The organism is Blastomonas sp. AAP25 (assembly GCF_001295965.1).
Classification (GTDB): domain Bacteria; phylum Pseudomonadota; class Alphaproteobacteria; order Sphingomonadales; family Sphingomonadaceae; genus Blastomonas; species Blastomonas fulva.
Map to the genome: position 1 here is coordinate 104,513 of NZ_LJHP01000016.1, position 54,494 is coordinate 159,006.

Annotated in this window: 47 protein-coding genes and 1 tRNA gene (1 of these 48 cut by a window edge); 28 read left to right on the forward strand and 20 right to left on the reverse strand. The window is 64.3% G+C overall.

Features of this window, described 5'->3' with window-relative positions:
* The 3 genes from IP68_RS12625 to IP68_RS12635 all read left to right on the forward strand — a co-directional run.
* Nucleotides 1–220, forward strand: the 3' end of a protein-coding gene (locus tag IP68_RS12625; RefSeq protein ID WP_156318128.1) for a hypothetical protein. 1,280 nt of this gene lie to the left of the window's left edge; only the last 220 of its 1,500 coding nucleotides appear in the window; its start codon lies off the left edge, out of view; its stop codon occupies nt 218–220.
* A gap of 96 nt (nt 221–316) precedes the next feature.
* Entirely contained in the window at nt 317–1,840 is a 1,524-nt protein-coding gene (locus IP68_RS12630) for a S10 family peptidase (protein ID WP_054135404.1), read from the forward strand.
* A 69-nt stretch (nt 1,841–1,909) separates the two neighbouring features.
* A complete protein-coding gene (locus IP68_RS12635; RefSeq protein ID WP_197275798.1) occupies nt 1,910–2,983 on the forward strand; it encodes an energy transducer TonB in 1,074 nt (357 codons plus the stop codon).
* Here the strand turns inward: IP68_RS12635 and IP68_RS12640 are convergent.
* The 3 genes from IP68_RS12640 to IP68_RS12650 all read right to left on the reverse strand — a co-directional run bounded on the left by IP68_RS12640 (nt 2,920) and on the right by IP68_RS12650 (nt 4,939).
* Nucleotides 2,920–4,071 carry a hypothetical protein gene (locus IP68_RS12640; protein WP_054135352.1) on the reverse strand — a complete coding sequence of 384 codons (1,152 nt, stop codon included), beginning with the start codon at nt 4,069–4,071 and terminating at the stop codon, nt 2,920–2,922. The two genes, IP68_RS12635 and IP68_RS12640, sit on opposite strands and share 64 nt — an antisense overlap.
* 254 nt (nt 4,072–4,325) lie before the next feature.
* Nucleotides 4,326–4,676 carry a hypothetical protein gene (locus IP68_RS12645; RefSeq protein ID WP_156318130.1) on the reverse strand — a complete coding sequence of 117 codons (351 nt, stop codon included), beginning with the start codon at nt 4,674–4,676 and terminating at the stop codon, nt 4,326–4,328.
* A gap of 26 nt (nt 4,677–4,702) precedes the next feature.
* Nucleotides 4,703–4,939, reverse strand: coding sequence for a hypothetical protein (locus IP68_RS12650; protein WP_054135354.1), 237 nt, complete (start codon nt 4,937–4,939; stop codon nt 4,703–4,705).
* A gap of 205 nt (nt 4,940–5,144) precedes the next feature.
* Here IP68_RS12650 and IP68_RS12655 point away from each other — a divergent pair, with 205 nt between their 5' ends.
* The 3 genes from IP68_RS12655 to IP68_RS12665 all read left to right on the forward strand — a co-directional run bounded on the left by IP68_RS12655 (nt 5,145) and on the right by IP68_RS12665 (nt 6,891).
* The gene (locus IP68_RS12655; protein WP_054135355.1) at nt 5,145–5,495 is read left to right on the forward strand and encodes an ArsC family reductase; all 351 of its coding nucleotides are present in this window, start codon (nt 5,145–5,147) and stop codon (nt 5,493–5,495) included.
* A gap of 101 nt (nt 5,496–5,596) precedes the next feature.
* The gene (locus IP68_RS12660) at nt 5,597–5,881 is read left to right on the forward strand and encodes a DUF427 domain-containing protein (RefSeq protein ID WP_054135356.1); all 285 of its coding nucleotides are present in this window, start codon (nt 5,597–5,599) and stop codon (nt 5,879–5,881) included.
* 17 nt (nt 5,882–5,898) lie between these two features.
* Entirely contained in the window at nt 5,899–6,891 is a 993-nt protein-coding gene (locus tag IP68_RS12665) for a glycerophosphodiester phosphodiesterase (protein WP_369814862.1), read from the forward strand.
* A gap of 12 nt (nt 6,892–6,903) precedes the next feature.
* Here the strand turns inward: IP68_RS12665 and IP68_RS12670 are convergent, their stop codons facing one another.
* Nucleotides 6,904–7,998 (reverse strand): endonuclease/exonuclease/phosphatase family protein, encoded by a 1,095-nt coding sequence (locus IP68_RS12670; RefSeq protein WP_054135358.1) that lies wholly within the window; start codon nt 7,996–7,998, stop codon nt 6,904–6,906.
* A 132-nt stretch (nt 7,999–8,130) separates the two neighbouring features.
* On the opposite strand from IP68_RS12670, the gene panB reads away from it, so the two are divergent.
* A complete protein-coding gene (panB, locus tag IP68_RS12675) occupies nt 8,131–9,003 on the forward strand; it encodes a 3-methyl-2-oxobutanoate hydroxymethyltransferase (RefSeq protein WP_054135359.1) in 873 nt (290 codons plus the stop codon).
* A gap of 124 nt (nt 9,004–9,127) precedes the next feature.
* Here panB and IP68_RS12680 read toward each other — a convergent pair whose 3' ends face one another.
* Entirely contained in the window at nt 9,128–10,324 is a 1,197-nt protein-coding gene (locus tag IP68_RS12680; RefSeq protein ID WP_054135360.1) for an acetyl-CoA C-acyltransferase, read from the reverse strand.
* 163 nt (nt 10,325–10,487) lie between these two features.
* Here IP68_RS12680 and IP68_RS12685 point away from each other — a divergent pair, with 163 nt between their 5' ends.
* Complete coding sequence (locus tag IP68_RS12685) at nt 10,488–11,246, forward strand: A24 family peptidase (RefSeq protein ID WP_197275799.1); 759 nt, start codon at nt 10,488–10,490, stop codon at nt 11,244–11,246.
* Nucleotides 11,247–11,255: 9 nt separating this feature from the next.
* Here IP68_RS12685 and IP68_RS12690 read toward each other — a convergent pair whose 3' ends face one another.
* Nucleotides 11,256–11,477, reverse strand: a complete 222-nt coding sequence (locus IP68_RS12690) for a hypothetical protein (protein WP_054135361.1) — start codon at nt 11,475–11,477, stop codon at nt 11,256–11,258.
* Between the two features lie 104 nt (nt 11,478–11,581).
* Nucleotides 11,582–13,540, reverse strand: a complete 1,959-nt coding sequence (gene acs / locus IP68_RS12695; RefSeq protein WP_054135362.1) for an acetate--CoA ligase — start codon at nt 13,538–13,540, stop codon at nt 11,582–11,584.
* A gap of 260 nt (nt 13,541–13,800) precedes the next feature.
* On the opposite strand from acs, the gene IP68_RS12700 reads away from it, so the two are divergent.
* On the forward strand, nt 13,801–15,951 hold the full coding sequence (locus IP68_RS12700; protein ID WP_054135363.1) for a TonB-dependent receptor: 2,151 nt from the start codon (nt 13,801–13,803) through the stop codon (nt 15,949–15,951).
* Between the two features lie 216 nt (nt 15,952–16,167).
* On the opposite strand, the gene IP68_RS12705 is transcribed toward IP68_RS12700, so the two are convergent.
* Both IP68_RS12705 and IP68_RS12710 read right to left on the reverse strand, forming a co-directional pair.
* Complete coding sequence (locus IP68_RS12705; RefSeq protein ID WP_054135364.1) at nt 16,168–17,655, reverse strand: DEAD/DEAH box helicase; 1,488 nt, start codon at nt 17,653–17,655, stop codon at nt 16,168–16,170.
* A 133-nt stretch (nt 17,656–17,788) separates the two neighbouring features.
* The gene (locus tag IP68_RS12710; RefSeq protein WP_054135365.1) at nt 17,789–18,322 is read right to left on the reverse strand and encodes a hypothetical protein; all 534 of its coding nucleotides are present in this window, start codon (nt 18,320–18,322) and stop codon (nt 17,789–17,791) included.
* Between the two features lie 210 nt (nt 18,323–18,532).
* Here IP68_RS12710 and IP68_RS12715 point away from each other — a divergent pair, with 210 nt between their 5' ends.
* Nucleotides 18,533–19,969: an FAD-binding oxidoreductase gene (locus IP68_RS12715; protein WP_054135366.1), complete on the forward strand. Its 1,437-nt coding sequence runs from the start codon at nt 18,533–18,535 to the stop codon at nt 19,967–19,969.
* A 90-nt stretch (nt 19,970–20,059) separates the two neighbouring features.
* Entirely contained in the window at nt 20,060–20,845 is a 786-nt protein-coding gene (locus IP68_RS12720) for a SapC family protein (protein ID WP_054135367.1), read from the forward strand.
* 82 nt (nt 20,846–20,927) lie between these two features.
* Here the strand turns inward: IP68_RS12720 and IP68_RS12725 are convergent, their stop codons facing one another.
* Nucleotides 20,928–22,691, reverse strand: coding sequence for a class I adenylate-forming enzyme family protein (locus IP68_RS12725; protein WP_054135368.1), 1,764 nt, complete (start codon nt 22,689–22,691; stop codon nt 20,928–20,930).
* Between the two features lie 273 nt (nt 22,692–22,964).
* Here IP68_RS12725 and IP68_RS12730 point away from each other — a divergent pair, with 273 nt between their 5' ends.
* Both IP68_RS12730 and IP68_RS12735 read left to right on the forward strand, forming a co-directional pair.
* Nucleotides 22,965–23,702, forward strand: a complete 738-nt coding sequence (locus IP68_RS12730) for a Crp/Fnr family transcriptional regulator (protein ID WP_197275800.1) — start codon at nt 22,965–22,967, stop codon at nt 23,700–23,702.
* Between the two features lie 54 nt (nt 23,703–23,756).
* Nucleotides 23,757–24,860: a PAS domain-containing protein gene (locus tag IP68_RS12735; RefSeq protein ID WP_054135370.1), complete on the forward strand. Its 1,104-nt coding sequence runs from the start codon at nt 23,757–23,759 to the stop codon at nt 24,858–24,860.
* A gap of 18 nt (nt 24,861–24,878) precedes the next feature.
* Here the strand turns inward: IP68_RS12735 and IP68_RS12740 are convergent, their stop codons facing one another.
* The gene (locus IP68_RS12740) at nt 24,879–25,286 is read right to left on the reverse strand and encodes a response regulator (protein WP_054135371.1); all 408 of its coding nucleotides are present in this window, start codon (nt 25,284–25,286) and stop codon (nt 24,879–24,881) included.
* 290 nt (nt 25,287–25,576) lie between these two features.
* Between IP68_RS12740 and IP68_RS12745 the strand changes: the two genes are divergently transcribed.
* The 4 genes from IP68_RS12745 to IP68_RS12760 all read left to right on the forward strand — a co-directional run bounded on the left by IP68_RS12745 (nt 25,577) and on the right by IP68_RS12760 (nt 29,314).
* Nucleotides 25,577–27,397, forward strand: a complete 1,821-nt coding sequence (locus IP68_RS12745) for a DUF885 family protein (protein ID WP_054135372.1) — start codon at nt 25,577–25,579, stop codon at nt 27,395–27,397.
* A 6-nt stretch (nt 27,398–27,403) separates the two neighbouring features.
* On the forward strand, nt 27,404–27,748 hold the full coding sequence (locus IP68_RS12750; protein WP_054135373.1) for a DUF167 domain-containing protein: 345 nt from the start codon (nt 27,404–27,406) through the stop codon (nt 27,746–27,748).
* A 124-nt stretch (nt 27,749–27,872) separates the two neighbouring features.
* Nucleotides 27,873–28,505 carry a lysophospholipid acyltransferase family protein gene (locus IP68_RS12755; RefSeq protein ID WP_054135374.1) on the forward strand — a complete coding sequence of 211 codons (633 nt, stop codon included), beginning with the start codon at nt 27,873–27,875 and terminating at the stop codon, nt 28,503–28,505.
* On the forward strand, nt 28,502–29,314 hold the full coding sequence (locus tag IP68_RS12760) for a DUF1295 domain-containing protein (RefSeq protein ID WP_348638129.1): 813 nt from the start codon (nt 28,502–28,504) through the stop codon (nt 29,312–29,314). Before IP68_RS12755 ends, IP68_RS12760 begins: the two co-directional genes overlap by 4 nt.
* A gap of 3 nt (nt 29,315–29,317) precedes the next feature.
* Here IP68_RS12760 and IP68_RS12765 read toward each other — a convergent pair whose 3' ends face one another.
* Entirely contained in the window at nt 29,318–30,007 is a 690-nt protein-coding gene (locus IP68_RS12765) for a histidine phosphatase family protein (RefSeq protein ID WP_054135375.1), read from the reverse strand.
* An 88-nt stretch (nt 30,008–30,095) separates the two neighbouring features.
* Here IP68_RS12765 and IP68_RS12770 point away from each other — a divergent pair, with 88 nt between their 5' ends.
* From IP68_RS12770 to IP68_RS12785, 4 genes are all read left to right on the forward strand, one after another.
* A complete protein-coding gene (locus tag IP68_RS12770) occupies nt 30,096–31,013 on the forward strand; it encodes a hypothetical protein (protein ID WP_054135376.1) in 918 nt (305 codons plus the stop codon).
* 112 nt (nt 31,014–31,125) lie between these two features.
* Nucleotides 31,126–32,094 carry a CDF family Co(II)/Ni(II) efflux transporter DmeF gene (gene dmeF, locus IP68_RS12775; protein ID WP_054135377.1) on the forward strand — a complete coding sequence of 323 codons (969 nt, stop codon included), beginning with the start codon at nt 31,126–31,128 and terminating at the stop codon, nt 32,092–32,094.
* Between the two features lie 68 nt (nt 32,095–32,162).
* Nucleotides 32,163–33,386, forward strand: a complete 1,224-nt coding sequence (tyrS, locus tag IP68_RS12780) for a tyrosine--tRNA ligase (RefSeq protein WP_054135378.1) — start codon at nt 32,163–32,165, stop codon at nt 33,384–33,386.
* Nucleotides 33,387–33,493: 107 nt separating this feature from the next.
* Nucleotides 33,494–33,832 carry a PilZ domain-containing protein gene (locus tag IP68_RS12785; RefSeq protein WP_054135379.1) on the forward strand — a complete coding sequence of 113 codons (339 nt, stop codon included), beginning with the start codon at nt 33,494–33,496 and terminating at the stop codon, nt 33,830–33,832.
* A 44-nt stretch (nt 33,833–33,876) separates the two neighbouring features.
* On the opposite strand, the gene recG is transcribed toward IP68_RS12785, so the two are convergent.
* Nucleotides 33,877–35,934, reverse strand: coding sequence for an ATP-dependent DNA helicase RecG (gene recG / locus IP68_RS12790; RefSeq protein ID WP_054135380.1), 2,058 nt, complete (start codon nt 35,932–35,934; stop codon nt 33,877–33,879).
* 113 nt (nt 35,935–36,047) lie between these two features.
* On the opposite strand from recG, the gene IP68_RS12795 reads away from it, so the two are divergent.
* Complete coding sequence (locus IP68_RS12795; RefSeq protein WP_054135381.1) at nt 36,048–36,314, forward strand: succinate dehydrogenase assembly factor 2; 267 nt, start codon at nt 36,048–36,050, stop codon at nt 36,312–36,314.
* A gap of 27 nt (nt 36,315–36,341) precedes the next feature.
* Nucleotides 36,342–39,839 (forward strand): transcription-repair coupling factor, encoded by a 3,498-nt coding sequence (mfd, locus tag IP68_RS12800; RefSeq protein WP_054135382.1) that lies wholly within the window; start codon nt 36,342–36,344, stop codon nt 39,837–39,839.
* Here mfd and IP68_RS12805 read toward each other — a convergent pair.
* On the reverse strand, nt 39,836–41,413 hold the full coding sequence (locus tag IP68_RS12805) for a GGDEF domain-containing phosphodiesterase (RefSeq protein WP_054135383.1): 1,578 nt from the start codon (nt 41,411–41,413) through the stop codon (nt 39,836–39,838). The genes mfd and IP68_RS12805 overlap by 4 nt on opposite strands.
* A 187-nt stretch (nt 41,414–41,600) precedes the next feature.
* Between IP68_RS12805 and IP68_RS12810 the strand changes: the two genes are divergently transcribed.
* On the forward strand, nt 41,601–42,389 hold the full coding sequence (locus IP68_RS12810) for an NAD kinase (protein ID WP_054135407.1): 789 nt from the start codon (nt 41,601–41,603) through the stop codon (nt 42,387–42,389).
* A gap of 93 nt (nt 42,390–42,482) precedes the next feature.
* Nucleotides 42,483–42,557: transfer RNA gene (locus tag IP68_RS12815), tRNA-Asn, on the forward strand.
* Nucleotides 42,558–42,840: 283 nt separating this feature from the next.
* Here the strand turns inward: IP68_RS12815 and secA are convergent.
* The 6 genes from secA to radA all read right to left on the reverse strand — a co-directional run bounded on the left by secA (nt 42,841) and on the right by radA (nt 50,226).
* The gene (gene secA / locus IP68_RS12820) at nt 42,841–45,564 is read right to left on the reverse strand and encodes a preprotein translocase subunit SecA (protein WP_054135384.1); all 2,724 of its coding nucleotides are present in this window, start codon (nt 45,562–45,564) and stop codon (nt 42,841–42,843) included.
* A 156-nt stretch (nt 45,565–45,720) separates the two neighbouring features.
* Nucleotides 45,721–45,999: a hypothetical protein gene (locus IP68_RS12825; RefSeq protein ID WP_054135385.1), complete on the reverse strand. Its 279-nt coding sequence runs from the start codon at nt 45,997–45,999 to the stop codon at nt 45,721–45,723.
* Between the two features lie 90 nt (nt 46,000–46,089).
* Entirely contained in the window at nt 46,090–47,859 is a 1,770-nt protein-coding gene (locus IP68_RS12830; RefSeq protein ID WP_054135386.1) for a monovalent cation:proton antiporter-2 (CPA2) family protein, read from the reverse strand.
* A complete protein-coding gene (locus IP68_RS12835; protein ID WP_231683971.1) occupies nt 47,859–48,311 on the reverse strand; it encodes an iron-sulfur cluster assembly scaffold protein in 453 nt (150 codons plus the stop codon). The genes IP68_RS12830 and IP68_RS12835 overlap by 1 nt, the downstream gene beginning before the upstream one ends.
* Nucleotides 48,312–48,331: 20 nt before the next feature.
* On the reverse strand, nt 48,332–48,835 hold the full coding sequence (locus IP68_RS12840) for a CvpA family protein (RefSeq protein ID WP_054135388.1): 504 nt from the start codon (nt 48,833–48,835) through the stop codon (nt 48,332–48,334).
* An 11-nt stretch (nt 48,836–48,846) separates the two neighbouring features.
* Nucleotides 48,847–50,226, reverse strand: coding sequence for a DNA repair protein RadA (radA, locus tag IP68_RS12845; RefSeq protein WP_054135389.1), 1,380 nt, complete (start codon nt 50,224–50,226; stop codon nt 48,847–48,849).
* Between the two features lie 132 nt (nt 50,227–50,358).
* On the opposite strand from radA, the gene IP68_RS12850 reads away from it, so the two are divergent.
* The 3 genes from IP68_RS12850 (at nt 50,359) to IP68_RS12860 (ending at nt 54,403) form a co-directional block, all read left to right on the forward strand.
* On the forward strand, nt 50,359–52,695 hold the full coding sequence (locus IP68_RS12850; protein WP_054135390.1) for a patatin-like protein: 2,337 nt from the start codon (nt 50,359–50,361) through the stop codon (nt 52,693–52,695).
* Nucleotides 52,696–52,745: 50 nt separating this feature from the next.
* Nucleotides 52,746–53,651 (forward strand): TraB/GumN family protein, encoded by a 906-nt coding sequence (locus tag IP68_RS12855; protein WP_054135391.1) that lies wholly within the window; start codon nt 52,746–52,748, stop codon nt 53,649–53,651.
* 140 nt (nt 53,652–53,791) lie between these two features.
* The gene (locus IP68_RS12860; protein WP_082382342.1) at nt 53,792–54,403 is read left to right on the forward strand and encodes a 50S ribosomal protein L25/general stress protein Ctc; all 612 of its coding nucleotides are present in this window, start codon (nt 53,792–53,794) and stop codon (nt 54,401–54,403) included.
* The last annotated feature ends 91 nt before the right edge of the window (nt 54,404–54,494 follow it).

Genomic DNA, 54,494 nt, shown 5'->3' on the forward strand with positions numbered 1-54,494 from the left:
GATCGAGCCGATCGAGATGCAGGGTCGGCTGCTGTTCGTCCCCGTCGTACACATCTGGATCGGCTATACCGGCCCCGATGGCACGCGCTACGCCGTGACCCAGTCGTTCGTGATCGGCGAGGAAAGCTCGCCCCCTGGCCCGCGCGTCGGCCCGTTGCGGCTTGACCTTGGCCCGCGCCGGTTCACCGAGGTGGGCCAGCGTCCGCTGCAGCCCGCCTGATCGTCATCGCTCCGCCGCTGGCGTCTTGCCAAGCAGCGGCCTGCCGTGCCAAGTTGCAGATTGTATACGGATTTTCTGCACAAAAAGGATGACATGATGCGCAGCTGGATTGGTTCTGCGGCGATCGCGCTTTGCCTGGCATCGGCGCCGCTGCTGGCACAGGATGCGGCCAAGGGCGGCGGCAAGGACAGCGAAAAGGCAGCGCCCGTGCGGGCCGAGCCGATGGTATCGGTGACCCGGCATTCGGGTACCTTCGGCGGCCAGCGGATCGCCTATACAGCCACCGCCAGCGACACCTTCCTCAAGGACGACAAGGGCAACCCGCGGGCGCGGATCTTTTCGGTCAGCTATGTCAAGGATGGTGCCGACGCCAACCGCCCGGTGACGTTCCTGTTCAACGGCGGCCCGGGGTCGGGATCGCTGTGGCTGCATATGGGCGCGTTCGGCCCCAAGCGAGTCGCCATCCCCAATGACGGCCGCGACGACGGTGCCCCGCCCTATCGCATCGTCGAAAACCCCGACAGCCTGCTCGACGTGACCGACATCGTGTTCATCGATCCGGTCGGCACGGCCTTTTCCACCGCTCTCGGCGATACCGATCCCAAGGAATTCTGGGGCGTCACCAAGGACGCCAAGTCTATCGCGCAGTTCATCCGCACCTGGCTGTCGGAGAACAACCGCTGGAACGCGCCCAAATATCTGGGCGGAGAGAGCTATGGCACCACCCGCACCGCTGCGGTGGTGAACGAGCTCGAAGGCACGTACAACGACGTCGCGTTCAACGGACTGCTGCTGATCTCCACCATCCTCGATTTCGGCGCGCAGGCCGAGGTCCCGGGCAATGAAATGCCCTATGTGCTGATGGTCCCCAGCATGGCGGTGACCGCGCTCTACCACGGAAAGACAACGCCGGCGGCATCGGGGACCGGCCCTGCCGCGCTCGCCGCCGAGGCCAAGGTGTTTGCGACCAACGAATATCTGCCCGCCTTGATGAAGGGCTCTGCGCTGGTAGGCGAGGAACGCGCCGCGATCCGTGCGAAGCTTTCGCGCTATACCGGGCTGACCGAGCAGTATCTTGAAAGCGCCGACCTGCGCGTCACGCCCAGCCGGTTCTACAAGGAGCTGCTGCGCGATCGAGGACTGGTCGTCGGGCGGCTCGATGCGCGCTACACCGGCAAGGACTTCGACAATGCCGGCGAAACCCCAGACAACGATCCCAGCTTTTATGGCATCGACGGCAGCTACACCGCGGCCTTCAACGCCTATGTCCGGCAGGAGCTGAAATTCAGCCCGGAGCGGCAATATGTCACCATCGGCGGCATCCGCGACTGGGACTGGGATCTGCCCGGCAATGGCGGCGAAGCGCGCTACTACAAGAACGTCGCACCCTATATCGGCCGCGCGCTGCGCGAGAACAGCGGGCTTCGCGTGCTGGTGGCGCAGGGCTGGTACGATTTCGCCACCCCGTTCTTCGGCGCCGAATATTCGCTGACCCGCACCGGCATTCCCACCGACCGGATCGAGTACACCAGCTACGACGCCGGCCACATGATGTATGTCAACGAGACGGACCTCACCAAATTGTCGCGCGATATCCGGGACTTCATGCGCAGGCGCTGAGCTGGAACAAAATCGCCGACGAGCGTTGTCAGCCTTATGGCCGTAATGATTCCGGGGCATGATGGTATGATGAAAGCTCTTCTCCTTGCCGTTGTGGCGCCTTCCGCGATCGCCGTTCCGCCTGCGCCACCTGCCCCCCCGAACACCGAGCGGGCGCTGCTTGCCTGGGTTCCGGGGGAGGTCCGCTGCGCTGGGACAGTCGTCAGACCCAGGTCCCTCGAGCGCCCGCTGGCGACCCTGTCATGGGCGAGCCAGGTTGCAGGCAACACGGTGACCTATACGTTCGCCATCGATCCGAGCGGTCGGACGATGGCGATACGCCGGGTCCCGAAGGACGCACGGGCCAATGGCTCGGAAGACATCGCGCCCTCGCTTGCGGCGAGCCGGTTTGCAGCAGGCCAGCCGCGTTCCGACTGCACGATCAGCTACGCTCCAGAGCAGATGAGCCTGAATGGGGCGCCGGTTGCCGATCTCATCGCCTATTCGGTGAACGCGATATCCGGCCCCCTGCCCAGGCCGGGCTGGGAGCGCATCAACGGCGACAGCAACTGCCGCGACGAGCGCGCGCTGGGGATCGAAACCCGCGCCTTTCCCCATTTTAAGGCGATTGCGGCAACCCCCGGCGTGCGCGAGTGGTCGATGGTTGGCTATGACATCGAGGAAAACGGAGCGACCACCAACATCGCAACCGTCGCGGGAAGCCGGAATGCCGCACTTGACGCCGCGAGCAGGGATGCCGTGGCAAGGACGCGCTATTACAAGGGCGGACGCCAGGGCTGCCGGTTCCCCTATTGGCTCAGCCCTGCTCCGCTACCGGCCCCGGCATTACCCGATGAGCAGCAGTTCCGCCCCGCCGGCGCGACCTGCCCTGCCCGCCACGACTGGGCCGTGCAGCCTGCGCTGCGCTTCCCGGAGCCCTATCGCCGCCGCGCGATCGAGGGGTGGGCCATCGTCACCTATGATGTCGCACCATGGGGCGAAGTCTCGAACATCCAGGTCGTCGCGAGCGAGCCAAGCGAAGACTTCGGCGCACAGGCTGCCATCGTCGTTCGCGGCGGCAAGGCAGCGACGAACCGGGGCTATGTCGGATGCACCGAGCGGGTCAAGTTCATGATGGGATCAGACCAGCGCGAAGATCCGTAAGCACCTTGCCGTGGCCGCATCCAGGCTTGGCGACGCTTGCTCGGATCACACATGATGGTGACCTGGACACATCCACCGTCTCGAGGAGGAATGACCACAAAAGAGTCGTTTGCCGAACGAAGGTTTTTTCCCGAGATCCCCGCGCTTGAGCCTGTGGCCCCAGCAGATGGCTGTTTCGGGCACATCAAGGTGACTGTGCCAGCCTTGAAGTCATAGGTGAGCGACGCGCAGTGGCCGATCGTATCCAAGCCGATGTACAGCCGCTGGGTCGGGACCTTGCGCTTGCTGTCGCCCGTGACCACAATCTCGTCGAGATCCTGGTCGGGAGCAGCGCCGTCGGGGATGCCTTGGGAGTTGCCCATGTCCGAAACGCGGACTGCAAGATTGCGTATCTCCAGATCGCCGAGCATCAGGGGCCGATCGAGCTCTAGGCGGCGGATGGGACGCGGTATTTCATACAGGATCGGTGCCTCGCGGGCATCCCCGTTGAACCGCCCGCCATGCACATCGGCGATCCATCGCCCGCCGGTTGCAGTCACCACACTTTCTGCACGAGCCAGGGAGAACGCGACGTAGACCGGCTTGCCGCCAACGTCGATCTTCATGCCTGTCTGGCTGAGGCCCATATCCTTGTCGAGGGGGAAGGTCATCGCCTGATCGCCCGCCTGCAGGTCCCGCAAGACAAATATGGTGCGCCGGAACGGGAATGTGGCAGGGCCGGCAACGCCATCGGCGCCGTCCGCCACTCTCCGGTCACTGAAAGCCGTGCGGCTCTTGAAGGACGTGGTTCCTGCACGATACTTTACATTGTCGGTTCGCAGGGCGATCTTCACCGGTCCGATCAAATACACATACCCGATCATGCTGGGCTTCAGTCCGACCTTCTCTGCCACATCGGCATTCACGGTCGGCACCGAGACGGCATCCGGTGCCAGACGAAAGCGCACGGGTTGATTGTTGATGAACATCGCGACCGTGTCGCCCATTCGCACACTCAGATCGGCGGGCGGCGTGTTTGAGGGCTGTGCTGCCGCTTGCCCGGCGCACAGCGCAAGCGCGACCGTGAGGATTGATGCACGCCCCTGCATAAACGAACTCCCAGATAACCACCAACGACCCAAGAACCGGCCTGTGCCGAACCAGCAATCAACGCGTAGCATAGCTCGAAATGGCTTGCCTGTTTTCCGCCTTCGGATCGACAAATGAATTTCAGGTTGCAGCAATACCGGAAGGAAAGTCGCCCTCCCCGGCTTGGAGGTGCATCGCCTCCGAGTAACTGCTGTTCATTGGTCGAATTCGCAACGACAGGTTGGCTTTATTGCAAAACAGTCTGATGGAGCCCTCATTGCTTCTTGGCGCGTTCCGTTGACCAGAACATCAAGGCGAGACCGAGCCCGACCATGATCAGCGAAAGCGGCGCGGCATATTGCATGAACGTTGCAATCTGTTCGCCAGACCAGCTGGTCTTGACGGTGTCAGCCAACAATTCTGCGCCCTTCAACAGCCCGGCATGAAGCCAGAAGGCCGCCAGGATCATGAAGGTGCCGCACAATAGGGCAAATGCCAGGGCCATGGTCCGAGTTCGCGTCATGGGAAACCATTCTCCCCTTACAGGAAACTGCCCCTTCTTTTTAACCCGTCCGGCAATCCTCGAAAAGGGCTCGTTTGCCAAATGGCGGCTCTTTTCAGTCATGCTTCGCAGGGCGTTTTCGAAGAATTTCAGGCTTGCCGCTTGGACTTTATTGAAGCGTGACGGAAGGTTGCAAGAAGCACGACCAAACCGATTACGTTGAAAAGACCGCCTGAAACAACTGTCACAAGCTCGAGCCAGCCATCAAACTGCATTCCCGCGAAAATCAGCGAATTGCCCGCGAAGATCGTAGCTAGCGCTCGCCACATCAGGAGATGGCCTCTGGTGACAACGACGTTTTCATCGAGGTTACTAAAAACTGCCATAGGTAACGCTCGCATACACGAGGGGAATTCGCAACCGACCGTACGGTCAAAAGTTCAAAGGCTGAGACTGACGGTGGGAAGTCGGCTTGGGGGGGCGTTTGCTGAACGACGCCTTTTTTGACGGCGGTACGAAAAGCTGGCATCTCGATTGCCTCCGAAAAAATCCCACGCCCACCGGGCACGGCAAGAATGCGCAAGGACATCGATGACCAAGATCACTCTCCACGGCATCCCCAATTGCGACACGATGAAGAAGGCGCGCGTCTGGCTCGAGGCGCAGGGACTGGCCTATGATTTCCACGACTACAAGAAAGTCGGGATAACCTCCGGCAAGCTGAACGCCTGGGCGGATGTCGTAGGATGGGAGGTGCTGCTCAACAAGGCGGGCACGACCTTCCGCAAGCTCCCCGACGCGGACAAGGCGGACATCACCCGTGACAAGGCGATCGCGCTGATGGTCGAGCAGCCTTCGCTGATCAAGCGGCCGGTGCTGGAGCATCCCGGCGGCGTGCTGGTCGGCTTCAAGCCGGATGTCTATGCGAGCGCACTCGGCTGAAATTCGGCCTGAAGATTTGGCCTGAAGATTTGGGCTGCGCCGCTGTCATATCGCTGTCTCCGTCCCCATCTACGAGGGACCACTGACAGGAGAATGCAGTCATGCCCAAGGCCATCTGGAACGGTACCGTCATCGCCGAGAGCGACGATACCGTCGTAGTCGAGCGCAACCACTATTTCCCGCGCGACAGCGTTCGCGCCGATCTGCTCAAACCCAGCGCCACCACCAGTGTGTGCGGCTGGAAGGGCACCGCGTCTTATTATTCGCTCGAGGTCGACGGCAAGACCAATGCCGACGCCGTATGGTACTACCTTGAGCCCAAGGATGCGGCCAAGGAGATCACCGACCGGCTCGCGTTCTGGAAGGGCGTCGAGGTCACCGCGTGATCCTGAGCGCCTTCATGATGCTCGCAAGCAGCGCCAACCCCCTCGTCATCGCGCATCGCGGGGCGAGCGGGGAGCGGCCCGAGCATACGCTCGAGGCCTATGCTCTGGCGATCGATCAGGGGGCAGATTTTATCGAGCCCGACCTTGTCAGCACCCGCGACGGCGTGCTGGTGGCGCGGCACGAGAACGAGATTTCCGAGACCACCGACGTCGCTGCGCGACCTGAGTTTGCCAGCCGCAAGACCAGCAAGCTGATCGACGGCCAGACGCTCACGGGCTGGTTCACCGAGGATTTCACGCTCGCCGAATTGAAGACGCTGCGCGCGAAGGAGCGTCTGCCGCAGCTTCGCAAGGCGAACACCGCGTTCGATGGGCGCTACGAAGTGCCGACGCTCGCTGAAATCATCGCGCTGGTACGCAAGCGGCAAAGCGAGACGGGGCGGACGATCGGGCTGTATCCCGAAACCAAGCACCCCAGTTATTTCCGCTCGATCGGGCTCCCGATCGAGGAGAAGCTGGTCACGATGCTGGGCGATGCCGGCTATGACGGAGCGGACGACCCCGTCTTCATCCAGAGCTTCGAGGTCGAGAACCTCAAACGCCTGCGCGGCATGACCAAGCTGCCGCTGGTGCAGCTGATGGCGGGCGCCTTCGGCCCACCCGATCTGCCCGGTATAACGTATGCCGAAATGAGCACGCAGCAGGGCCTTGCCGATATCGCGCGATACGCCAATGCGATCGGAGTAGAAAAGGCGATGGTCATCCCGCGCGATGCCAGCGGCGATCTGGCCGAGCCGACGGCGCTGGTGCGCGACGCGCATGCGGCGGGCCTGAAGGTCCATGTCTGGACGTTCCGCCGCGAGAACTATTTCCTGTCGAAAGATCTGCGCATCGGCACCGACCCTGCCGGGACCGGCAATGTCACCGCCGAAATACGCGCCTTCCTCGCCACGAGGATCGACGGCTATTTTACAGACAATGTCGTAGAAGGCGTCGCCGCCGCCCGGTGACGAGACGCGCGATCAGGGCGGAGGCGGCGATCCGCCCGATGCGGTCCCTTCCTCCCGCGCGGCCTGCTTGCCGTCACGGATCGCCTCGCGCATGTCCTTGTGATCGGCGGCATCGGGGGTTGCGGGCTCGTCGTTGAGCACCTTGGCGGCACGCGGCGCCAGGCAGACCTTGGCCAGCACCGGGAGATGGTCCGACCCCACATTTTCCAGCACCTTCATGTCCACCAAGGTAAAATCTGGCGACATGAACAGATGGTCGAGCGGCCAGCGCAGCCCGGGCAGATTGGCCGGGAAGGTCGCGTACAGCCCGCGGCCGATGCGCGGATCGAGATAGCCCCCGATCCGCTTGAACATCTGCGAGGTGCGCGACCAGGCGACATCGTTGAAATCGCCCATTGCAAGCACGGGCAGCTTCGTTTCCTTGGCGTGGCGCGCGGCGATCGCGATCTCTCCATCGCGCTTTTCGGTGTCCTCGCCCGGCTGGGGCGGACGCGGGTGCAGGCCGATATAGCGGAACTGCGCACCGGCCTTGGTCTGCATGGTCGCGAACACCGATGGGGTTTCCTTGTCGATCAGCCAGGTAATCTCGGCATCCTCCACCGGCAGCCGCGACAGCAGGATCAGCCCGTAGAGATTGTCGAGCGGCGCGGACGAGCGGTGGGGATAACGGTCGATGACAGGCTTGAGGGCATCTTCCCACAGCTTGTCGGTTTCCAGCAGCAGCACGATGTCGGGGTCTTCGCGGTCGATCAGCTGGATCGTGCGCGCATAATCGCGGTTGGTCTGCAGCACGTTGAACGAGAAAGCGGAGATGCAGTTTTCACGGTTGATCACCGCCTTTGCGACCTCGGCCCTGGCGAAGGGGGTATACGGATAGATGCGAAATCCCTGCCAGCCGATCACCAGCAGCATCGCCACCACAACCGCGGCGCGGACCCATCCGGTCAGCACCGGCACCGCCGCAACCAGAGCGATCGCGGCAAGCACCATGAGCGCGACACGCGGAAAGTCCCACATGCGGATGTACCAGCGATAGCTGGTCAGCAGGCTGAGCGTCGTGCCGGTTGCGGCAATGGCGGCCAGCACAAAAACAAGGATTCGCAGCATCCTGAATCATATCCGTTGTGGAAGGAAAAGAGAGGACCCTTGTCGCGTGCTGCGCGGGATTAGGCAAGCGCGGCGTCCCTTACTGCGCCGTTGTGTTTGCAGAGCGCCGTGTGCGCCGCTACACCTGCCTCTATGTCCACGACCTACACGCTCGATACATCGACCAGCCGCGCCAATCCGACGCCCGCGCCCATGAAGCGCCTGACCGTGCCCGCGATCCAGCGGCGCAAGGCAGGTGGCGTCACCGATATGCCGGTGGTGATGCTCACCGCCTACACCGCGCGCATGGCGCAGTTGCTCGATCCGCATTGCGACATGCTGCTGGTGGGCGATTCGCTGGGCCAGGTGATATATGGCCTGCCCAGCACGGTGCCCGTCACGCTCGAGATGATGGCCGCGCATGGCGCTGCGGTCGTGCGTGGCAGCTATCACAGCATCGTCGTCATCGACATGCCGTTCGGCAGCTATGAAGCCTCGCCCGAGCAGGCCTTTGCCAGCGCCGCACGATTGCTCAAGGAAACCGGCGCGGCGGCAGTCAAGCTCGAGGGTGGCGCCGCGATGGCGCCCACCGTGCGCTTTCTCACCGAGCGCGGCATCCCCGTGGTCGGCCATGTCGGGCTCACCCCGCAGGCGATCAATATCCTGGGCAGCTATGCCGCGCGCGGGCGCTCGGGCGCAGAAGCCGACAAGATCGTCAGCGATGCAGTCGCGCTCGACAAGGCAGGCGCCTTTGCCATCGTCGTCGAAGGCGTGGTCGAACCGATCGCCATCGCTGTGACCGAGGCGGTTGCAGCGATCGTCATCGGTATCGGCGCGTCTGCACAATGCGATGGCCAGGTGCTGGTCACCGAAGACATGCTGGGCCTGTTCGAACGGACCGCGCGCTTCGTGAAGAAGTACGAGAACCTTGCAGGCGTGATCGAAACCGCGGTGAAGAGCTATTCCGCCGAAGTCACCGCGCGCAGCTTCCCCAGCGCCGACCAGACCTACGCGCCGAAGGACTGACCTTCGTCATTCCCGCGCACGCGGGGCTCCCGCTTTCTCTGACCTTGGCGCAGAAGCGTCACCCCCGCCTTTGCGGGGGGGGTGACGTTCAAATTGTTCTCCCGGTGGCAGAGCCGCAGTCGCCTCAGATCAGCTCAAGCGCCACCGCGGTCGCCTCGCCGCCACCGATGCACAGCGACGCAACGCCGCGCGTGCCGCCGCGCGTCTGCAACGCGGAGATCAGCGTCGCGATGATCCGCGCACCGCTGGCGCCGATCGGGTGGCCAAGCGCGGTCGCACCGCCATGGACATTGACCTTGTCGTGAGGGATGCCGAGGTCGCGCATCGCAATCATCGAGACGCAGGCAAATGCCTCGTTGACCTCGAACAGATCGACGTCATCGACGCTCCAACCGGCCTTTTCCATCGCCTTGCGGCTCGCATCGACCGGCGCGGTGGTGAACTTTGCCGGGGCATGCGCGTGCGCCGCGTGGCTGACGATCCGCGCGACCGGCTTGAGACCGAGGCGATCGGCGACGCTCTGCCGCGTCAGCACCAGCGCTGCTGCGCCATCGGAGATCGACGAGGCGTTGGCGGCGGTGATCGTGCCATCCTTGGCGAAGGCGGGCTTGAGCGTCGGGATCTTGCTGGCGTCGCCCTTGAGCGGCTGCTCGTCCTTGTCGACCGTCTCGGTGCCCTTGCGGCCCGTTATCTCCACCGCGACGATCTCGCGGTCGAACGCGCCCGAGGTCTGAGCGTGCTGCGCACGGGTCAGCGAGGTCACCGCATAGTCATCCTGTGCCTCGCGGGTGAACTGATATTCGCCTGCGGTTTCCTCGGCAAAGCTGCCCATAGCGCGACCCGGTTCATAGGCATCTTCGAGGCCATCGAGGAACATGTGGTCCATCACCCGGTCATGCCCGATCCGCGCCCCTCCGCGATGCTTGGTCAGCAAATACGGCGCGTTGGTCATGCTTTCCATGCCGCCGGCCACCAGCAGGTCGACCGAACCCGATGCCAGCGCCTCGGCGCCCATGATCGTGGCCTGCATTCCGCTTCCGCACATCTTGTTGACCGTGGTGGCCTCGACGGATGTCGGCAATCCAGCCTTGAGCGCAGCCTGGCGCGCGGGAGCCTGGCCGAGGCCTGCGGGCAGAACGCAGCCCATGTAGATCCGCTCGACATCGCCGCCCGATACTCCGGCGCGCTCGACCGCTGCCTTGACTGCCGTGGCGCCCAGATCGGTCGCGCTCGCACCGGACAGGCTGCCTTGAAAGCTGCCCATCGGGGTGCGCGCATAGGACAGGATGACGACGGGATCGGCGGCGGAAAATGCGGTCATGACATTCGGTCCTCTGGCAGGTTCAATGATGCGGTTTCCCCTAGAGCAAGCAACGCTGCATTTCAAATGCCGCACGCGTCATGCAAAAGCGCTTTTCACGCGCGACCCAAGCCCGCTAAGGCTTAGGACGCGTCCCCCTTCCCGGTGCAAGGCTATTGAAACGATGTTTGCGCCCCTGCTGCAGCACCCCGTGATCGCACCGATCGCCGCAGCGATAACGGGGGCAATCCTCGGCAGCTTCATCGCCGCACTGGTCAGCCGCTGGCCGCAGGGACGATCGGTGCTGTCCGGTCGTTCGCATTGCGAATCGTGCGATACGGCGCTGCGCCCCTGGCACCTTGTACCGGTCATCTCCTGGCTGGCACTTCGTGGGCGGTGCGCCACCTGCAACGCGGCGATCGGACGCGACACGCTGGTCATCGAGCTTTTTGCCGCCGCGATCGGCGCGCTCGCGTTCGCGCTGCACCCGGGCTGGGCGGGGCTGGGCATCGCCGCCTTTGGTTGGCTGCTGCTGCCGCTCGCCTGGCTCGATCTGCGGCACTATTGGTTGCCGCACCCGCTCACCCTGGCGCTGGCCATCGGCGGATTGATCGCGGGTTTTGCAGGCCTCCCCCCCGGTGTGACCAGCCGGCTGATAGGCGCAGGCGCGGGTCTGGCGATGCTGTGGGGCATCGCGCTGGCCTATCGCACGCTGCGCGGGCGCGACGGACTGGGCGGCGGCGACCCGCTGCTGCTGGGCGCGATCGGGCTGTGGCTGGGCTGGCAGGCGCTGCCGCTCGTGCTGCTGATCGCGAGCGGCGCAGGCCTTGCCATCGCGCTCGCCCTGCAGGCGCGCGGAACCGTGCTCGACAACGCGACCCGCTTTCCATTGGGCACATTGATGGCAGCGGCGGCCTGGCCGGTGGCTTTGCTCAGCTTTTAGAGTCTGGTCTTAGCGACGCGTCGCCTTGCGCAGGCCGTTGCTCAAAAAGGTCTGGCCGCGCTGCGATACGGCAAACGTGCCGCTGGCGAGCAATGCCAGAAAGCCGAGACCGATGATCAGCCCGGACGAGGCTCCGATGGCGAGCAGGATCAGCATCACGCCGACAAAAGGTGCAGCCATCAGACCGAACAGGCCCGCGACGACGAGCGTGGATTGCAGTGTATCAAACATGGTGGGGAATTTCCGGCAAAGCTGCGAAGACGCAGAAATCGAACGACAAAATAGCCAAGCCGATGCCCCATCATGCCAAAGTCGCGGCGCGCTGGCCAGCGATTTTACACCACCCTGCGCCCCGCGATCAGCGCATCGACGACCGCCGGATCGGCCAATGTGCTGGTATCCCCCAATGCCCCGACGTCATTCTCTGCGATCTTGCGCAATATCCGCCGCATGATCTTGCCGCTGCGGGTCTTGGGCAGCGCGGGGGTGAAGTGGAGGTGGTCGGGTGTCGCGATCGGGCCGATCTCCTTGCGGACCAGCGCCTTCAGCTCTGCGGTCAGCGCATCGTCTGCCTCCTCACCGACATTGAGCGTGACATAGCAGTAGATGCCCTGCCCCTTGATGTCGTGCGGGAAACCGACGACCGCAGCCTCGGCGACGCGCGGATGCAGCACCAGCGCGCTTTCGACTTCGGCGGTTCCCATGCGGTGGCCGGACACGTTGATGACATCGTCCACCCGGCCCGTGATCCGGTAATAGCCGTCCTCGTCGCGCTTGCAGCCGTCTCCGGTGAAATACTTGCCCTTGTAGGTGCTGAAATAGGTCTGCACGAAGCGGTCATGGTCGCCATAGACCGTGCGCGCCTGTCCCGGCCATGAAGCGGCGATGCACAGGTTGCCCTCGGTCGCGCCATCCAGGATGTTGCCATCGGCATCGACCAGCTCGGGATCGATCCCGAAGAACGGCAGCCCCGCGCTGCCCGGACGCATCGCATGCGCATAAGGCAGGGTGGTGATCATGATCCCTCCGGTTTCGGTCTGCCACCAGGTGTCGATCACCGGCGTCTGCCCCTTGCCCACGACACGGTGATACCAGCGCCACGCCTCGGGGTTGATCGGCTCACCCACCGAACCGATCAGCCGCAGCGCGGACAGGTCGTGCTTCTCGACCGGCGCGTCGCCCTCGCGCATCAGCGCGCGGATCGCGGTGGGCGCGGTGTAGAAGATGTTGACGCCGTGGCGTTCGCACATGTCCCAGAACCGGCTGTGGTCGGGGAAATTGGGAACGCCCTCGAACAGCAGGCTGGTCGCGCGGTTGAGCAGCGGGCCGTAGACCGAATAGCTGTGCCCGGTGACCCAGCCGATATCTGCGGTGCCCCAATAGACCTCGCCGGGGCGGTAATCGAAGGCGTAGTGGAACGTCGTCGCGACCCAGACAGCATAACCGCCGGTGGTGTGGAGAACGCCCTTGGGCTTGCCGGTCGATCCAGAGGTGTAGAGAATGAATAGAGGGTCCTCCGCCCCCATCGGCTCGCAGGGGCACGTCGCAGGGACGGTCGCGGCAACGTCGTGATACCAGTGGTCGCGTCCTTCGGTCATCGTGACATCTGAAGCGGTGTGGCGAACGACCAGCACCGCGTCTACATCAATGCCGTGCTGCTCCAGCGCGGCATCGACATTGGCCTTGAGCGGCACCGTCTTGCCGCCGCGCATCCCGGCATCGGCGGTGACGATGAAGCGGCTCGCGCAATCCTCGATCCGCCCGGCCAGCGCCTCGGGCGAGAACCCTCCGAACACCACCGAGTGCACCGCGCCGATCCGCGCGCAGGCCAGCATCGCGATCGCGCCTTCGAGCACCATCGGCATGTAGATGGTGACCCGGTCGCCCTTCTGTGCGCCAAGCGTCTTGAGCGCGCCCGCCATCGCCTGAACCTCGCGCAGCAGGTCGTCATAGGTCAGCGAGCGCACATCACCCGGGGTGTCACCTTCCCAGATCAGCGCGGTGTCGCTGCCATGCCCTGCGAAGACGTGTCGATCGATGCAGTTGAAGCACAGGTTGAGTTCGCCATCCTCGTACCAGCGGATGTCGACCGGATCGAACGACGATCGATTGATCCGCGTCGGCTTGGCGCTCCAGTCAATCCGGTCCGCCTGCAGCGCCCAGAAGCCATCCGGATCGCGCAGCGATGCCGCATAAAGCTCGCCATATTGTGCAGGCGTGCACCATGTTTCGGGGTCAACCGGAGGCGCGATCAGCGCCTCTGCCGTGGCGTCCTGGGGGGTGGGGCTGGTCATGAGCAATGTCCTTGGCAGGATGGGGGGCCGCATCGGCCTGGGCGTGCCGTGGTTTTGCAGCAACCGCCCCGCATCGGCAACCCGTCGCAAACCGGCGCATGGTGGCTATATTGATATTGATATAACATTACACCAGTGCTAGCGGACACGCGAACAGCCGCCTGGGTGGCATCCGGGTCATCCGCCCGCGTGACCCACACACCACAAGGCAACTGGCGGCTGCAACCTGAAAAAACAAATAACGGGAGCATTCTTTGACCATGCGCAGCACGCTTTTGCTCGTTTCCTCCTCGCTCAGCCTCGGCACAGCCTTGCTGGCCCCCCTGCCCGCGCTGGCGCAGCAGACCGCTTCCCCGGTGGAAGCCGGAGACGAGGACGAGGGCGATGATTTCCATCGCAATCGCGGCATCATCGTCACCGCGCCGTTTGTGCGCGACCTCAGCATCCTTGCCGGCACATCCGAGCTTTCGGGCGACGATCTGTCGCGCGAAGCCCGCTCGCAGATCGGCGATTCGCTGACCAAGCTTCCCGGCGTTTCGGCGACCAGCTTCTCGCCCGGCGCCTCGCGCCCCGTGCTGCGCGGTTTTCAGGGCGAACGCATCCGCGTGCTGACTGATGGCATCGGCACGATCGACGTGTCCAACACCTCGCCCGACCATGGCGTGACGGTCGAACCCATCATCCTCGACCGTATCGAAGTTCTGCGCGGTCCCGCTGTGCTGCTGTTCGGCGGCCAGGCTGTGGGCGGCGCGGTCAACGCAATCGACAAGCGCATCCCGCGCGAAGTGCCCGAAGAGCCGTTCCACCTTGATGCGCTGGCCACTTATGGCAGCGCCGCGGACGAGCGGAGCTTCGGCGCCAGCCTCGATGTTCCGCTGACCTCCAAGCTCGTGCTGCATCTCGATGGAAGCTATCGCAAGTCCAACGACATGCGCGTCGGCGGCTTCGTGCTCTCACCCGGGTTGCGCGCGGAACAGCTGGCAGAAGCGGCTGAAGAGCGCGCAGAAGGCAATATCGAGGAAGCGCAAGAGGCAGAGGAACTCGCCGGCCTGCGCGGTCGCATCCCGAACACCGGGACCGAGACCTACAGCTTTGGCGGCGGCCTGGCCTATATCGGCGAGGGTGGCAGCTTCGGTGTCTCGGGCAGCTATTACAACAGCCTCTACGGCGTTCCGGAACGTCCCGGCGCGGGCCATCACCATGGCGAGGAAGGCGAAGAGGAAGCCGGCGGCGAGGAAGAGGAAGGTCCGGTGACCATCGGTCTCGACCAGATCAAGGTCGACTTCCGTGGCGAAGTGTTCCTGCCCGGCTTTTTCGAAGCGCTGCGCCTGCGTGCATCCTATGCCGATTTCAAGCAGACCGAGTTCGAAGGTGACGAGGTTGGCACCGTATTCACCAACGAGGGCATCGAATCGCGGCTCGAGTTGGTGCAGCGCGAACGCGGCGGCTGGCGCGGTGCCAGCGGCGTGCAGTATGTCCACCGCGACTTCAGCGCCGTCGGCGCCGAAGCGTTCGTGCCGCCGAACGTGACCGATCAGATCGGCTTCTTCACGCTGCAGGAAATCCGCTCGGGCAATTTTGAGATCGAAGGCGCCGCGCGCTACGACAAGGTCAACGTCACGTCGCAGGTGCTGGGCGTGGAGCGTGACTTCAATTCCTATTCGTTCGCACTGGGCGCTGCCTATATTGCCAACGACCAACTGCGGATCGGCGTCAACCTCAACCGCGCCCAGCGCGCTCCGGCGGCCGAGGAACTGTTCTCCAACGGTCCGCACATCGCGACCCAGGCTTTCGAGATCGGCAACCCCGATTTCACCACCGAAAAGAGCTGGGGCGGCGAGGCCTATATCCGCTGGTCCACGCCCGATGTCAGCCTTGCGCTCACTGGCTTCTACAACCGCTTCGACGACTTCATCATCGACGTGCCCACGGGGCTCGAGGAAGATGATCTGCCGGTGTTCCAGTTCATCCAGAACGATGCGAAATATTATGGTCTCGAGGCCGAGGCTTCGGTGATCTTTGCGCGCGCCGGCGGCTTCCGCTTCAGCGCGGATGGCGTGGCCGATTACGTCCATGCCTCGCTCGACGGTCTGGGTCCTGTACCGCGCATCCCCCCGCTGCGTCTGCTGGGCGGCCTCGAAGCGCAGAGCGATACGGTATCGCTGCGCGCCGAGGTCGAGTGGTTCGACGATCAGCAGCGCAATGCCAATTTCGAGACCGAAACCGATGGCTTTACGCTGGTCAACGCCAGCGCTTCGTGGAAGCCGTTCGGTGCCTCGCGCGGGGTAACGCTGATCGCGTCCGCCAATAACATCTTCGATGTCGTCGGTCGCCGCGCAGCCAGCTTCACCAAGGACTTCGCTCCGCTCGCGGGCCGCGACTTCCGCATCTCGGCGAAGTTCAGCTTCTGACGCATTGACTCACGCGCCCCTGTTCTTCGGCCAGCGTCGCAGAACAGGGGCCCTGGCTGTGTTGAGAGATCCCTCGTAGCCACGTCATTCCCGCGAACGCGGGAATCCCGCTCTTCTTCGCGCAATAGGCGTAGAAGCGGGACCCCCGTCTCCGCGGGGGTGGCGAGGGAAATTGAGCAATGAGATGTAAGGGCTACGTACTGCCCCGTAGCAGGTTCAGCTCTCGCCGAAGCCCACCGACAGGAAGTCCGGCATCGGGCCGTTCCAGCCATCATCGGGACCATCGTCGCGATCGTTCGAACGCCGCGGCTTGGAAGCTGCCGGTCGACGGTCGGCCGAGCGCGGGCGATCCTCGCGGGGCTTGCTGTCGCGGGGCCTGTCTTCACGCGGCCTGTCTTCGCGGGGCTTGGCCTCGCGCGGTTCGCGCCGTGGCTTTTCCTCGCGGATTTCCTCTCCACCGACGTATGCCGGTGCGCGATCCTCGCGAGGAGCGCGCGCCTTGGCTTCGCCGCGAGCGGTCCTGCGCCGGGGCGCACGCTCTTCGGGTTCACGCGCCTTGGCGGGCTTGGCTTCCGCGCTCGAACCACCAGGATCGGCCACGGTGATCTCGGGGATCGTCGTGCCGATCAGCTTTTCGATGTTCGCAAGCGCCTCGGCGTCTTCCTCGGTGATGAAGGTATAGGCCTTGCCGGTCGCCCCTGCCCGGCCCGTGCGGCCGATACGGTGGACATAGTCATCGGGATGCCACGGCGCGTCATAGTTGAACACATGGCTGACGCCCTTGATGTCCAGCCCGCGCGCGGCGACGTCTGACGCCACCAGGATGTTGATCGTGCCATCCTTGAACTTGTCGAGCTCGGCGATGCGGTCGCGCTGTTCCATGTCGCCATGGATCTCGCCCGAATCGAACCCGCCCTGGCGCAGCGCCTTGTTCAGGTCGCGCACCGTGGTCTTGCGGTTGCAGAAGATGATCGCGGTGTGGACGCCGGCATCGAGCATCGCAAACAGCGTATCGCGCTTGCGCCGCGACTGGACGCGGACCTTGCCCTGCTCGATCGAGGCGTTGGCGCTCGCAGGCCTGGCGACCTCGATGTACTTCGGGCTGGTCAGGAAGCGGTCGGACAGCTTCTTGATCGGCGGCGGCATGGTTGCCGAAAACAGCAGCGTTTGGCGCGTTGCAGGCAGCCGGGTGCAGATCGTCTCGATGTCGGGAATGAAGCCCATGTCAAGCATGCGGTCGGCCTCGTCGATCACCAGCAGCCCGCAACCGGTCAGCAGGATGTTGCCGCGATCGTAGAGGTCCATCAGGCGGCCCGGGGTCGCGATGAGCACATCGACGCCCTTTTCGAGCGCCTTGATCTGGTCGCCCATCGATACGCCGCCGATCAGCAGCGCCATCGAAAGCTTGTGATACTTGCCGTATTTGTCGAAATTCTCTGCCACCTGGGCGGCGAGCTCGCGGGTGGGCTCGAGGATCAGCGAGCGAGGCATGCGCGCGCGGCTGCGGCCTTCGCCCAGCACGTCGATCATCGGCAGAACGAATGCGGCGGTCTTGCCGGTGCCGGTCTGCGCAATGCCGATGATGTCCTTGCCCATCAGGACCGACGGGATGGCCTGCGCCTGGATCGCGGTCGGGGTCGTATAGCCGGAATCAGTGACCGCCTGGATCAATTTTTCGGAAAGGCCGAGATCGGCAAATATCATAGAGTATCCAGATTAAGGCAGCAGCGCACACACAGTTCGTCGCGCTATCGATGCAGGGCCATGGGCCACGCGGGTGCTCTGCGCAAACATCGGTCAAAAGTCAACCATTGTGCGTTGACATGCAAATGCCCGATCAATCTTCCGGGACCAATTGACGCAGTTTTTCGACTTCGCATTTGCTCCCCGACCGCGCCTGAAGCAGATCGCGGTCGACGCACAACCGGCCATCGCCGCTGCGCTCCATGTAAAAGCCCTGATAGAATTCGCGCGCACTGCAGGTGCGTTCGAGTTGCGCCTCGATCATCCGCTGGTCGCGCATGAACAGTACCAGCATGTCGTCGTTGATTACCCGCACCCCGGAGACGTCGCGCATCGCCAGGCATTTGCCGACCTTGCGCCGCTCGAAGCGTGGCGGTTCGGGCGGGGGTGCCTGGCGCGGGGCTGGCATGGGAAGCAGTGAGGACCGCGAAATCGACTGGCGCGGCACGCGGATGATCAGCCGCTGCTCGATCCGCACCTGGCCCAGGCTCGGCGGTATCGGTGTGAGCGCGCCTGTCACCGACTGTGGCAATCCGGTTTCGACAGGCTGGCTGTCGACGGCGCGTTCGTCCGATACGGGCCACGCGCCCAGCATCAACAGCGCAAACAGGACGTCAACATAACCCATGGCCGCGTACGGCTACCCTCCGGACCCTCAGACTGCAGCTGCAGCCACCCCATGCCCCGGGTTAAGCCGGGCGATTGAACCGTGCATTAACGCTGCGCCAGTTCGTCCTGCAAGCCACGATTTACCCCATCGCCTGTTGCTTTCGCGCCACGGTCTTTTGCCATAGCAGCGCCGTTGTTTGCAGCCCGCGACAGGTGTAACAGACTGGCCATGATCGAAGCACCCGTTCGCCCCGCCCTGCTGGACCAGATCGCTGCCATCGTCGGCGACAAGGGTCTTGCCACCGCCCCCACCGAACTTGCCCCGTGGCTGACCGATTGGCGCGGGCGTTATCATGGCGCGGCCATCGCCATGGTTGCCCCCGCAAACGCGGCGGAACTGAGCGCTGTCGTCAGCCTGGCCGCGACCACTCGCACCCCGATCGTGCCGCAGGGCGGCAACAGCGGCATGGTCGGCGGCGCGACCCCCGACGCCACCGGCACCGCTTTGTTGCTTAGCACCCGGCGAATGAACGCGATCCGGGCCATCGACCCCCAGGCGCGGACGGTGGTGGCGGAAGCCGGCGTAGTTCTTCAGACGCTGCACGAGGCGGTGGCGGCGCAGGGCTTGCGCTTTCCGCTCACCCTTGGTGGCAAGGGCTCGGCCACGGTCGGCGGGCTGGTCTCGACCAATGCCGGCGGCACCCAGGTACTGCGCCACGGCACGATGCGCGCGCTGGTCGAGGGGATCGAGGCGGTGCTGCCGGATGGGTCGCTCTACGAGGGTCTGGTGACGCTCAAGAAGGACAACCGCGGCTATGATCTGAAGCATCTGCTGATCGGCGCGGAAGGGACGCTGGGGATCGTGACCGCCGCAACGCTGAAGCTGGTGCCGGCGCTGATCGACAGGGCAGTGGTCTGGGCTGGCGTGGAATCGCCGCTTGCCGCGCGGCAGTTGCTGCTGCTGCTGGAGGCGCGCGCGGGCCGCGAGATGGAAGGCTTCGAGATCGTCCCCCAGCGCTGCCTCTCCAATGTGCTGCGGCATATCCCCGGAACCCGCGCGCCGCTCGGCGCGCCCTGCCCCTGGCATGTGCTCGTCGAATTTGCCCGCGACGCGGCGGATGCGCCCGCGCCCGAGGCGTTTGCGCAAGCCCTGATGGCCGAAGCGTTCGAGCGCGGCCTCGTGCTTGATGCTGCGATCTCGGCCAGCGAATCGCAGGCCGAGGCGTTCTGGAAGCTGCGCGATTCCATCTCGGAGGCCGAACGCGCCGAAGGACCAGCAATGCAGCACGACATCAGCGTGCCCGTTGCGGCGATGGCGCAGTTCATCATCGATGCAGGTGCCGCGGTCGAGGCACGGTTTGACGGCACGGAGGTCGCGGCCTTCGGGCATATGGGCGATGGCAATGTCCACTTTCACGTAGCAGCCCCGCGCGGCGCCGATCCGGCCCGGTGGCCCAATGATCCCGGCAAGGAAATCAGTGCTTTCGTCCACGATCTGGTGGTGGCAGCGGGCGGATCGATCTCTGCCGAACATGGCATCGGCCAGATGAAGCGCGACGAGCTGGCGCGGCTCAGCGATCCTGCGCGGATGGGCGCGATGCACGCGATCAAGCGCGCGCTCGATCCGCAAGGCATCATGAATCCGGGCAAGCTGGTCGCGGGCTGAACTCAGTCCCTCTTGCGCCGGGCCTGCGGGCAACTTAAGGCGCGAACTCCGACTAACCATCAAGTCAACAGTTTCAGCGGAGAATAGTTCATGGCCAGTGCGCCGCAAGCCAACCGTCTGCCGGTCCTTTTCAACGACCTGGTGCCGCTCAATTCCAACGACCACGCCAAGTTTCGGTCGCGGACCCTGGACGGCGCGCACTTCCTCAAGAACCAGCACGCCATCCCGCTGACCGTGGAAGAGTTTCCCGCAGCCCAGCGCCATTACCCGATCATCTTCTCCGCCGGTCCCGATCCCGTGCCGCTGGCGCTGATGGGCATGAACGAAGGCGTCAACGTCTTCCTCGACGACAACGGCAAGTATCGTCAGCCTGCCTATGTGCCGGCCTATGTCCGTCGTTATCCCTTCATGCTCGCGCGTCTGCGTCCGGATGCCGACGAGCTGTCGCTGTGCTTCGACCCGACCTGCGAGGCTCTGGGCGAATTCGAGGAAGGCGATGCGCTGTTCGACGGCGACCAGCCCAGCGAAACCACCAAGAACATCCTGCAGTTCTGCGAGGATTTCGAGCGCGCGGTTCAGGGTACCGCCTTCTTCATGGAAGAGCTCAAGAAGCACGACCTGCTGATGGACGGCGAGCTCAAGATCGAGCACCAGTCGCTCGCCCAGCCCTTCGTCTATCAGGGCTTCCAGATGGTCAACGAAGAGAAGCTGCGCGACATGCGCGGCGACGAACTGCGCAAGCTGAGCCAGAACGGCGCCCTGCCGCTGATCCACGCGCATCTGTTCTCGCTGCAGGTGATGCGCGACCTGTTCGCCCAGCAGGCTGCGGACGGCAAGGTGCCCAACCTTCCGGCAGAAGCCACCCAGACCAAGTAATCGCCAGATCAGGTAATTGCAGGCATCGGCTGCTGCGCCCCCGGCATCTCCGGGCAGCGCGGCAGCCGATGTGCATTTTCTGTCAGCCAAAAAGTCCGGCGAGATCCTTTTTCAGGATCTTGCCATTGGCGTTGCGCGGAAGCGTATCCGTGCAGAACACGATCCGCACCGGCACCTTGAACGCGGCGAGACGCTCGCGCACCCAGGCCTGCAGTTCCGCCTCGCTGGCATGGGTTCCGGGAGCCAGGTGCACCACCGCCGCCGGTTCTTCTCCCAATGTGCGATGCGGCAGGCCGATCAACGCGGCATCGGTGACCGCGGGGTGGTCGTAGAGCACGTTCTCCACCTCTGACGAATAGATGTTCTCGCCGCCGCGGATGATCATGTCCTTGGCGCGGTCGACGATGTAGCAAAAGCCCTCCTCGTCGAGGCGCGCCAGATCGCCGGTGCGCACCCAGCCATCGACAAAGGTGGCGGCGCTGGCCTCGGGCTTGTTCCAATAGCCTTTGACGATCTGCGGCCCCCTCGCCCACAGCTCGCCAACCTCGCCGACGCCAAGCTCGGTCACGCCATCGGCATCCATGATCTTGAGGTCGCTGACCGGCACGGCAGGGCCGCAGCTGTCGGGGCGGTTGAGATAGTCCTCGGCCGAGTGGCTGGTCACCGTCGCCATGGTTTCGGTCATGCCCCAGCCATTGCCGGGCAACGCGCCGAACATGTCGCGGATCTTGCGCACCAGCTCAGGTGCAGACGGCGCACCGCCATAGGAAATCGTCTTAAGCGAGCTCAGATCATATTTGTCGCGATCGGGATGCTCGATCAGTTGCCAGGCAATGGTCGGGACCCCGCCGGTGGCGGTGACGCGCTCGCGCTCGATAATTTCGAGCGCCTTCACCGTATCCCAGCGGTGCATGAACACCATGGTCGACCCGCCGAACATGATCCCGGTCATCCCCGCGCTGCAGGCGGTGACATGGAACAACGGGATAACCGTCAGCATCACGGCGGGTTCGGGCGCGGGCGGCGCCTCGCCGCGCCTCAATGCACTGCGGACCCCGGCATAGGCCGTGGTGAGGATGTTGGTTGTCATGTTGCGATGGCTGCCCAGCGCGCCCTTGGGGTTGCCGGTGGTGCCGCTGGTGTAGAAGATGGTCGCAGCATCCTCAGGCGCCAGCGCGACATCCGGCAAGGTCGCCGCATCGAGCGCCGTATAGCCGTGCGGCGAACCTATCAGGTCCTCCAATGGCTTCGCCTTGTGCGGCAGGTCGCTCGTGCTGCGGGTGACGAGGATGCTCTCAAGGTCTTCCAGTTCGGAAAGATACGGGCTGATCCGGTCGAGGCGTTCCCCATCGGCAATCAGCAGCCGGGCGCCGGAATCGGAAATGCCATAGGCCAGCTCGCCCCCTGTCCACCAGGCGTTGAGCGGCACCGCGATCGCCCCCAGGCTGACGATCGCGAAAAACGCCACCGGCCATTCGGGCAGATTGCGCATCGCCAGCGCCACCCGGTCGCCCTTGCCAATGCCTGCCGCCTGCAACGCATGCGCCAGTGTCGCGGTCGCACGGAACCAAGCTTCATAGCTGACCCGTTCGTTCTCATAGACGATGAAAGTCCGCTCCCCATGCGCCCGCGCCGCAAGCGCAAGCGCGGCGAGGCTTGGCGGCGCATTCTTCCAGCACCGGGTAGCAACGCCTTCCACCTCGACCGTCTCGATCTCGAACGGCTGACCCGGCGCGCACAAGATCGCCTCGATCTGCTTGATCGACATCGCAGGCCATCCCAAAGGCGGCGCCCACGATGACGCGGCGTAGCCTTGGGGCGCGGGCGTGGTTTCCGTTATCGTCATGGCTCGGCGATCCTCTCACATCATTTTTCTGTGTTGCGACAACACTATGCAAATGGATGCGCGGCGCAATCACTGAATTGCAGGATCGATTCAGGCAGGCGTGCGTAGGCATCCCTAGCAACCGGGTACTCTTTATAACATAGGTTAATTTACTGTTTTTACTGGATAATTAATCTCAAACACCTAAATTGGGCGCGCCGGGCATGGGTTTGAGATCAAAGCCGAGGATTTTGCGGTGTGCCGCCGCAACGTCCACAATACAGGAGGCCAACCTTGTTCGACAGCTGTTTCGTGGCACGTCTGAACCGCTATCTCGATCTGACGCCGTCCGAAAGGGATGCGATCACGCAGCTCGAGCGCGACCCGAAGAATTACGCCGCCGGCACGACGCTGTGGACCGAAGGGGATGACGTTTCGGAACTTCTGATCGTGCACCAGGGCTGGGCACTGTCTGAAACGCGGCTGACCGGCGGCAAGCGCCAGATCCTGCGCTTTCATTTTTCGGGCGATCTGATTGGAGCATCCGGGATCGCGTTTCGCGACGCGCCCGCCAGCATCGTGGCGGCCACCGACATGGTCGTCTGCCGGTTTCCGCGCATGGCCCTGGGCGAGACGTTTATCGCCCACCCCCGGCTGGCGGCGTTGTTCTTCTCCATCAGCCAGATGGAAAGCATCGATCTGTCCGATCGCCTGCGCGCCATGGGGCGCAGCGAGGGCAAGGCGCGGCTCGCCAACCTGTTCCTCTCGATCGCCGCGCGTATGCGCGCGGTGACCGGCGAGCACAATCCGGTGGTGCGCATTCCGCTGACCCAGAGCGATCTGGGTGATGCGGTTGGCCTTACCCAGGTTCACGTCAACCGGCTGATCCGCCAGATGACCGAAGAGAAACTGATCACCCGCAACCGCAGCACGGTGACGCTGCTTGATGAGCAGGGGCTGGTTGACCTCTCCCGCTTCGTCGATCGTTTCAGCTCTGTCGATTCAAGCTGGTTCCCCCCTGCGGCGGGATGACCGCCCTGCCAGTATCTGTCGTCCGGCGATGGCGTCGGCTAGAAAGCGTTCCTAATGTCTGACCTTGATTTCCTGTCGCGCGCTTTCGGATTCGGCCCTGAAGCACCATCGGCCAAAGACGATGATTCCGGGTCCTTGCTCGCCGCACGCGATGCCCTGCTGCGGATGAATTCGGCATTCCGCATTCTCACCGATGCGATGCCGCAGATGGTCTGGTCGACGCTACCCGATGGCTTCCACGATTATTACAATGCGCGCTGGTACGAATTCACCGGCGTGCCCTCAGGCTCGACCGATGGCGAAGGGTGGAACGGCGTGTTCCATCCGGCTGACCAGGATCATGCCTGGGGTGTGTGGCGCCATTCGCTGGAAACCGGCGAACCCTACGAAATCACCTATCGCCTGCGGCACCACAGCGGCGAATACCGCTGGACGCTCGGCCGCGCGCTGCCGCTGCGCAACGAACAGGGCAAGATCGTGCGCTGGATCGGCACTTGCACCGATATTCACCAAGCCAAGATGATGGCCGAGGAAAACGAGGTTCTCAGCCGCGAGCTCAGCCACCGGATCAAGAATATTTTCGCGGTGATCAACGGGCTGATCGGCATGTCGGCGCGGCAGAGCCCCGAGCTCAAGCCGCTCGCTGCCGAACTCCAGGACCGGATCGCGGCGCTGGGCCGCGCGCACGAGTTCGCCCGCCCTCATAGCGAGCAGTCGCGACCGGTCTCTATCGCTTCGACCTTGCGCGGATTGCTGACCGAGATACTCGTCGCCTATCCGGCGCTCGGCGAAGGCCGCCTGGTCATCGCAGGCGATGATCCCGAGATCGATGATCGCAGTGCTACGCCGATCGCCCTGGTGTTTCACGAGCTCGCAACCAACTCCGCAAAATACGGCGCGCTGTCCGCCGAGCAAGGCAGGGTGGATATCGACATCGTGCAGGACGGCAATGACGTGAAGGTGAACTGGACCGAGCGCGACGGCCCGGCCATCGTCGGGGAGCCGCAGGAAACAGGGTTCGGTACACGGCTTGTGCAGCTTGCCATCAACCAGCAGTTGGCCGGCGACATCCAGCGGCATTGGCTGCCGGAAGGGCTGCGTGTCGAAATGCGGATGTCGGCAAGTCGCCTGCGCAGAGCCGAGGGCGCGCCCGTTTAACCGGGCGGCAATCCGCGATCAGGAAGACAGCAGCATCAGCCCCGGCGGCGGGGTGGGCGTAGGCATGCCGCTGCGGGCTGCCACCGCAAAATCCACTGCCTCGATCACCTGACGGCTGTCGACAGGCTTGATCATGACGCCAAGCGCGCCGGGGATCGGAATATCGATCTGCCGCGGATTGGCTGTCACGAAGATCACCGTGCAGCCGATTTCCTGGCCAAGCCAGGCGCCGATCGAAGGACCGGTCGCGCCATCGCACAGGTTGATGTCGACAAGCGCAATGCTCGGCTGGCGTTCGGCCAGACGCATTGCCGATGTCCAATCATCGCCGACCCCGACAACTTCGTGACCGGCATCTTCCAGCCCGACCTGCATGTCGAGCGCGACGAGAAATTCGTCTTCAATGATGAGGATGCGGGCGGTCATGACACTGGGTCTTCAAATCTTTGCTGCGCCGTTCCCAATGAACGGCCTTCGCAACATCAAACCACCGGTGCGCCATAAAGTTTCATCGATTAGTTGATGCATGTTAATCGAAACGCTCGATTCATCCGATTTCGAGCCGCGAGTTTCCACCAACGCACGCCCGGCTTCGACAAGATGTTTAACGGCTGGATTGCTGTAGGATTAACCGCGTGTTAGCGCGTAGCATCCGCAGCCTGATGGCCTTCAGGCCCAGGCGCGTTCCTCTTTGCGACCTGGAAGGTTTAAGTCCTATGCCGTCATTCCGTCAAACCATCCTGCTACTCGCCAGCGCGGCGCTGGCAGCGCCGCTCGCGCTTGCCCCCGCAGCCGCGCAGCCAGCGACCCAGGCCGCCCCGCAGTCCGAAGACGCGCGGCTGACTGCCCTGTTTGCGGCAGACGACGAAGCGCAGCTGAAGCGCAACCCGATCGGTGGCCTGTTCCGCGGCGATCTGCGCTATGCCGATCAGCTCGGCGACTATATTTCGGACGCCTACTACGACGGCGAACGCAAGGCGGCCGAAGCCAATCTGGTCGAGCTTGCCAAGATCGACCGCAACAAGCTGACCGCAACCAACCAGATCGCCTATGACATCTTCAGCCGCAACCAGAAGGACGCGATAAAGGGCCTTTCGCCCGAATTCCTGCCGCTGACTGCGGTGCGTCCGCTCAACCACTTTTTCGGCTTCCACACCTTCTATCCCAACTTCGCCTCGGGCACCGGCACCGCGCCGTTCAAGACCGTGGTGGATTACGAGAACAACCTGAAGCGCCACAAGGAATTCGTCGTCCTGCTTGATCGTTCGATTGGCCGCTTCAAGGAAGGTCAGGCCTCCGGTGTCTTCGAAACCAAGCTGACCATCCGCAACGTCATCGAGCAGCTTGAAACTCAGCTCAAGCAGACCCCCGAAGAATCGCCGTACTACGGCCCGATCAAGACCTTCCCGGCAGATTTCAGCGAAGCCGACAAGGCGCGCTTCACCGCCGAGTATCGCAACGTCATCACCAACGAGATCTATCCCGCTTATCAGCGGCTGCGCGACTACCTCGCCAATGAGTATCTCAAGGATGCGCGCGAAGGGGTCGGCCTCAAGTACATGAAGGGCGGCGACAAGCTTTACGCCTATATGATCGAGCAGACCACGACGCTGCCGCTAACCGCCGATGAAGTGCACAATCTGGGGCTCAGCGAGGTCAAGCGCATCCTCACCGAGATGGACACGATCAAGACCGAGGTCGCCTTCAAGGGAACGCTGGGCGAATTCTTCAACCACATCCGCACTGACCCCAAGTTCAAGATGGCGAGCCGCGAGGCGCTGACCCAGGGCTATTACGACATCGGCAAGAAGGTCGACGCTGTCATCTCGACCCAGTTCAAGATCCTGCCCAAGACCCCGCTGGAAATCCGCCCCTATGAGGAGTTCCGCGAGAAGTTCGAAGCAGGTGGCAGCTATCAGTCGGGCAATCCCGATGGCTCGCGCCCCGGCATCTTCTACTTCAACGCCTATGACCTTCCCAGCCGCACCACGCCGGGCATGACGACATTGTATCTGCACGAAGGCGCGCCGGGGCATCACTTCCAGATCAGCCTGGCGCAGGAAAACCAGGCCCTGCCCGCGTTCATGCGCTTTGGCGGCAACACCGCCTATGTCGAGGGTTGGGCGCTGTATTCGGAGAAATTGGGCTATCCGATGGGTCTGTTCACCGATCCCTATCAGCGCTTCGGCCATCTCGATGACGAGATGCTGCGCGCCATGCGGCTGGTGGTCGATACCGGGATCCATTCCAAGGGCTGGACCCGCGAACAGGCGATCAAGTACATGCTCGACAACTCGTCGATGGGCGAGACCGACGCCACTGCCGAGGTCGAGCGTTACATCGCGATCCCCAGCCAGGCGCTGGCCTACAAGATCGGCGCGCTGACCATTCAGCGACTGAAGGCCAAGGCCGAAAAGGAACTGGGCAGCAAGTTCGATCCGCGCGAGTTCCACGATCAGGTTCTCAACACCGGCGCGCTGCCAATGAGCGTGCTGGAAGAGAAGATCAACCGCTGGATCGTCGCCAGCAAGGGATGACGGGCGCTGGCTGATCAGCCTGCCCCCGCTGCCAACCCGACCCCGCCCTGGCGCGCTGCGCCGGGCGGGGTTGTCATTATCGTGCGGGCAACGCCGCGCGCCAGCCGCAGCCAGATCGCAGGGATCGGCCTTGATGCGGACGGGCGCAGCGTGCTGGCAGTGCGCATCGCAGCACCCCCGTCCGAAGGCGCCGCCAACGCCGCCCTGACCGATCTGCTCGCCGCCGTGCTGGGCATCCGCAAGCGCGATGTGGTGATCCACAGGGGCGAAACCGGACGCAACAAGCAGGTTCACGTGGCAGGTGACGCCATGGCCCTGATCGCCCGGCTCGAGGCGCTGAACGGCGGCTGATCCCTCCCCGGCCCGCATGGCCAACTGGTTTTGCGTCAATAACATTTGCCAGTGGGCTGCATCTTATGCACTCTTGGGCCCGTATCTGGCAGCAAGGCGCAGAACGGGGGGCGGTTTACCAATCATGGACTTTCAGCAGGAGGGCTGGCCGCCCAGGACCGACGACCGTCCGCCCACATTGCTCTCCCGGCTGGTCCGGCGATTGCTGCTGCTTCTCTACAAACGGCATGGCTGGCGAGCAGAAGGTGTCGTTCCCGAACCGCGCCGCTTCGTCATCATCGCAGCCCCGCACACCAGCAACTGGGATTTTCTCTATTTTCTCGGGCTGACCACGGACCTTGGCGTCAAGGCGCACTTCATGGCCAAGACCTCGCTGTTCCGCTGGCCGCTGGGGCGCTTCATGCGCGACATGGGCGGGGTGCCGGTTGAACGCAGCTACAACCGCGGCCAGGTGCAGCAGATGGTCGAGGAATTCGCCCGGCGCGACGAGTTCATGCTCACCATCGCGCCCGAGGGCACGCGCGGCAATGTCCGCCACTGGCGCACCGGATTCTACCAGATCGCGCTGGCCGCAAGGGTGCCGCTGGTCTGCGGGCTGATGGATTATGGCCGCAAGGTCGGCGGGCTCGGCCCTGCGATCATGCCCACGGGCGACTATGCCGAGGACATGAAGAAGATCATGGATTTCTACAAGACCGTGACGCCGCGCCATCCCGATCGCGCGGGCACGGACATCATCAAGGACAGCCGGCTGTGAGCCTTCCCCTGACCGACGCCATCCCTTTGCTGCTGCACAATCTGGTGCTGATCTTTGGCGTCATGATTGTGTTGTGGGGTGTGGCCGTTGCGATCAAGGACGTCTCGTTCATCGATGCGGTCTGGCCGATGGGGATGGTACTGCTCGCCGCAGCGACCTTCTGGCTGGCCAACGCTGCCTCGCCTGCATCGGTGCTGCTGCTGATGCTGACGGCAATCTGGGGGCTGCGCCTGGGCATCCACCTGTTCGTCCGCTGGCGGCGCAACGGGATCGATCCGCGTTATGCCAAGATCATCGCCTCGGCCGAGCAGAAAAAGGGCTGGAGCTTTGCCAAGACCGCGCTGCTGCAGGTGTTCCTGCTCCAGGGGCCGCTGCTGTTCATGGTCTGCCTGCCCGCGCAACTGGGCATCTGGCGTGGCGGCGAAACCGGAGCTCTGGCGATTGCAGGGGCGGTCATCGCGATCATCGGCATCGCGTTCGAAACGATCGGCGACTTGCAGCTTGAAGCTTTCCGCGCCAATTCTGCAAACAAGGGCAAGGTGCTCGACACCGGCCTGTGGCGCTATACCCGCCACCCCAATTATTTCGGCGATGCCTGCACCTGGTGGGGAATCTGGCTGGTGGCCCTGTCGACCGGGTGGGATATAGGCCTTGCCAGCCTGATCGGCCCGCTGTTCCTCAATTTCACGCTGGTCAAGTGGAGCGGGGCTGCGATGCTGGAGCGCGGCCTCAAGAAGACGCGGCCCGAATACGCCGATTACATCGCGCGCACCTCGTCGTTCTTCCCGCTGCCGCCCAAGCGCGGGTAATGGTCACTCCACCGGCGGCACCGGACCCAGCTTGATCCGAGCGAACGGCCCAAAGTCGCTCCCCATCGCCTGACCTATCACCTTGACCGATCCATCGGCCTGTTTCTGCAGGACCGCAATTTCGCCTTCTGCCAGACCGATGCTGTAGGCCCGCCAGATGTTGGCAACGTGGCTGACCAGCGCGATGTTGCTCGCGCCAGGATCGAGCGTGGCGACCAGTGCCTTCATGTCGGCAGCAGCCACATCAAGCGTGCGCGCGCCAGCCGGGTCATGATGCATCAACCGGGAATCCGCCTTGGTGCGGCCGAACATGAAGCGCGCGGTGTCCATGCTTCTGCACATCGGGCTCGCCAGTACTATTCCCACCGGAATGTCCAGTGCCGAAAGCGCCTTGCCGGTTTCCTGTGATCCGGCATAGCCTGCGACAGACAGATTGCGCTGCGCCATGCAGTCGGTGGTCGGCTTGCTGTAATCGTCCGCCCGTGCGGGTACTTCGGTGCGTTCGTGGCGGATGAGCAGGATGTACCCGCCTTTCTGCAACAGCGGTACGAGCGCTCCGGCATCGAGGCTGTTGCCGTGTCCGGCGGTGTGCTGCGCCTGAGCCTGAGCGGAGAGCTCTGGAGACATCAGGCCCAGCATTCCGGCTGCAGCCACCAGCAACCCAAGCTTTGCGACATCGAATCGTTTACGCATCCCGTCCCCTTCTCGGCCTGGTCGGCCTAACCCGGCATTAAGCAATCGCTGGTAGCTATCGCACACCTTCCACTGCAGGCGAAGCCCGATGACCAGACCCCTTGACGATGTAACATCCATGATCGCCCAGGCCCGCAGCTTGGGACCGGATGAGACGCTCGCCCTGCGCCGCGCTGTTTGGCCCGATGGCAAGATCAGCGCGCAGGAAGCCGGGATATTGTTCGCGCTCAACCGAGTCAGCAGCGCCCCCAGCCGCGAATGGGTCGATTTCTTCGTCGAGGCGATCACCGCCTATCTGGTCGAGCAGGCCGATCCGCGGGGCTATGTCAGCGACGAAAATGCCGCATGGCTGATGCAGGCGATCGATCAGGACGGCAAGGTCGATACCCTCGCCGAGCTCGAACTCGTGGTGAAGGTCATCGAGCGCGCCGAGAATGTTCCCGACAGCCTGAAGGCCTATGCGCTCGAGCAGATCAGGCATGCCGTGCTGCATGGCGAGGGGCCGACCCGCTGTGGCGGCGGGCTGCAGCCCGGCAGCATCGGCACCACCGAGGTGCGGCTTCTGCGCCGTGTGCTCTATGCCGCCGGTGGCGCTGCGCCCGCGCACATCAACCGTGCCGAGGCCGAACTGCTGTTCGAAATCAAGGACGCGACGCTCGCCGGGCAGAACGCGCCCGAATGGCAGACGCTGTTCGTTCAGGCGCTGAGCCTGCATCTGATGACCAACCAGCGCTTCCGCGCGCTGACCCGCCAGGATGCGCAGCGACTGCATGCCTTCATGGCGGATACCTCTGCAGGAATCGGCAGCTTTTTCGGACGGATGGCCGGGTCACTGGCCGACAGGACTCCGCTGGGCGCAGCCTCCAGCCCCGCTGCCGAACCCGAGCCTGCACCCGAAGACGGCCTGACCGCGAGCGAACAGGATTGGCTGCAGGCCATGGTGGGCGGTGACGGCAAGCTCGATCCGCTCGAACGCGCCCTCCTCAAGGCGCTGGCCGAAGCCTGACTATATCGCGGCGCGGTCCCGTGGGGATTGCGTTCGAGGGCCGGGGCTGACAGGATTGCAGGCATGGACCGGGACAAACAGCCCGGACACCCCCCTGTCATCCGGAACCGCAATGCACCACGATGCCGCGCTCGAGCAATTCACCCATGATCACCGCTTCGCCGCCGATGGCGAGGCGCGCAGCGAACAGCGCACGCTCTGGGTGGTCGCGCTGACCGCGGTCACCATGATCGCCGAAATCCTCGGCGGCTGGTGGACCGGATCGATGGCGCTGCTCGCCGACGGCTGGCACATGGGCAGCCATGTTGCAGCCCTGGGGCTCGCCGCCTTCGCCTATCGCTTTGCCCGCACCCATGCACATGACCGCCGTTTCTCGATGGGCACCGGCAAGGTCGGATCGCTGACAGGGTTCAGCAGCGCGTTGCTGCTGGCCGTGATCGCGATGCTGATGATCTGGGAATCGGCGGACCGCCTCGCCGATCCCGTCGCCATCGATTACACCGCCGCCATCGTCGTCACGCTGATCGGGCTGGCGGTCAATGTCGCCAGCGCCTTCATGCTGAGCTCGGGTGGCCATCACCACCATCATCACGACCACGACGGCGATCATCACGATCACCACCACGACCATCATCACGACCACAATCTGCGCGCAGCCTATGTCCATGTGCTCACCGACGCGCTGACATCGGTGCTGGCGCTGGTCGCGTTGACCGGCGGCCTGATGCTGGGGCTGGACTGGCTAGACCCGCTTATGGGGATTGTCGGTGCAGTCGTGATCCTGTGGTGGGCGCGCGGCCTGCTGCGCGAATGCGCGCGCGTGCTGCTCGACATGGAGGCGGACCCGGTCAGGGCCGAAACCATCCGCAAGCGGATCGAGGCGGACGCGGACAACCGTGTCGTCGATCTGCACCTGTGGCAGGTCGGCACCGGGCATCTTGCGCTAATCGTCTCGCTTGCCACGCATGACCCTCGCCCTCCGCAACATTATCGTGCGCTGCTCCGGGGCATCGGCAAGCTGTCGCACTGCACCTTCGAGGTCATCCCCTGCGACGACGCCCGCTGCCCGCCCGCCGACTGATCGCCCACGCCCGCCTGCCACAAGCGATCTTCCCGCCTGCGCCCATCAATGCTAAGCGGCCCGCCATCATGACCCAGTATACATCCGATCTTTTGGCGCTGCTCGATGCGCGCGGCTATATCCACCAGCTGACCGATGCAGCCGCGCTCGATGCGCTCGCCGCCAAGCAGATCGTGCCCGGATATATCGGGTTCGATCCGACCGCGCCGTCGCTGCATGTCGGCTCGCTGGTGCAGATCATGCTGCTGCGCCGCCTGCAGCAGAGCGGCCACAAGCCGATCGTCGTGATGGGCGGCGGCACCGGCAAGATCGGCGACCCCAGCTTCAAGGACGAGGCCCGCCGGCTGCTCACGCCAGAGACGATCGCGTTTAATGTCGCCTCGATCAAGCGTGTGTTCGAACGCTTCCTGACCTTCGGCGACGGTCCGACCGATGCGATCATGGTCGACAATGCCGAATGGCTCGACAGGCTCGAATATGTGCCGTTCCTGCGCGATATCGGCCAGCATTTCTCGATAAACCGGATGCTCAGCTTCGATTCGGTCAAGCTGCGGCTCGACCGCGAACAGTCGCTGAGCTTCCTCGAGTTTAACTACATGATCCTGCAGGCCTATGACTTCCTGGAGCTGTCGCGGCGCGTCGGTTGCCGGTTGCAGATGGGCGGGTCGGACCAGTGGGGCAACATCGTCAACGGGATCGAGCTTGCCCGCCGTGTCGACGGGACCGAGGTCTATGGCGTCACCACCCCGCTGATCACGCTCGCCGATGGCGGCAAGATGGGCAAAACCGAGAAGGGCGCTGTCTGGCTCAACGAGGATTCGCTGCCCGCGTACGACTACTGGCAGTTCTGGCGCAACACCCAGGATGCCGATGTCGGCAAGTTCATGCGGCTGTTCACCGATATCCCGCTCGACGAGATCGCGCGGCTTGAAAACCTGCAGGGATCGGAGATCAACGAGGCCAAGAAGGTGCTTGCCGATGCTGCGACGACCATGTGTCGCGGCGCCGATGCCGCACGGTCCGCCGCCGAGACCGCGCGCGCGACCTTCGAGCAGGGCCATGCTGGCGGCGATCTGCCCAGCATCCAGGTGCCGGCAGAGGGCATGTCGATCGTTCAGGCGACCACGGGCCTTGGCTTCACGGCCTCGAACAAGGACGCCAAGCGCAAGATCGAGGAAGGCGCGGTGCGCGTCAACGGCGAGAAGGTGCAAGGCTTCGATTATCTGGTAAAGCCCGGCGATACTCTGAGCCTGGGTCAGAAAAAGCACGGACTGGTGCTGAGCCAGGACTGATCGAGATTCTGGCACGGACGTACACATTCCGTTAGAATTTACACTTTGTTCGCACTTTTGAGTGATGGTAGCTTCCAGCAAGCAATGCCAAAACGGGTGGTCGATACATGTCCAGAGGAGCCAGACTCGCAGTGGTGGAAAAGCGACAAGCCGCGCGCCACGCGGTCAATCATGCGACCATTGCCGAGCATCGCCATCTAGGTGACATCAAGACGCATATCGTCAACATTTCCGCCAACGGCTTCATGACCGAAGGCGAAATGCCGCTCGCCAAGGGCGAACGCATCACCGTGCGCCTCCCGGTAATCGGCCGCATCGAGGCGCATCTGATCTGGTCGATCGGCGGGCGCAGCGGGTTCCAGCTGGAGCGCGTGATCCGGCTCAACGAATTCAACGAGATGATCGACGTGCTCGGCGCGACGACCGGGCCCAACGGGCGGCGTTGAGCGCCTTCTAAAATCCTCACCCTTCAGGGGAGGATCTTGTTTGACTACCCTCCCCTCAGCAGCTTCGCGCCATAATCCCGCTCGAACAGATACAGCGCTACCCGCGCGGCCTGGCCGCGTTCGCTGTCCAGACCGCCATCGCGATCCATGAGGAGGCGCGCATCGTCGGTCGCGGTCGCGATCAGCCGCTGGACCTGCTCTGGCGTCGCGATGCGAAACGCGCCGTCGCCGGACTGGCGGGTGCCGAGCAGTTCGCCACCCCCGCGCAACCGCAGATCCTCCTCTGCGATGTGAAACCCGTCCTGGCTCGATCGCATCAGCGCCAGCCGCGCGCGCGCGGTCTCGCTCAGCGCATTGCCACGCAGCAGCACGCACACCGATTTCTGATCACCCCGCCCGACCCGTCCGCGCAGCTGATGCAGCTGCGCCAGGCCGAAGCGCTCGGCCGCCTCGATCACCATCAGCGTCGCATTGGGCACATCGACCCCGACCTCGATTACCGTGGTGGCGACCAGCAGCGACGTCTTGCCGCTGGCAAAGTCCGCCATCATCGCATCCTTGCGCTCGGCGGGCATCTGGCCGTGGACCAATGAGACCTTGCCCGGGAAACGCTCCGAGAGCTGCGCTGCGCGCGTCTCGGCAGCGGCCAGATCGCTGGTCTCGCTGTCCATCACCAAAGGGCACACCCAGTACGCCTGCCCGCCGCGCTCGATATGCCGGCCAAGCCCATCGACGATCTCGGACAACCGCTCGTCGGCGATTACCCGGGTCTCGATCGGCTGGCGCCCCGGCGGCAGCTCGTCCAGCCGCGAGACATCCATCTCGCCGTAATGGCTGAGCGTCAGCGTGCGCGGGATCGGGGTTGCGGTCATCGCCAGCAGATGCGGGGTCGCCCGGCCCTTTTCCTGCAGCATCAGCCGCTGCGACACGCCGAACTTGTGCTGCTCGTCGATCACCGCTAGCGCGAGATTCCTGTAGCGCACCGCATCCTGGAACAGCGCGTGCGTGCCGATGATGATCTGGATCGACCCATCGGCCATCCCCATCAGCGTCGCATCGCGCGCACGGCCCTTGTCACGTCCGGTGAGCACCGCGATGCTGACCGGCAGCCCGGAAAGCATCCGCGAGATGGTGTCGAAATGCTGGCGAGCGAGAATTTCGGTCGGCGCGAGCAGGGCCGCCTGCCCGCCGCACTCGACCGCATTGAGCATCGCCATCACCGCGACCAGCGTCTTGCCCGCGCCGACATCGCCCTGCAGCAGCCGCAACATCGGCACGGCCTGCGCCATGTCGCCGTTGATCTCGCCGATCGTGCGCTGCTGCGCGCCGGTCAGCGCGAACGGCAACCGCAACGCATCGCGCAGATGCCCGTCGCCCTGCAGTGCCAGCCCCTTGCGCTTGCGGTTGCTTTGCCGGATCAGCGCAAAGGCGAGCTGGTTGGCGAAAATCTCGTCATAGGCCAGCCTCTCGCGGGGCAGCTCGTCCATCCCCTGATGCGCGGTCGCCAGCGCCTCGTGCCAGCAGGGCCAGTCCTGTTTGGCCTTGAGCGTCGGCTCGATCCACTCGGGCAGCGGCGGCATCAGCGACAGCGCCTGCGCCGCGAGCGAGGCGACGCGCTTCTGCCCCAGGCCTTCGGCAAGCGGATAGACCGGTTCGGCCTCGCCGATCTGGTCAGCCTCCTCGGGCGCCACGACATGATCGGGGTGAACGATCTGCCACGCCTCGCCCCAGATCTCGAGCTTGCCCGCGGCCAGCCGGGTCTCGCCCAGCGGCCACAATTTACGCGCCCAGCCGGGGTTGCCGCCGAAATAGACAAGGCTGATATGGTTGCCGATGCTGTCCTCGGCGATCACCCGGGTCGGCCCACGTCCGGGGCTGCTGCGATAGCCCGTAGCGGTCAGCGCGATAATGATCTGCTCGCCGGTCGCGGCATCGTCCGCCGTCGCGACAGCCCGCCTGCGGATGAAGCCGGTGGGCAGGTGATAGGCCATGTCCTTGACCCGCGCGATTCCCAGCCGCGCGAACGGCTTTTGAAGGGATACGCCGACGCCCTTGAGGGTCTCGATCTCGGCGAATGCGGGGTTGAGTATATCGGGGCGCATGGCTATCGCAAAAAACGCGGTCACATCTGGTGCCGCTGGCTGAAGTCTTGCCGCCCGTCTTAGGCAGACATGGCCTGCCCTGCAAGGCAGCCCCAAGCGAAGGAGCCAATGCGATGGACCGCGATACCCGACTGCGCCGCCTGGCCTTCCGCGCCTGGCATCGCGGCACGCGTGAGGCCGATTTCATGATCGGAGGTTTCTTCGATCGCTATGGCCAGAGCTGGTCGGACGAAGAGCTCGCCTGGTTCGAGGCGCTGATCGAGGAACAGGACGTCGACATCATGGCCTGGGCGATCGGCACGCTGCCTGTCCCTGCGCAGTTCGCCGGGCCGCAGATGGACGCCATGCGCCAGCTCGATTTCATCAACATCCCGCGCTGACCCCGGATTACAGGCAACACCCGATTTATGGACAGCATCAGCAGGATTTTGGCTGCGGCAGGCCCGCTGACGCTGGCGGGCGTGGCACCCGGCGCGCTGCCGCTGCTGCTCGCCGATCTGGCGCGCGCCACCGCTGGCCGAAAGTCGGGTGGCCGCGTGGTCTTCATCGCCCCCGACGATGCGATGATGCACGCAGTTGCCGAAACCGCCCCCTTCTATGCGCCCGATCTCGAGACAATCGAGTTCCCCGCCTGGGACTGTCTGCCCTATGACCGCGCGTCGCCCTCGCTGGCGATCACGGCGCGGCGGCTGAAGGCGCTGTGGACGCTGCAGCAGCCCGCAGGCGGCCCGCAGCTGCTGGTGACCACGGTCAACGCCGTTGCCCAGCGCACTCTGACGCGTTTTCGCATCCGCCAGATCGGCGCCGAGCTCAAGCCCGGCATGGTCGTCGAGCGCGAGGCGCTAATCGCCAAGCTTGTCCGGCAGGGTTACGCGCGCACCGACACCGTTGCCGATTCCGGCGAGTTCGCGGTGCGCGGCAACCTCATCGATATCTTCCCCGCCGGGATGGACAGCGGCCTGAGGCTCGATTTCTTCGGCGACGAGCTCGATTCGATGCGCGCCTTCGATCCGGGCACCCAGCGCTCGACGGAGAGGGTCGAGCGGCACATCCTGCTCCCGGCCTCCGAAGTGCTGCTCGATGCCGACAGCATCAAGCGCTTTCGCAGCGCCTATCGCGAGACGTTCGGCGCGGGCGCGACGGGCGATCCGCTTTACCAGGCGATCAGCGACGGCAGGCGTCTGGCGGGGATGGAGCACTGGCTCCCGATGATCGAGGAGCGGCTTGATACGCTGTTCGATCATCTTGAAGGCAATGATCTCGTGCTGCGCGATGCGGGCGCGGACGCCGCCGCAGAGCAGCGATTCGAGAGCATCACCGACTACCACGCCAACCGCACCCGCGGGAACGAGGACAAGACCGGCAGCTATCGCCCGCTCAAGCCCTCTGCACTCTATCTGATCCCCAAGGAATGGCGCGCGCTGCAGGCAGACACGCCGGTGCACCTCGTCAGCGGCCATGACGAGCCGGAATCGGCGAGCGTGCTGGGCCTCGGTTATCGCGCGGCGCGCGACTTCGGTGCGGAACGGGCGCGCGGCGACAATGTCTACACCGCGGCTGCCGCGCATATCGATTCGCTGCGCGCGGCCGACAAGGGCGCGATCATCGCGAGCTATTCGGAAGGTTCGCGCAGCCGTCTGCTCGGGTTGCTCAAGGACCACGGCCTCGCGCGCATGGCGCTGGCCGGCAGCTGGCAGGAGGCGCTGGGCCAGGCTGCAACCGGCATGGCCGCGATGGTCGTGCTGCCGCAGGATCACGGCTTTGCCACCGATCGCTACGAGCTCCTGTCCGAACAGGACCTGCTCGGCGACCGGCTGGTGCGGCGGCGCAAGAAGCGCAAGTCCGCCGACGCTTTCCTCGCCGAGCTGCAGTCGCTGTCGGCAGGCGATCTGGTCGTGCATATCGATCACGGCATCGGCCGCTATGAGGGCTTGGTCTCGATCCCCGTCGGCAAGAGCCCGCACGACTGCGTCTGGCTGACCTATTCGGGTGGCGACAAGCTCTATGTGCCGGTCGAGAACATCGACGTGCTCACCCGCTATGGCTCGGAGAGCGACGGCGTTCCGCTCGACAGATTGGGCGGCGAGGCCTGGCAGCGCAGGCGGGCCAAACTCAAGGAACGCATCCAGGCGATCGCGGGTGAGCTGATGAAGACCGCAGCGGAGCGCGCGCTGCGCACCGCCGATGTCGCCGAGATCGATCCGGGGACCTATGCCAGCTTCGTCGACCGTTTCCCGTACGAGGAGACCGAGGACCAGGAGCGAGTCATCGCCGAGGTGCTCGAGGATCTGGCCTCGGGCAAGCCGATGGACCGGCTGGTGTGCGGCGATGTCGGGTTCGGCAAGACCGAGGTCGCGATGCGCGCCGCGTTTGCTGCGGCGATGGCGGGGATGCAGGTCGCGATCATCGCTCCCACCACTTTGCTTGCCCGCCAGCACTACACCAACTTTGTGGAGCGCTTTCAAAATTTCCCGCTGATCATCGGCCGCCTGTCGCGGCTGGTGACCGCGGGCGAGGCCAAGACGACGCGCGAAGGGCTGGCTGCTGGCACCACCGACATCGTCATCGGCACGCATGCGCTGCTCGCCAAGTCGGTCGAGTTCAAGCGGCTGGGGCTGGTGATCATCGATGAGGAACAGCGCTTTGGCGTGGTCCACAAGGAGCGGCTGAAGTCGTTGAAGGCCAATGTTCATGTGCTGACGCTCACCGCCACGCCGATCCCGCGCACGCTGCAGATGGCGATGAGCGGCCTGCGCGAGCTCTCGGTGATCCAGACCCCGCCGGTCGACCGCCTCGCGGTGCGCACTTACGTGATGCCCTGGGACCCGGTGGTGATCCGCGAGGCACTGCTGCGCGAACATTATCGCGGCGGGCAATCCTATTTCGTCGCTCCCCGGATCAGCGATCTCGACAAACTGGGCGAGTTCATCCGCGAGCAGGTCCCCGAAATCCGCCACATCATGGCGCATGGTCAGATGGCACCGTCTGAGGTCGAGGAGCGGATGAGCGCGTTCTACGACCGCAAGTACGATGTGCTTCTGTCGACCACGATCGTCGAATCCGGGCTCGATATCCCCAGCGCCAACACGCTGATCATTCACCGCGCCGACACCTTTGGCCTCGCCCAGCTCTACCAGCTGCGCGGGCGCGTGGGCCGGTCGAAGACACGCGCATATGCCTACATGACAACGCCGGAGAACCGGGTGCTCACCGAGACCGCGGAAAAGCGGCTCAAGGTGCTCGGCGATCTCGATACTCTGGGCGCGGGCTTCCAGCTCGCCAGCCATGACCTCGACATCCGCGGCGCGGGCAATCTGGTCGGCGACGAGCAGTCCGGGCATATTCGCGAGGTCGGGTTCGAGCTTTATCAGTCGATGCTCGAAGAGGCGATCCTTGAGGCCAAGGCGGGCGGCTTTGCGCTCGACCTGCCGCGCCAGAAGTTTTCGCCGCAGATCACCGTCGACGCCCCAATTCTAATCCCGGAGGATTATGTCCCCGATCTGGCGGTGCGCATGGCGCTTTATCGACGGATGAACGACCTCAGCAGCGGCGCCGAGATCGAATCCTTCGCCGCCGAGATGATCGATCGCTTCGGCGCGCTGCCCGAGGCGACGACCAATCTGATCAAGCTGATTGAGATCAAGCAGAACTGCATCACCGCCTGTGTCTCCAAGATCGATGTCGGCGCGCGCGGCGCGCTGGTCAGCTTCCACAACGACAGCTTCCCCGACGTACCGGGGCTGTTGGCCTATGTGGAACGGCTCAACGGTGTCGCCAAGCTGCGCCCAGACCAGAAATTGATGATCCAGCGGGTATGGGGCGATCCGGCGACGAGAATCAACGGATTGGTGCAGCTTTCCAAGGGGCTGGCGGGGATCGTGAAGAAGAAGGCTAAGGCGGGCTAAATCCTCTCCCCTTCAGGGGAGAGAGCAGCAGTAGCAAATTCCGCGAAAATTTCCGCCTCCATCGCCTTGCCGCGCAGGAACCCCTGGAAATAGTCGCAGCCTTCCTCGCGCAACGCGTCCAGCTGCGCCTCGCTCTCGACCCCTTCGGCGATGACCTTGAGGTCGAGCGCCTTGGCCATGGCGACGATCGAGCGCACGATGATCCGGTCCGCTTCCGCGCCGCCGATGTCGCGGGTCATCGCATGATCGAGCTTGAGATAATCGAGCGGCAGCCGCTTGAGGTACAGCAGGCTGGAATAGCCGGTGCCGAAATCGTCGACTGCGATCCTTACCCCTGCCTCGCGCAAGGTGGCAAAGCGCGCGGCCGCGCGCTTGAGATCGGGGATCAGCGCGGATTCGGTCATCTCCAGCGTCAGCCGCTGCGTGTCGAAACCTGATGCGGCGATCATCTTGAGTTCGCGCTGGGCAAAGCCTTTCTCGCCGAGATCTTCTGCGGTGACGTTGAGGGAGATGCGCAGGTTCGCCAGCGGCCCGGTCCAGCCCGCTGCCTGTTCCATCGCGCGCTTCCGGATATGCCGCGAGAGCGCCCGGGTGAAATCGGCCTTGTCCGCAATGGCAAACAGCGTGCCTGCGCCAATCTCGCCATGCAGCGGATGCTGCCAGCGTGCCAGCGCCTCGGCGCCAGTGATAGCCCCGTCCTCGACCGCAAATTGCGGCTGGAACAGAACCGTGATCTCGTCCTGCTCAATGGCGCGGACGATGTCCTGCTCGAGCCGGTATCCGCTTTGTGGTGCATTATCGGACTGGCGGTCGGCCCAACGCACAGGCTCGGCGGCGCTTTCGCGCGCCGCTGCCAGCCCTGCAGACAGCCGGTCCAGCAGCGAAAGCGGGCTTTCATCGGCCCGGCCCAGCGCCAGCGCAGCGCGCGCAGTCAACCGCAAACGGTGCCCCCCGGCATCCAGCGGCTCGGAGATCACCCGCAGCAGCCGCTCGGCCATCACCTGCCAGCCGACCCGTTCCTCGGGCATCACATGCGCCAGCAGATAGTCTCCGCCCGACAGCCGCATGGTAAGCGCAGCCCCGCCCGACAGGCGGGCGTTCTGCCGGGTGAGGCGCTGACCGATGGTCTCCAGCGCTGCATCGCCCACCGCCGCTCCATAGGTCGCATTGATCGCCGACATCCGCCGCAGGCCGATCAACATCGCGTGCAGCCTGCCATCCGCTGTCCGAGCCAGCGCTGCCAGCTGTCCATGCAGATCGCGCTGCATGTCAGCGCCGCCGATCAATTGCGAGCGGATCAGGGCCAGCTGCAGTGCCAATGCTGCGGGCGCAAACGGGGTGACCAGGCTATGGGTGATGCCGGGTGCGGCCTGTGCCAGCACGCCTGCGTGACCGGCATCGCACAACAGCATCGCCAGCCCGCCCGGCGCTGCCACGGCATCCGGCAGCCGCGCCTCGCCCTGCCCGCGAATATCGATGATGATCAGGTCGGCCTCTGCCGTGCCCGATGGCTCGAATCCCGCAGCCTCCAGCGCAGCCGCCAGCTGCGGATCGGCGGCGGCCGATCCGGTCATGCACCAGCTTGGCCGGTGTCGCTGTTCGGCGATGCTGCTCAGAATTCGAACCCCCAATGCGCAGGAAAGGCCTCTCGCCCCCGGCCTGATGTGCCTTTGTGGGGCGCTCGTGGCCGCGTCAAGAATGATTGGCGCATTAGCACGGATCAGTTAAGACCCGGTGCATTCACCCATGAAGGCGCCCTGTATGCCGACCTCGGTTCTCGAACGCAAAATCGCGCTCGCCGTCTCCCCCACCGAACGCGCCCGCAAGGCCGCGCGCGAGGTGCAGGCTGCGCATGAATGGGTCGCGCTCGATGAAGCCGACATCGTGGTCGTCATGGGCGGCGACGGCTTCATGCTGCAGACGCTCCACCAGATGCTCGAACGCGGCAAGATCGTACCCGTCTATGGCCTGAACCTTGGCACGGTGGGCTTTCTGATGAACCTGTGGCGCAGCGGCGACAGCATCGTGCGCAGACTGGAACAGGCGCAATCCTATGAGGTGCTGCCGCTGTCGATGACCGCGACAACCATGGCGGGCGAGCGGGTCACCTATCCTGCGATCAACGAGGTGTCGCTGCTGCGCGAAACGCGCCAGACCGCCAAGATCGAGGTCAGCGTCAACAATGCCGTACGAATCAGCGAGCTGGTCTGCGATGGCGTGCTGGTGGCAACACCCGCAGGGTCGACCGCGTACAACCTGTCCGCCAACGGCCCGATCCTGCCGCTGGGCTGCGGCATGCTGGCGCTGACCCCGATCAGCCCGTTCCGCCCGCGCCGCTGGAAGGGAGCGTTGCTGCCTGATTCCTCCAGGATATCGCTGCGCGTCCTCGAGCCCTCCAAACGCCCGGTCAGCGCGGTGGCAGACCAGCGCGAGGTGCGCGACATTCGCGACATCCAGATCGCCATCGACCCCAACCGCCGCCTGTCGCTGATGTTCGATCCGGGCCACAGTCTGGACGACCGGATATCGGCGGAACAATTTATCGTGTGATGTGGCACGCAGACGCTTGCCAAACCAAAAAACCCGGTGCTATAGGCGCGCTTCTTCTGGAGAACACAGCGTCTTTAGAGGGATAGAGGGCATTCCCCGATAGCTCAGCGGTAGAGTAGGTGACTGTTAATCACTTGGCCGTAGGTTCGAATCCTACTCGGGGAGCCAGCCCTTCTAAGTCCTTGCCCCGGCAGCAATTGCCCCGGGTGTAGCAAGGCACAGTGCGAACAGCATCCGATCCCTGCAGGGGTCACTGGCATTGCCAGCAAGCGCACCTCACTGCAAAAATCTCTGATATCATACCGGCTGCTATGCCACTTTTCGACGAGCGTGTTCCGGCGTTCATGCCGACAGTGTTTGTCAGATGACTGAGAGTGCCGCCTGCCGCGCTTGCAAGGCACCCTGACGCCGGGGTTATTCCGACGCCAGGGCGCATCCCATCATATAAAGCTCAAGCCGCTTTGCCGTGGCAGTGCTTGTACTTGCGGCCCGATCCGCATGGGCACGGGGCGTTGCGGCTGATTTCGCCCGAGAACAGCTCTTCCGACGCCTCGGGCATCGGGGACTGGCGCGGGGGCAGCGTGGCTGCGACCGTGCCCAGCGTACCGCCGTCGATGTCCGCGCTGTTGTCCTCACCGGTGAACGGATCGAAGTGCGTGGTCAGGAAGTCGGGCAATTCGGGCAGCGAGGGCACTTCGGGCTCGCGGATTTCCAGGCTGATGATCGTGCCGGTAACGTCCTCGCGGATCACCTCGAGCATGCGTTCGAACAGGCCGAACGCCTCGCGCTTATACTCGTTGATCGGCGTCTTCTGGGCGTAGGCGCGCAGGAACACGACCTGGCGCAGCGCATCGAGCGTCGCCAGATGCTCCTTCCAGTGGTGGTCCAGGCTCTGCAGCAGAACCGACTTCTCGATCGAACGCCACATGCCCTCTTCGACCTGGGTGGCCTTTTCGTTGACCTTGGCCTCGGCCATCTCGCGGATGCGTTCCTCGATCATGTCGGGTTCGATCACGTCTTCCTGCAGCCAGGCATCGATATCGGGCTCGATTCCCAGCACCTCGGACACGCGCGCCTTCAGGCCGGGCACGTTCCACTGTTCGGGATAGGTTCCCGGAGGACACGCTTCGCCGACGATCGCATTGACCGTGTCGTTGCGCATGTCGAGCACGACATCGTCGACGGCATCGGCATCCATGATCTCGGCGCGCTGCTCGTAGATCACCTTGCGCTGGTCGTTCATCACGTCATCATATTCGACGACCTGCTTGCGGATGTCGTAGTTGCGGGCCTCGACCTTCTTCTGCGCAGTCTCGATCGCCTTCGACAACCACTTCGATCCGATCGCCTCGCCATCGGCGAGGTTGTTCTTCATCATGCGCGAGAACAGGGTATCGGGGCCGAAGATGCGCAGCAGATCGTCCTCGAGGCACAGATAGAAGCGCGACAGGCCGGGGTCACCCTGACGACCCGAACGTCCGCGCAGCTGGTTGTCGATGCGGCGGCTTTCGTGGCGCTCGGTGCCCAGCACGAACAGCCCGCCGGCTTCCAGCACCTTGGCCTTCTCGGCGGCAACCTCTGCCTTGATCGCTGCGATCGCGGCATCGCGTTCGGGACCTTCGGGCATGTCGCGCAGTTCGTCATCGACGCGGTATTCGACATTGCCGCCCAGCTGGATGTCGGTGCCACGGCCCGCCATGTTGGTGGCGATGGTCACCGCACCCATGCGTCCGGCTTGCGCGACGATCCGCGCTTCCTGCTCGTGGAAGCGCGCGTTGAGCACGCTGTGCGGCACGCCTTCCTTGTTGAGATATTCGGACAGAAGCTCGGACTTCTCGATCGACACCGTGCCCACCAGCACCGGCTGACCGATCTGGTTCTTCTCGCGGATGCCCTTGGCGATCGCCTGGAACTTGTCGGCGGTGTTCTTGTAGAACTCGTCTTCCTCGTCGATGCGGCGGATCGGGTTGTTGGTCGGGATGGTGACCACGTTCATCTTGTAGATGTCGAAGAACTCGGCCGCTTCGGTCGCCGCGGTGCCGGTCATGCCCGACAATTTGGGATACATGCGGAAATAGTTCTGGAAAGTGATCGAGGCCAAAGTCTGGTTCTCGGGCTTGATCTGGACGCGTTCCTTCGCCTCGACCGCCTGGTGCAGGCCGTTCGACCAGCGACGGCCATCCATCATGCGCCCAGTGAACTCGTCGATGATGACGATCTGGTCGTCCTTGACGATGTAATCGATGTCGCGCTTGAACATCACATTGGCCTTGAGCGCCTGGTCAAGGTGATGGACGATCTGGGTGTTCTCGACATCGTAGAGGTTGCTGCCTTCGAGCAGGCCAGCCTCTTCGAGCAGCCGCTCGGCCTTCTCGGTGCCGTCCTCGGTGAGGATGACCGAGCGGGCCTTTTCGTCCTTCTCGTAATCCTTTTCATCGAGCTTGAGCACGATCGCATCGACCGCGATGTACATCTCGGACTTGTCGTCGGTGGGCCCGGAGATGATCAACGGCGTGCGCGCTTCGTCGATCAGGATCGAATCGACCTCGTCGACCACCGCGAAGTTGTACGGGCGCTGCACCATCTGGCTGCGCTCGTGCTTCATATTGTCGCGCAGGTAATCGAAGCCAAGCTCGTTGTTGGTCGCATAGGTGATGTCGGCGGCATAGGCCTCGCGCCGCGCCGTTTCGCCCAGATTGGGGACGATCACGCCGGTGGTCAGACCCAGGAAGCGATAGACCTGGCCCATCCACTCGGCATCGCGCGCGGCGAGGTAATCATTGACGGTGACGACGTGCACGCCCTTGCCCTCGATGGCATTGAGATAGCAGGCGAGAGTCGCGACCAAGGTCTTGCCCTCGCCGGTGCGCATCTCGGCGATCTCGCCCTTGTGCAGCACGATACCGCCAACCATCTGCACGTCGAAATGGCGCATGCCCAGCGTGCGGATCGATGCTTCGCGCACTGTCGCAAACGCCTCGGGCAGGATGTCGTCAAGTGTCTCGCCCGCGGCGAGACGGTCCCGGAACTTCTGCGTCTGGCCGCGAAGTTCATCGTCGGACATCGGTGAGATCTGGGGTTCGAAGGCGTTGATCTTGTCGACGACCTTGAGCAGGCCCTTGACGTAGCGGTCGTTGGCGGACCCGAAAAGCGATTTGGCAATGGCGCCGAGCATGGCGGAATTCCTTAAATACGAAGCGATGGGGATTTGCCGACACGCGCGAAAATTGGCGGTACGGCGAGCCTTTGAACAAGGCAGAATGGGGGCGGCGCACCGCAGTGCGCGCATGGGGGGCCGGCCGGCGACGCAGCCGCAAAACCCGTCAGTGGTCTATTGCAACAGCCTGTCGGACCGGTGAACGGTCAACGCCAGAGCGCGCCGGGCCGGCTTGGGCGCCCAACGCATCGCAGGCATGCTGGCAAGCACCAGCGGCAGCGCCACGGCAACGAGCAGAACGGCGGCGATGGCCACATTGGGCCTGACATCATCGGAATTCCAGGCACCGCGCAGCGCGCCGTCGCCTTCCGCAATCGCAGGTTCTGCCACACGCACGCCGTCCGTGACCGAAAACCCGGTTAGGATGGCCAGCAAGGCAAGAAGCAGCTTCACGGTACGATGATTATCCCTGACGAGCCCGGTACATAGGCATTGGTAGCAGCTTCGTCCAATGTTTTGCTGCGCGGTCGCTGCAGGCCGCCCTCACCCGACCTCCGGATCGAAGGCCTGGGAATCGAAGGCGCCAAAGCTCAGGTGCTTGCCGGCGTGCAGGTTGCCCTGTTCCATCTGCAGCTCGAGCCGCTCGCAATCGCGCCTGCGGAACTCCTCGACCACCCGATCGGCCATCACCGGATCGATGCCGGTGCGCAGCAGCGCGGTGTGCGCAAGCTTGACCGAGGATTCAAACAGTTCGCGCTGGGCTGCTGCAATCGGCGCGTGCTTGAGTGCCAGCAGTTGGCGCCGATCAACCGCGCGCACGAAAATCTTGGCATCGGGAAAGGCATGCGCGATGGGCTCGACCTGGTCGGGCCCGAACTCCTTGTCGTCCATGCAGAAAAGCAGCGCGTCGGCATGCTCGGCGCCCGCGCGGCGCAGCAGGTCGATCCGCGTGCCGTCCCCGTAAAAGACCTTGCGACCAAATTCGCCGCTCAGCCTGATCTGGTCCGGGTTGATGTCGATCAGGGTGACCGACACGTTTGCCCCGGCAAAGATCTGCGCGACCGCCTGGCCGAAGCGCCCATGCCCGACGACGATGGCGCTCGATTGCCGCGCCTGCTCGGGATCAACCATGTCATCGGTTCCCGACCCGCGAACGCCGCCGAAAAAGCGCGTGAGCAGCATCAGGAACGGTGTAGTGGCCATCGACAGCGTGACGATCGCCCCAAACCGGCTCGCGGCCTCGGGCGCGATCAGCAGTGCGGCCTGCGCTTCGGCAAACAGCACAAAGGCGAATTCGCCGCCCTGGCTGAGCAGCAGGCCGAGCACCAGCGCCGCGCGCGTCTCCATGCCGAACGCCTTGGCGAGGCCGAAGATGATCGCCACCTTGATGCCCACCAGTGCCAGCGCCATCGCAACGATGAACAGCGGGTTGGCCATGATCACGCCAATGTCGAGCATCATGCCGACGCCCAGGAAGAACAACCCGAGCAGGATCGACCGAAACGGATCGATGTCCGCCTCCAGCTCGTGCCGGAAGGGCGAGTCGGCGAGCATCACGCCGGCGACGAACGCCCCCAAAGCTGCGGAAATGCCGATCGAGTGCATCAGCGCGGCGCTGCCGAATACCGCAAACAGCCCGGCGACGATGAACAGTTCGCGCTCGGCGACCTTGCCGATCAGCTTGAGCAGCGGTGCAAGGCCGTAGCGCCCGGCAGCGACCAACCCGGCGATCGCCGCCAGCGCATAGATCGCCGTCAGCCATCCCGGCGTCTGCGGTCCGGTCTGCGGCGCGCGCGACATCGCCGCGATGATGGTCAGCAGTGGAACGATCGACAGGTCCTGGAACAGCAGGATCGAGAATGCACGCTCGCCGGTCGGGGTGTTCAAGCGCCCCTGCGATTGCAGCAGCGGCAGCACCTGCGCGGTCGATGAAAGTGCCAGCGGAAGGCCAAGCCCCAGCGCCGCGCCCCAGCTGGAGCCGGTGACGGCATAGACGAACGCCGCAAGCACGACGCCGCACAGCGCCACCTGCGACAGCCCCAGCCCGAAAATGTCGCGCTTGAGCTGCCAGAGCCGCGAGGGCGCGAGTTCCAGCCCGACCAGGAACAGCAGCAGCACGATGCCGATCTCGGCAAATCCGACGATCAGCTCGGGATCGGCCACCAACTGCAGAACCTGCGGCCCGATGATGATCCCGCCGACCAGATAGCCCAGCACCGCACCCAGCCCGAGCCTGCGGAACAGCAGCACGAAGAACAGCGCTGCTGCGAGCAGCACCGTGCCCGACAGGAAGATATCGCCGCCATGCTCCATCAGCGATTTTCCATCTGGTGGGTGTCCGTTGCTGCAGGCGAATCCAGCGCCGCGACCACCGCGCGCCAGGGGAGCAGGATGGAACCATGCCGAGCGGGATAAGGCAAGGCGGTCTCCAGATGCTCGATTCCCGGCCAGTCCGGCATCGCCATGCTGGCTCCGCCGAAAAACGCGGTCAGCGCGTTTCGCACCACGACCAATTCTGCGCGGTCGCGACCGATGACATGGCTCGCAAGCACCGCAGCCGAGGCCTGTCCCAGCGCGCAGGCGCGTGCATCGACCCCGAAGCGCACGATCTGGCCGACGGGATCCTGTTCGAGCCCGACCCGCACCACTGACCCGCAGCTTTGCGAGCGCAGTTCGGCCTGTCGTGCAAGATCCTCGCTGAGCGGCCAGTCGCCGAGCGACACCGCCAGCGCCAGGATTTCGGGCGTGTAGAGGGCCTTAGCCACGACGGCTCTGGCCGTGCGGGTTATTCATCGCCCAGCAACTGCTGGTAGTCGTAAAGGTCGACGAGCGCGGTGCCGCTGGCGTTGAGCAGCGGGAATGTGCGGCTTTCGGTGATCCATTCGGGCTGCCCTTCGCCGGGCCAGATGATGTCGTGAACCATGGTGATCAGCAGATAGGCGAGCGTTGCCAGGATCAGCCCCTTGAGCGCGCCGAAACCGAAGCCCAGCACCCGGTCGATCGGGCCCAGCACCGATTTGCGGGTGCGCGCGCGCAGGCCGTGTGCGATGAGCTTGCCCAGCAGATAGACGCCCAGATACAGCCCGACCAGCGCCAGCGCCGCAGCGCCGCTGTCGTTGCCGACCGGTTCCTTGAGCATCGCGGTCACAGGCGCGTGGAACAGCCGCAAAGCGAAGATGCCCGCCACCCACGCGATCAGCGAGACCGCCGCGTGGACAAAGCCGTTCTTGAAACCCAGAATCGCGCCGCCCGCGAGCAGCGTCAGCACGATGATATCGAATGCGGTCATGAAGCGAACCGCTAGTTTCGCCCAAGCAGTTGGTCAACGAGATTTGCCAGCCGGGCATAGGATGTCAGCCGCATTCCGCTGCTTTCGCCTGCCCCCTTTGCCGTCACGCTGGCTGGCACCAGCGCCTTTTCGAAGCCCAGCTTGGCCGCCTCGCGCAGACGCAAGCCAGCATGCGCGACCGGGCGCAGTTCGCCCGAAAGCGAAAGCTCGCCGAACACGATCGTGCCGGCACCGATGGGACGCTCCGACAGGGCCGAGATCAGCGCAGCGGCCACGGCGAGATCGGCGGCAGGATCGGACAATCGATAGCCGCCGGCGATGTTGAGATAGACTTCCGCGGTCGAGAAGCTGAGGCCGCAGCGCGCCTCCAGCACCGCGAGCACCATGGCGAGGCGGCCCGAATCCCATCCCACGACCGCGCGGCGAGGGGTCGCACCGCTCGACAACCGCACGGTCAGCGCCTGGATCTCGACCAGCACGGGCCGGGTGCCTTCCAGCGCGGGGAACACCGATGTGCCGGGCATCTGCGCATCGCGATCGCTCAGGAACAGGCTGGAGGGGTTGCCGACCTCGGACAGTCCCTCCTCCTCCATCGCGAACACGCCGATCTCGTCGGTCGCGCCGAAGCGGTTCTTGATCGAGCGCAGGATGCGGTACTGGTGGCTGCGTTCGCCCTCGAAGCTCATCACGGTATCGACCATGTGCTCGAGCACGCGCGGGCCCGCGATGCTGCCGTCCTTCGTGACGTGGCCGACCAGGATCACCGCGCAGCCGGTGTCCTTGGCAAAACGGATCAGCTCCTGCGCCGATGCGCGTACCTGGCTGACGGTTCCCGGCGCACCCTCGATGAGGTCAGAGTGCATCGTCTGGATCGAATCGATCACCAGCATCACCGGCGTCGGCATCGCGCGCAGCGTGGTCAGGATATCGCGGACCGATGTCGCCGAGGCGAGGTCGATCGGCGCATCGGCGAGGCCCAGCCGCAGCGCGCGCAGGCGGACCTGATCGGCCGCCTCCTCGCCGCTGATATAGACGATGTGATTGCCCGCCTTGGCCATGTTGGCAGACGCTTGCAGCAGCAAAGTCGATTTGCCGATACCCGGGTCGCCGCCCATCAGCACCGCTGAGCCTGCCACCAGCCCGCCACCCAGCGCGCGGTCAAACTCGGCAATTCCGGTGGGGATGCGCGGTGGCAAGGCGACCGCGCTGTCGAGCCGCGAGAGTGCGATGCGGTGTCCGCCGGTCTGCAGATCGTAGCGTGCCGAAAAGGCGGTTGGAGCCGATTGCTCGACCAGCGTGTTCCATTCGCCGCAATCGGCGCACTGGCCCTGCCAGCGGGTGGCGACGCTGCCACAGGCCTGGCAGACATAGGTTTTGCGGGGCTTTGCCATGGCTGCGGCATAGCTTGAACAAAACTGGAACGCAATTGCCGCTTTGCGCTTGCCATCGACCGTAACATAGATAGCGTTTGCACGAATATCCGCGTGCGGCCATCGCACCCAGAAAGGTCCCTGTCCCAGCCTATGCGCCAGAAGGAACTCCGCATTGCCCTGGTCTGCTATGGCGGCATCAGCCTTGCGGTGTACATGCACGGCATCACCAAGGAAATCTGGCGCGCCACCCGCGCTAGCCGCAATTTCCATGCCGGCGAGCCCCCCGCCAGCGGCAGCCAGGGGGTGTACCGCGATCTGTTCGAGACGATGGCTTCGCATGCGCAGATCCGGCTGAGGCTGCTTCCAGACATCATCTCCGGGGCGAGCGCGGGTGGGATCAACGGCGTGTTTTTGGCGCAGGCTTTGACCAGCGGCCAGTCGCTCGAACCGCTGACCCGGCTGTGGCTCGAATGCGCGGATATCGATCAGTTGCTCGATCCCGATGCACGGCCCTGGTCGAGGTTCACCAAGTTCTGGGCGCAACCTCTGGTGTGGCTGCTGTTGCGCAGACCCGGCGGCGCGCTCGATCGCAGCGTTGCACCCGAGGCGCGAAGCGAGGTGCGCACCAAGCTGTCGCGGCTGGTGCGTGCGCGCTGGTTCGCGCCGCCGTTCAGCGGCACCGGCTTTTCGGCGTTGCTGTATGATGCGTTCGAGGCGATGGCGGCGACCCCGGCAGGTCCAAGGTTGATCCCGATCGGCCAGCCGCTCGACCTGTTCGTCACCGTGACCGACTTCAAGGGACATCTCGAGCGGTTGCGACTGAACAGCCCTGCCGAGGTGGTCGAGACCGAGCACAGGCTGTCAATCGGCTTTCGTTATCTGCGCGGGCGCCACGACGCGCTGGCGGATCCTGCCGAACTGGTCTTCGCCGCGCGTGCGACGGCCAGCTTCCCGGGCGCCTTTCCGCCGTTCAACGTCGCCGAAATGGACCGGATGCTGAAGCGGCGCGAGAAGCTGTGGCCGGGCCGCGAAAACTTCCTGCGCCGTGTCTTCCCGCAGCATCACGAGGACGGACACGGTGAGAGCGCGGTGCTGATCGACGGATCGGTGCTCGCGAACGCGCCATTTGCGCAGGCGATCGACGCGCTGAGGAACCGCCCCGCGCACCGCGAGATCGACCGGCGCTTCGTCTACATCGATCCCAAGCCCGATATCGTTCGCGGCATGGACCAGGCGCACCAGCGCGATGCGATGGGCCAGAGGCTACCCGGCTTCTTCTCGACCATCTTCGGCGCAATATCCGATATCCCGCGCGAACAGCCGATCCGCGACAATCTGGAAGGGATAGAGCGACGCACCAGCCGCGTGCTGCAGATGCGGATGATCACCGATTCGCTGCGCACCGAGGTGGAGGCCACGGTGAGCAAGCTGTTCGGCTATACCCTGTTCCTCGACAGCCCCACCCCGCGGCGGCTGACCAACTGGCGCAACAAGGCGCAGGACCGCGCCGCGCACATGGCGGGCTTTGCATATGCCTCCTATGGCCAACTCAAGCTTGCCTCGATCGTCGAGGATATCGTCGACACGCTGCGCCGCGCCTATCAGGGCCCCAAGGCGCTTTATGCCGAGCGGCTGCGCGAGGCGATCGGCGCGGAGCTTCGGCGCAGCGGGCTCGATCACCTCTCGGGCAAGGGCGGCGGTGCGAGCGAGGAGGCGATCATCTTCTTCCGCACCCAGGACCTGGGCTTCCGCATCCGCCGCTTGCGCTTTCTGGCGCGGCGGCTGGGCGAGGATATCGCGCAATCGGGTCGCACCCCGCCCGAGGCGGTGGTGGCGATGCACGACACGCTGTACACCTGCCTGTCGCATTATCTCGAGCGCGAAACGACCGACATGCTGGGCCAGGGATTTGCCGATATCGCCGCATCCGCGATCGACAACCCGGCGCTGGCGATTTCCGAACTCGCCAACCGCCGCGATCTGCGCGCTGCCGATGCGATCGTCGACGAGCAGCTCGCCAGCGCGCTGGCGATGCTCCCCAAGGTCAGCCGCAGATCGATGCTGCTCGCCTATCTGGGCTTCCCCTTCTACGATATCGCAACGCTTCCGCTGCTGCAGGGCGAAGGGCAGAACGAGTACGACCCGATCAAGGTCGATCGCATCTCCCCCGATGATGCCCAGTCGATCCGCGACGGCGGCGCGGATGCCACGCTCAAGGGCATCCAGTTCAACAGCTTTGGCGCCTTCTTCAGCCGCGCCTATCGTGAGAACGACTATCTGTGGGGACGGCTGCACGGGGCCGAGCGGCTGATCGACATCATTGCATCCGCGCTTCCGCCCGGCAGCGCCCTGCCCGATGCCGTTCTTGCAGATTTCAAGCGCCGCGCGTTTCTGGCGATCTGCGACGAGGAAGCGACACTGCTCACCACCGATCCCGGGCTGGTACCGGGCATCCGCAGCGAGATCGAAGCGCGGTTCGCTGGTTGATGCGCGCGCGGCCTGTTCCCTTTGCCGGCTGCCATCCCTAATTAAGGGCGATGAACCGTATCGTATCGCGCTGGCTGATCCTGCCGTTGCTGCTGCTGGCCCAGGCGTGCAGCGCCTTTCCCTCGATGGCCGCATGGGATGGCCCCAAAAAGGGCGCGCCCGCGCTGTGGCACGTCAAGGGGCCTGACGGAGAAGCCTGGCTGTTCGGCGGCATCCATGCGCTCCCTGCGAACATCAAATGGATCACCCCGAAGATGAAGACCGCGATGGACGCCAGCGACAGGCTGGTGCTCGAAGTCGTGGGCCTGGAAGATTCGGCTGAGATCACCAGGACCTTCCAGGCATTGGGCAACAGTCCCAACCAGCCGCCTCTCGCCGAGCGGCTGCCGGTCGATCTGCGCGCAGCGGGGGAAAAGCTGCGTGACAAGGGCCGGGTCAATCCCGCCAAGTTCGAGACGCTGGAAAGCTGGGCCGCCGCGATCACACTGGCAGGCGCTGCCACCGCCAATCTGGACATGGTGCGCGAAGCCGGGGTTGAGCGGGTGCTCGCCAAACGCTATCGCAACCGCGACAAGGCGGTGATCGGGCTGGAAACCGCCGCGCGCCAGTTCACCTATTTCGACCAGCTGCCCGAGGCCGACCAGCGCGCGATGCTGGCCAGCGTCATCGCCGATGCCGACAATGCGCCTGCAGCCTATCGCGACATGGTGACCGGATGGCTGACCGGCGATGTCGCGAGGCTTGAGCAGGCCGCCAACCGGGGCCTGCTGCAGCGCCCGCAAGTCCGCGAGCAGATCCTCGTCCGCCGCAACCGCGACTGGGCGAACCAGATCACCGACATGCTCAAGCTTGGCGCGCGACCGTTCGTCGCGGTCGGGGCTGCGCATCTGGCGGGCGAAGACAGCGTGCAGACGCTGCTGGAAGCGCGCGGCTACACCGTCATCCGGCTGCAATAGCCGCCCGACCTGCGCTGGCCGCCACAACGCTTGCTTTTCGGGCCTTGTGCCCCTATAGGCCCGCCTTCCTCGACGCCATGGTCATCCCTGGAGGCGTGGCGCGGGGATTGAACGACCACCAAAAACTCTGGAGACAGTTTATGAGCGATACGCTTACCCTGTCGGCCCAGCTGCGTGATCGGGCAGGCAAGGGAGCCTCCCGTGCACTCCGCCGCGAAGGCCGTGTACCCGCCGTTATTTACGGCGACAAGAAAGAACCGGAAGCGATTCATATCGCAGAGCGCGAGCTGAACAAGCTGCTCGGCACCGGCCATTTCATGAACTCGATCGTTGAAGTCGAAATCGACGGCAAGTCGGTTGTCACGCTTCCCAAGGACGTGGCTTTCCACCCCGTGTCGGATCGTCCGCTTCACGTCGATTTCCTGCGTATCGCCAAGGGCTCGACCGTCGAGGTCTCCGTCCCTGTCGTTTTCGTCAACGAAGAAGCTTCGCCCGGTCTGAAGCGTGGCGGCGTTCTCAACGTCGTGCGTCACGAGCTGGAACTGGTCTGCGACGCCACCAAGATCCCCGATGAGATCGAAGTCGACGTGACCGGAACCGAAATCGGCGATTCGATCCACATCTCGGCCGTGACCCTGCCCAAGGGCAGCGAATCGGCGATCACCGATCGCGACTTCACCATCGCCACGATCGTTGCTCCCTCGGCGCTCAAGTCGAGCGACGGCGAAGCTTCCGACGAAGCTGGCGAGTAATTCTTCTTGCTAGCCCTCTCCCCCTCGGGGGAGAGGGTTGGGAGAGGGGAATGTGGGGAGGGTGGCGCATATGGCCCCCCCCCCCCCCCCC

Bases quoted from the DNA above. Each gene is read 5' to 3' on its own strand.
- IP68_RS12770 (WP_054135376.1), top strand. From the start codon at position 30,096: ATGACCAGACCCCTTGACGATGTAACATCCATGATCGCCCAGGCCCGC.
- IP68_RS12740 (WP_054135371.1), bottom strand. From the start codon at position 25,286: ATGACCGCCCGCATCCTCATCATTGAAGACGAATTTCTCGTCGCGCTC.
- IP68_RS12810 (WP_054135407.1), top strand. From the start codon at position 41,601: ATGCCGACCTCGGTTCTCGAACGCAAAATCGCGCTCGCCGTCTCCCCC.
- IP68_RS12690 (WP_054135361.1), bottom strand. From the start codon at position 11,477: ATGTTTGATACACTGCAATCCACGCTCGTCGTCGCGGGCCTGTTCGGT.
- dmeF (WP_054135377.1), top strand. From the start codon at position 31,126: ATGCACCACGATGCCGCGCTCGAGCAATTCACCCATGATCACCGCTTC.
- IP68_RS12840 (WP_054135388.1), bottom strand. From the start codon at position 48,835: ATGACCGCATTCGATATCATCGTGCTGACGCTGCTCGCGGGCGGCGCG.
- IP68_RS12635 (WP_197275798.1), top strand. From the start codon at position 1,910: ATGAAAGCTCTTCTCCTTGCCGTTGTGGCGCCTTCCGCGATCGCCGTT.
- IP68_RS12855 (WP_054135391.1), top strand. From the start codon at position 52,746: ATGAACCGTATCGTATCGCGCTGGCTGATCCTGCCGTTGCTGCTGCTG.
- radA (WP_054135389.1), bottom strand. From the start codon at position 50,226: ATGGCAAAGCCCCGCAAAACCTATGTCTGCCAGGCCTGTGGCAGCGTC.
- IP68_RS12710 (WP_054135365.1), bottom strand. From the start codon at position 18,322: ATGGGTTATGTTGACGTCCTGTTTGCGCTGTTGATGCTGGGCGCGTGG.
- IP68_RS12680 (WP_054135360.1), bottom strand. From the start codon at position 10,324: ATGACCGCATTTTCCGCCGCCGATCCCGTCGTCATCCTGTCCTATGCG.
- IP68_RS12720 (WP_054135367.1), top strand. From the start codon at position 20,060: ATGGCCAGTGCGCCGCAAGCCAACCGTCTGCCGGTCCTTTTCAACGAC.
- IP68_RS12630 (WP_054135404.1), top strand. From the start codon at position 317: ATGCGCAGCTGGATTGGTTCTGCGGCGATCGCGCTTTGCCTGGCATCG.
- IP68_RS12785 (WP_054135379.1), top strand. From the start codon at position 33,494: ATGTCCAGAGGAGCCAGACTCGCAGTGGTGGAAAAGCGACAAGCCGCG.
- IP68_RS12705 (WP_054135364.1), bottom strand. From the start codon at position 17,655: ATGATATTTGCCGATCTCGGCCTTTCCGAAAAATTGATCCAGGCGGTC.
- panB (WP_054135359.1), top strand. From the start codon at position 8,131: ATGTCCACGACCTACACGCTCGATACATCGACCAGCCGCGCCAATCCG.
- mfd (WP_054135382.1), top strand. From the start codon at position 36,342: ATGGACAGCATCAGCAGGATTTTGGCTGCGGCAGGCCCGCTGACGCTG.
- acs (WP_054135362.1), bottom strand. From the start codon at position 13,540: ATGACCAGCCCCACCCCCCAGGACGCCACGGCAGAGGCGCTGATCGCG.
- IP68_RS12645 (WP_156318130.1), bottom strand. From the start codon at position 4,676: ATGACTGAAAAGAGCCGCCATTTGGCAAACGAGCCCTTTTCGAGGATT.
- IP68_RS12795 (WP_054135381.1), top strand. From the start codon at position 36,048: ATGGACCGCGATACCCGACTGCGCCGCCTGGCCTTCCGCGCCTGGCAT.
- IP68_RS12685 (WP_197275799.1), top strand. From the start codon at position 10,488: ATGTTTGCGCCCCTGCTGCAGCACCCCGTGATCGCACCGATCGCCGCA.
- IP68_RS12715 (WP_054135366.1), top strand. From the start codon at position 18,533: ATGATCGAAGCACCCGTTCGCCCCGCCCTGCTGGACCAGATCGCTGCC.
- IP68_RS12650 (WP_054135354.1), bottom strand. From the start codon at position 4,939: ATGGCAGTTTTTAGTAACCTCGATGAAAACGTCGTTGTCACCAGAGGC.
- IP68_RS12725 (WP_054135368.1), bottom strand. From the start codon at position 22,691: ATGACGATAACGGAAACCACGCCCGCGCCCCAAGGCTACGCCGCGTCA.
- IP68_RS12745 (WP_054135372.1), top strand. From the start codon at position 25,577: ATGCCGTCATTCCGTCAAACCATCCTGCTACTCGCCAGCGCGGCGCTG.
- IP68_RS12735 (WP_054135370.1), top strand. From the start codon at position 23,757: ATGTCTGACCTTGATTTCCTGTCGCGCGCTTTCGGATTCGGCCCTGAA.
- IP68_RS12640 (WP_054135352.1), bottom strand. From the start codon at position 4,071: ATGCAGGGGCGTGCATCAATCCTCACGGTCGCGCTTGCGCTGTGCGCC.
- secA (WP_054135384.1), bottom strand. From the start codon at position 45,564: ATGCTCGGCGCCATTGCCAAATCGCTTTTCGGGTCCGCCAACGACCGC.
- IP68_RS12700 (WP_054135363.1), top strand. From the start codon at position 13,801: ATGCGCAGCACGCTTTTGCTCGTTTCCTCCTCGCTCAGCCTCGGCACA.
- IP68_RS12655 (WP_054135355.1), top strand. From the start codon at position 5,145: ATGACCAAGATCACTCTCCACGGCATCCCCAATTGCGACACGATGAAG.
- IP68_RS12830 (WP_054135386.1), bottom strand. From the start codon at position 47,859: ATGGAGCATGGCGGCGATATCTTCCTGTCGGGCACGGTGCTGCTCGCA.
- IP68_RS12850 (WP_054135390.1), top strand. From the start codon at position 50,359: ATGCGCCAGAAGGAACTCCGCATTGCCCTGGTCTGCTATGGCGGCATC.
- IP68_RS12755 (WP_054135374.1), top strand. From the start codon at position 27,873: ATGGACTTTCAGCAGGAGGGCTGGCCGCCCAGGACCGACGACCGTCCG.
- IP68_RS12765 (WP_054135375.1), bottom strand. From the start codon at position 30,007: ATGCGTAAACGATTCGATGTCGCAAAGCTTGGGTTGCTGGTGGCTGCA.
- IP68_RS12860 (WP_082382342.1), top strand. From the start codon at position 53,792: ATGAGCGATACGCTTACCCTGTCGGCCCAGCTGCGTGATCGGGCAGGC.
- recG (WP_054135380.1), bottom strand. From the start codon at position 35,934: ATGCGCCCCGATATACTCAACCCCGCATTCGCCGAGATCGAGACCCTC.
- IP68_RS12805 (WP_054135383.1), bottom strand. From the start codon at position 41,413: ATGACCGGATCGGCCGCCGCCGATCCGCAGCTGGCGGCTGCGCTGGAG.
- IP68_RS12660 (WP_054135356.1), top strand. From the start codon at position 5,597: ATGCCCAAGGCCATCTGGAACGGTACCGTCATCGCCGAGAGCGACGAT.
- tyrS (WP_054135378.1), top strand. From the start codon at position 32,163: ATGACCCAGTATACATCCGATCTTTTGGCGCTGCTCGATGCGCGCGGC.
- IP68_RS12670 (WP_054135358.1), bottom strand. From the start codon at position 7,998: ATGCTGCGAATCCTTGTTTTTGTGCTGGCCGCCATTGCCGCAACCGGC.
- IP68_RS12665 (WP_369814862.1), top strand. From the start codon at position 5,899: ATGCTCGCAAGCAGCGCCAACCCCCTCGTCATCGCGCATCGCGGGGCG.